Raw genomic sequence first — 56,659 nt, forward strand, 5'->3', positions numbered from 1 at the left:
GGGCGGGGCGGCCCGCCCCCGCGCGCCGGGCGCGCCCCCCCCCGCCCCCACGACGATGTCAACGCCGCAATCACCGGTCAGTTCCCGCACCGTGTCCTCGAAGGCGTCGGCCAGGACGACCTCGTCGGCGCCGGCGGCCTTCGCCGTATCGGCCTTGCCTGGTTCGGACACGACCGCGATCACCCTGGCGTCCAGCGCGGCGGCCAACTGCACAGCAGCGGTGCCGACCCCGCCGGCGGCCCCGTGCACCAACACCGTGTCGCCCGGCTTCAGCCGCGCCCGGCGTACCAGGCCGAAGTGCATGGTCAGATAGTTCATGGGCAAGGCCGCGCCGGCGTGGAAGGACACGTTGTCGGGGAGCGGGAAGACCGCCGTCGGCGGTGCGGCCACCGTCTCGGCGTATCCGCCGACCCCGGGGAAGGCCGCGACCCGCTGCCCGGCCGTCAGGCCGCTGTCCAAGGGCGCGGACCGGACGATCCCGGCGACTTCGGTGCCCGGGATGAAGGGCAGCGTCCGCTGCAGGTGATACTCACCGCGGCTCCGCAGAACCTCCGGGAACGTCACGCCGGCAACGTGCACGTCGATGACGACCGACTCGGCACCGACCGTCGGTTCATCGACTTCGGCGACCTCTATCGCGGTGGGGCCCTTGAGGCTGGTGATGTGGATAGCACGCATGGAGGCTCCTGGAACAGGACAACAGGCTGGCAGGACGCAGTTACTTTTCGCAACTCGGTACTCTTTGAGAACCGCGACCATCGTGGTGCACCAGCCGCACCCTGAGCAATAAGGCACTTTCCGGTGTCTCGGTTCCCTGGAGGTAACGGATGCCCTCGACGGGTAGCCAGTCGCAGCAGGACGCGGGCAGGGCCCGCGTCGTCCTCGGCATGGTCGGGGACAAGTGGTCGCTCCTGGTCGTGTGCCGCCTCGATCAGGGGCCGCGCCGTTTCACCGAACTCAAGCGAGCCGTCGACGGGATCAGCCAGCGCATGCTCACGGTGACCCTGCGGAGCCTGGAGCGGGACGGCATCGTGACCCGCACCGTCCACAACGTCATGCCGCCTCACGTCACCTACGCGCTCACCCCGATGGGCACAACGCTCTACGAAGCCGCCGCACCCCTCCTGAAGTGGACCACCGAGCACCTGGCGCACATCGACGACGCCCGTGCGGCGTACGACGCCCGCGCCGATACCCCGCCCCCGCGTCCGTCACACATCACACCTGACCTTTGACACCTCCAGCTCAGCGCCGACGACTCCGAGCACGCGGCGAACGACCTCCGGCTCACCACCCCATCCCCGCCAACAAGGCCAAGAGGGGAACCGGACCACCAGACTTCGACACACGTGTGCCCCGGAGGCAGCCACCTCCGGGGCACACGTACCGCTATGAGAAACCCGTCAGTTCAGCGCGCGGAAGCCCGGCATCCCGGTGCCGACCGTCACCCCACTGCCCTTGATGTCCGGGTAGAACAGCAGGTCACCCGCCGCGTTCGTGGACCAGACCGCCGGCTTGCCGTCGCCCGCGACGTTCGGGACCGCGGTGAGCAGGGGGCGGTTGGCGGGGGTCCAGCCGGTGCCTATGGCCGTGCGCTGGGGGCCGGAGCCCAGGCCCTCGCCGTTCGGGCCCGTGCCCGCGTACAGGAACAGTTCGCCCGTGTCCTTCTTGCGGGCGACCAGGTCGACGCGGCCGTCGCCGGCCGTGTCGCCGGGGGCGGCGAGGTCGTAGTTGGACCAGCTTCCGTCGCCGATCAGGACCGGCGGCTGGTCGATGAAGTCGTCCAGGTAGTAGACGTAGTCGTCGAGGTAGCCGGACGGTGAGCCGAAGTAGAGCCAGAGCTGGTCGCCCTGCTTGACCAGCAGGTCCGGGTAGCCGGGGCGGTCGTCGGGGCCGATGACGCCGTCGCCGTCGAGGTCGAGCGGTCCGTCGACGTCACCGATCGCCAGGATCTGGTCGGCGCCCTGCCAGTGGTCGTTCTCGGCCTCCCAGACCCGCAGTTCGCGCTTGTCCGTCTCGTCGGCGGCGCCCGAGCCGTCGTTGGGGTGGACCCAGAGACGGTCGCGGCCCACGGCCGCGTCGCCGGCCAGGGTGATCAGGTCCTCGTAGCCGTCGTCGGTCCAGTCGCCGCGCCGCGTCGTCTTCGTCGCGGCGTAACGGCCCGCCGGGGAGGCGGCGCGGTCGGCCTTCACGGCCTTGCCGGTGCCGTCGCCGAAGTAGCGCTGGAGGGTTCCGGCGGCGTCGACCGCCCACAGGTCGGGGTGGCCGTCGCCGTTGAGGTCGCCCGCCTTGTCGGCGACCTTGGCGCCGTTGGCGTAGAAGAGGTAGGCGCGGGTGTCGGAGCGGTTGCCCGCGCGGTCGAGGCTGCGTACGTAGAGCTGGTGCGCGCCCGCCTTGGTGGGCGTGAGCTCGATGGTGACGCTGCCGCCGAGGGCGCCGGGCGCGCGGGTCGTGATCGCCGGGTCGATCGTCGACCAGAACTCGTACGAGGCGATGTCGGTGGCGGCGCCGGGGCCGACGGTGAAGGTGCCCGGGGCGCGGACCGTGCCGGTGTCGACGGGCCAGCCGGCGGTGCCGTCCGGGAACTGCTGGGAGGTCACGCTCGGCGGGGTGCTGGGACGGTCGGGCAGATAGACGAAGCGGCAGCCGGGGGCGCCCTCCGTCGGGTTCCAGTCGCTGGTCAGCGAGGTGTCACCGGCCTGCACCTTCCAGGAGAAGTTCCCGTCGGCCGTGGAGACATGGGCCTTCAGGGTGGCCTTGGGGATGGTGACCCGGGCGACGGAGCCCGAGGTGATGGCGACCGTCTGGTTGACGATCAGGACGCCCTTGGGATCGGCGCTGGGGTGGTGGCCGGTCGCCCAGAGGTGGAACTTCATCTGGACCGTCCCGCCGTCCGGGTCGGTGCCCTTCGCCGTGAGCTGGACGTCGGTGTCGCCGATCAGACCGTACGGCGCGGTGTTGCCGCAGCCGGCCGCGTTCTTGGTGCTGGGAACGGTGTCGAGCGCGGACGGCACCGCCGGCGGCGTGTTGTACTCGGTGCTCAGGACGGCGGTGGCGGCGTCGAACTTCTTCCAGCCGTTGGTGTCCGTCGTGCTGGCCTGGAGGCTGAGCGTCATCGTCGGCCAGTTGGAGGCCGCCGCCTTCACGGCGTTGCCCTTGACGCCGAACTCCAGGTTGCCCGCCGGGCAGCCGCTGCCCCAGCCCTTGGCGTCGGTCACGGTGGCGAGCAGCGCGCCGAGCGTGGGCTGCTTGGCCCAGGTGGTGGCGGAGCTGATGGGGTTGGAGGCGTACAGGTACACCGGCTTCTTGGTGCAGGACCAGGAGTGGGTGTTCTTGATCCGGAACGTGGAGTTCACGATCGACTTGCCGGAGAGGTTGCGGGTGTCCATCGTGAAGTACGAGAACCAGGTGCCGCCGGTCTCGTCCTCATGGCCGACCCGCGCGACGTTGTCCGACTTGTTCCAGTAGCTGGTGGTCGGGTAACTCTTCGCGACCGAGGTCCAGTTGTTCCGCCCGCCGGAGACGTACGGGTCGATGTGGACCGGGAAGACCGTGTCGGGCGCGCTGAACAGCCCCTGGTCGGGCGTCAGCTTGAGGGCGCCGCCCTCGACGACGGCGGGTACGGCGCTCTCCTTGGCGCCGGCCGCCGGGGCGAAACCTTCCTCCTCGATGGCCGGGGCCTGCTGGGCGGTCCGCTTGGCGGCGGATCCGGCGGATCCGGCGGATCCGGTGGCGGCGGTGGAGCCGGTGGCCGCGAGCGCCGCGCCGAGCGAGGCCGCACCCTTGGGCTCCTGCCCCGTGGCGACCCCGGAGCTGTCCCACATGACCGGGGTCGGCGCGGCGAAGACGTTCTGCCCCGCCGGGTCGACGGCGGTGAGGTTGCCCGCCGCGTCGGTACGGGCCCGTACCCCGTCGGTCTCCATCGGGAAGGTCAGCCGCTCCAGCCGGGGATCGGCGGCGGCCTCCCGGTCCTTGACGACCAGGACCTGCTGGAAGCCGACGACACCGGCGCGCAGCTTCAGGTCGACACCGGGAAGCACCTCGGGGTACGTCGCGGTGTCACCGTCGAGTTCGGGCCTGGGGAGCGTGCCCTGCCAGTCCAGCGACATGGTGCGCCCGTGCTGCCCGATGGTGGCCATCACCGCGTCGCCGCCGCCGGAGAACTCCAGTCCGACGGAGGTGGCGCGCGGCCGTACCGTGCCGTCGGCGTGCCGCACCAGCGTCGGATCGGCCGTCACCAGGCGGCCGTTCTGGCGGACCCGGATCGGGACGATATGGGTCTCCTGGGTGAAGGAGCCCGAGGGATTGGCGTACGTGGTGGAGAACTCACCGCGCTCCGCGACCACTTCGACCTGTTCCCCGGTCGCGGCCGCCTTCTTGAGGGCGCGCTCGGCCGGCGTGCTCTGCCCGGCCGGCCTGTCGGCGGCGGAGCCGCCGGCGGCCGTGGCAGGTACGGCGGCGAGCGGTATGACGGCGCCGGCCAGGCCGGTGGCGACGGCGGCGGCGATCAGCGGGCGCCATCGCGCCCGGCGTCTGCGCAGCCGTGGTTGAAGTGACAAGACGTTTCCTCCCCGAAGCCCCGGCGGTCTCCGTACGCGTCTCGCGGAGCGGTGACCGGGGGGGCCCAACAGCCTTTGTGAATGAACGGTGATGACGAACGAAAGGAGAGTAAAGCGCACCCCAGTGATGAATTAGTCGGGCATCTTACGGCAATACCGACATTCCGCTTGTGCAAATCAGAACAGAAGCGATCAGATATGCCCCCTTTAGCTGTGCTTTACGTAGCTCTTAGGCACGTATTCTCCACACGCGGTTATCAACATCACCACTAGGGGGCTTCCGTGAACGACCCTTCGAGCCGTGCCGTGCACAGCCGGCACAGATCGAGACCAACACGTCGAAGAAGGTGGACGAAAACCACGTCCGTCATCACCGCGTCCCTGCTCCTCGGGGGTTTCCTGAGCGCCGAGACCGCCTTCGCGGTCGGCTCTCTCGCCCTGCCGAAGCCGGCCGACACCAAGCCCGTACCGGTCTCCCCGGTCGACCGGAAGCGCGCCGGCGGCAAGGACGACGCCGCCCTCGACGCGCTGAGGTCCGCACCCGGCGTGAGCTGGCCGGCGCCCGGTACCGCGAAGGTCGAACTCCTCGCCGCCCGGGGCGCGGTGGAGCGCGCGGGCACACTGCCCGTACGGCTCGGGGCCGCCGCCGGGAAGACCCCGGCCGGTGCGCGCGGCAAGGCGCCCGCCTCCGCGCGGGTCCAGATACTCGACCGGAGGACCACCGAGAAGCTGGGCGTCGAGGGCGTCGTCCTCGCCGTGCGCGCCGCCGACGGCGGCAGCGACGCGAAGGTCAGGCTCTCCCTCGACTACTCCCGCTTCGAGCACGCCTTCGGCGCCGGCTGGGCCTCCCGGCTCTCCCTCGTCCAACTGCCCTCCTGCGCCCTGGAGTCACCGGGCGCGAAGGAGTGCGGCGCGCCCGCCCCGCTCGACACCGACAACGACACGGGCGACCGGACGCTGACCGCGGACGTCCCGGTCGACGCGACGGACCGGGCGGACGGCGCCACCGCGCGGCCGCCCGTGACGGCCGCGCCGAAGAGCGCCCGCTCGGCCACCGGCCTCGCCGCCGCCCCCGGTGTGACCCTGCTCGCGGCGACCGCGGGGCCCTCCGGCACGGGCGGCGACTACAAGGCCACGCCGCTGAGCCCGTCGGGCAACTGGACGGCCGGCGACTCCTCGGGCGGCTTCGGCTGGGGATACGAGATCCAGACCCCGGAGTCCCCCGGCGGTATGGATCCCGAACTGGCCCTGAGCTACTCCTCCCAGTCGCTGGACGGCCGTACGGCGGCCACCAACAACCAGGCCAACGAGGTCGGTGACGGCTGGTCGCTCACCGAGAACTACATCGAACGCCGCTACGTGTCGTGCAACGAGGACATGACGGGCGGCACCAACAAGGCCAAGAACGGCGACCTGTGCTGGTCCACCTGGAACGCCACCATGTCGCTCGACGGCCAGTCCCACGAACTGGTCAGGGACGACGCCCGCGGTGAGTGGAAGCTCAAGGACGACGACGGCACCAAGGTCGAGCGGCTGACCGACGCCGACGCCCCCTCCCCGCGCGGCAACGGCGACAACGACGGCGAGCACTGGCGGATCACCACCACCGACGGCACGCAGTACTACTTCGGCTACAACCGGCTGCCCGGCTGGTCGTCCGGGAAGGCGGAGACCAACTCCGCCTGGACCGTGCCGGTGTACGGCAACCAGAGCGGCGAGCCCTGCTACAAGGCCGCCTTCGCCGACGCGCACTGCCAGCAGGCGTGGCGGTGGAACCTCGACTACGTGGTGGACACCAACGCCAACGCCACCACGTACCACTACACCCAGGAGAAGAACCGGTACGGCCGTAACGTCTCGGCGACCACCGGCCTCGGCACCCCGACCGAGTACGTCCGGGGCGGCTACCTCTCCCGTATCGAGTACGGACTGCGGTCCGACAACCTGTACGGGACCAACGCGGCGAGCGCCAAGGTGGACTTCACGGTCGCCGAGCGCTGCCTGCCCGACGCCTCCTTCGACTGCGCCCCGGCCAAGATGACCACGGCCAACGCCAAGCGCTGGCCCGACGTCCCGGTCGACCAGGAGTGCAAGGCGGGCGAGGACTGCAAGAACCGGATCGCGCCGACCTTCTGGACCAGCAAGCGGCTGACGAAGATCACCACCTCGGCGCTGACGGGCTCCTCCTACCAGCCGGTCGACTCCTGGGAGCTGCGTCACGAACTGCCCGACCCCGGCGACGGCTCCCCGGCCTCCCTCTGGCTGGCGGGCATCACCCGTACCGGCCACACCGGTGACGCGCCGGTCGCCCTGCCCGAGGTCACCTTCAAGGGCTGGCAGCTCCCCAACCGCGTGGACACCACCGGCGACGGCATCCCCGCGCTGGTCCGCTACCGCGTCAACCAGATCGACACGGAGACCGGCGGCTCCATCGGCGTCACGTACGCGGACGCCGACTGCGCGCCCGGAAACCTGCCCTCGGAGACGTCCAACAACCGGCGCTGCTACCCGGTGTACTGGTCGTCCGCGGACTCCCCCGCCGCCGACTACAAGCCGGTGAAGGACTGGTTCCACAAGTACGTCGTCACCCGTGTGCTGGAGAACGACCTGGTCGGCGGCTCGCCCACCGAGCAGACCGACTACACGTACGTGGGCGGCGCGGCCTGGGCCAAGAGCGAGGACGAGTTCACCAAGGCCGAGCACCGCACGTACAGCGACTACCGCGGCTACGCCGAGGTGCGCACCCAGAACGGCAACGGCGTCGACGGCCCGAAGCTGGACAGCCGTACGCGCTACTTCCGCGGGATCGAGGGCGCCAAGGTCGCCGACTTCGAGGGCAAGGAGGTCACCGACCAGCCCGCCTTCCAGGCCATGGAACGTGCCGAGATCGTCTACAACGGCACCGAGGTGATCTCCGAGGAGACCTCCACCCCCTGGCACAAGGGCTTCACGGCCACCCGCGCCAGGCCCGGACTGCCGGCCCTGACCGCCGGGATGACCGACGTCCAGGAGGAGACCACGCGCTCCCCCGCCAAGGGCGGCGGCTGGCAGCGCACGAAGACCGAGCGGACCTTCGACGCGTACGGCATGGTCGCCACGGAGACCGACCACGGCGACACGGCGAAGACCGGCGACGAGACCTGTGACACCACCACCTACGCCCGGAACACGGCGGCCAACATCCTGGAGCTGGAGGCCACCGAGAAGGTCACCACGGGCACCTGCGCCGCGCCGGGCGAGCTGATCTCGGAGAACCGCAGCTTCTACGACGACTCCACCACCCTGGGCGCGGCGCCGACGCGTGGCAACACGACGCGTGAGGACGAGAACAACGCGGAGGGTACGGGGTTCTTCACCGCCGCGCAGACCTCGTACGACGGCTACGGCCGCCCGGTCAAGGTGACGGACTCGCAGAACCGCGCCATGCGCTCGGAGTACGTGCCGGCCACCGGCATGCCGACCAGCATGGTCACCACCAACCCGCTCGGCCACACACTGACCACGGAGATCGACCCTCAGCGCGGGGTGCCCGTCGCCGAGGTCGACGCCAACGGCAAGCGCACCGAGCTGGGGTACGACGCGCTGGGCCGGCTGACCGGCGTCTGGGAACCCGGCCGTACCAAGGCCAAGTTCCCGGACCACCCCAACGCCTCGTACGCGTACCGCATCTCCCGGACCGACACCCCCGTCGTCACCACACGTGAGCTGCGCGGGGACGGTTCGAGCGAGACGAGCTACGAGATCTACGACGGTCTGCTGCGCGAGCGCCAGACCCAGGCCCCCTCGCTCACCGGCACGGGCCGGGTACTGACCGAGACCCTGTACGACTCACGGGGACAGGAGTGGAAGTCGTTCGACGACTACTACACCACCGGCTCCCCCGAGCCGAAGCTCGCCGCCGGTGACGACACCAAGGCACCGGCGGTCGTCCGTACGGTCTTCGACGGCGCCGGCCGGCCCACCGAGACCATCGCGATGAAGTACGGCACGGAGACGCGCCGGACGAAAACGGTCTACGACGGCAACCACACCACGCTGATCCCGCCGAAGGGCGGCATGGCGAGCACCACGGTCACGGACGCGCAGGACCGAGCCGTGGAGGTGCTGGAGTACACCAACGAGGCCAGAACCGCCTCGCAGTCCCTCAAGTACACCTACGACACACGTGGCCTGCTGGAGACGGTCACCGACCCGGAGGGCAACGTACGGAAGTTCGGCTACGACGGACGGGGGCGGGAGATCCGCGCGGACGACCCGGACAGCGGCACGCTCCTCACCTCGTACGACTCGCTCGACCGACCCGTCTCCACGACGGACGGCCGCGGCGTGAAGCTGACGGTCGCCTATGACGAGCTGGGCCGCAGGACCTCGCTGAACCAGGGCGAGAAGGCCCTCTCCGAGTGGAAGTACGACACGGTCGCCAAGGGTGAGATCGCCGAGTCTCGGCGGTACGTGGACGGCAACGCCTACGTACAGAAGATCACCGGATACACGGACGACTATCTGCCCACCAAGGTCGAGGTGACCATCCCCGAATCGGAGGGCGCCCTCGCCGGCACCTACTCCGTGGGATACGCCTACGACGAGCTGACCGGTCTGCCGACGGCCCTCAACCAACCGGCGCTCGGCAATCTTCCGGCCGAGCGCGTGGTCACCCGGTACGGCGCGGACGACCAGGCGCAGGGCCTGACGGCCGGCGGCAGGACACTGGTCAACTCGTCCACGTACGACGCCTTCGGGCGGCCGGTGCGGACCGAGTACAACGACGCGGCGCGGCGCCTCTACCGGTCCACCGTGTACGACGAGCACACCGGGGAACTGCTGCGGACCACCACGGACCGCACCGCGGCACCGACCCGGGTGGACGACACCTCGTACGCCTACGACCTGGCGGGCAACGTCACCCGGATCACCACGGTGACCGGCCAGGACGCGACGAAGCAGACGGATACGCAGTGCTTCACCAGCGACGCGCTCCAGCGGCTCACCCAGGCGTGGACGGCGGAGGACTCCTGCGACGCGGCGCCGACCCCGTCGAACGTCGGCGGGCCCAAGCCGTACTGGCTGACGTACAGCTATGACGCGCTGGGCAACCGGACCAAGGAGGTCCGGCACGACGTGGGCACGGACGGCGCGGCGGGCAACAGCGCGCTGGACTCGGTCCGTACGTACGAGTACGGGAAGCCGGACGGGGTCAAGCCGGCCGCGGTGACCTCGGTGAGCACCGAACGCGACGGCGCCACGACGGGCACGGACACCTTCGGCTACGACGCCGCGGGCAACACGACCTCGCGGAAGACGGACGGCCGGGACCAGACGCTGGTCTGGGACGCGGAGAACCAACTCGCGAAGGTCGAGGAGCCGGGGCGGGTCACCGTCGAGTACACCTACGACGCCGACGGCGGCCGGCTGCTGAGGAAGGACCTCACCGGGACGACGCTCTATCTGCCGGGCGGCAACGAGCTGCTGCTGCGCGCCGACGGTCAGAAGGCGGGAACGCGCTACTACGACTTCGACGGCGAGACGGTGGCCGCGCGGACCGACGGCGCGATCCAGTTCCTCTTCGACGACCATCACGGCACGGCATCGACGGCGATCGACGCGACCACGCAGGACGTACGGCACCGCGCCCTCGCCCCGTTCGGCGAGGAGCGGGGCTCGCCCGGCGCGTCACCGGCGCTCTGGCCAGGCGGTGACCAGGGCTTCGTCGGCGGAACGACGGACAGTACCGGACTGACCCAACTAGGGGCCCGCTCCTACGATCCACGGCTCGGCCGGTTCCTGAGCGTCGACCCGATGAGCGACCTCGGCGAATCGCAGCGCATGAACGCGTACGCCTACGCCAACAACAGTCCGGTCAGTTTCTCCGATCCCGACGGACTCTTCTGGGGCAAGATCAAGAAAGCGGTCAAGAAGGCGGCCAAGAAGGTCACCAAGACCGTCAAGAAGGCTGTGAAGAAGGCCGCCAAGAAGGTCAAGAAGGCCGTCAAAAAGGTGGTCAAAAAGGTCAAGAAGGTGGTGAAGAAGGCCACCAGGGCCGTAAAGAAGGCGGTCAAAAAGGTCGCTCGGGTCACGAAGAAATACGTGAAACGCGCCACCGCAACGGTCAAGAAATACGCCAAGAAGACCTACCGAGCGGCGAAAAAGACCTACCGGGCGACCAAATCGGCGGTCAAGAGAGCGAGCAGCAAGGTCGCTTCCGTCACCAAGAAGGCGGCGAGAGCCACGGCTTCGGGGGTGAAGGCCGCTTCCAAGCAGGTCACGCTCCACAGAGTGGCCAAGGTACTGGGCCATGCCAGTACCATCACCGGGACATTGGCCGGAGTCGCGGCCATGGTGCCCTTCCTGCAACCGGCGGCGGGCGCCCTCGGCGCGATCTCCGCCGTCACCGGTCTCGCCTCGGCCGGGGCCTACGCGGCCGACGGTGACAAATCCGCCGCCGTCAGCCAACTCGCCGGTACGGCCGCGGCCGTCATGCTGGGCGGGGCCGGTTCCGCGGCCAAGCTCATCCGGGGGTCCGGCGCCGTCGCGCGAGGTTCCCGGGTCGCGCTCACGGACGGACTCGCGGGCGTGGGCGGCAAGTTGATGCAGTCGGGCGGCAAACTCGAAAAGGGGGTGGGCGTGGCGTCGATCGGACTGCACACGGCCGCCGCCAACACCGGGGGCCTGATCGGCCTCCATGACGACGCCCAGAAGGTTATGGCACGCTGACCCGACGCCCGGCCGGGGAGGAGCCGACGTTCCTCCCCGGCCGGGCGGTACCACCGTCCGTTCCCGTCAGCGCGGCAGCGGTGCCCGGTGCCGCGTCGTCCGTACCTCCCTCCTCAAGGGAAAATCCATCCTCAAGGGAATATCCATGCTCGACATCTCGCGCGACGTCATCTTTCTCGTCTTCATCCTCGGCATGGGCCTTTTCGCGCTGGTCTACAGCATGCTGACCGCCACCTGGGGACAACGGTCGGTACTCCTGTGGATGCTCATCCCGCTCGGCGGCGGAATAGGACTCGGACTCGCCAAGGGGGAATCAGTCGATGTCCTGCTCTTCAGCCTGGGCGGAGCACTGGCGATGATGGCCGTTCTGATGGCTTTCCCCAGTGGCAAGAGAAAAGAGCTCTACCGGCGTCAGGCGGCCGGGGAGAAGGTCGACTGGAAAGAGGCCGAACCGCCCACGTGGGCGGTCTGGGTCTTCATCTGCGCGGTCCTCATCTGGATCGCCTTCTCCTTCATCGCCACCGGGGGATGAGCCCGCCCCGGAAAGGAACGGAGCGAGGGGACACCGCGAAGCCGCGTGTGCTGCGGAGAACGGGCACCTTCGTCTTCATGGCGCTGCTCTGCTGCGGAATGTTCGCCATGGCCCTGACGGTCTGGCCGGCCGCACGGCCCTCCGACCCGCTGGGCGACACGCTCCTGGTGTCCTCGGTGGGACTGGCCGTCGCGTGGCTGATGCTCCGCCTCGCCAGGGCGCGCGTGGAGATTCACTGCGGCGGACTGCGCATCATCGATTTCCTGCGCCGCACCTGGATCCCCTGGGGCGCGTACCGCATGGTCGAGACCGACGGCGGACTCACCGTCGTCTCCCGCGGTGAGCAGCGGCACGCCGCCGTCGCCTTCAGCGGCTCCCTGATGGAGGAGATGCCGGCCCGGCGCGGCAGAAGCCGCACGGTCACGGCGGCCGCGGAGATCAGGGCCGCGAGCCGGGAAGCGTCCCCCGCGTCTTTCCGGGACACGGAAGTGACGACGAAGCGGTGGGAGTTCATCCCCGCTGATCTCCTCCTGGCCCAGGTGCTCGTCTGCCTGGTGCTCACTCAGTCGGGCATCGTCCCGATGTGAGGAACCCGTGGCCGGCTCTTCGGCCTGGCCTGACGACAGCGCCGTACGCCGCTGCGAGGCACCGCCGATAGGCTGCGGGCATGACAGAACCACAGCTCGGGCAGGCGCTCGTCGAGGAGGCCACCAAGAAGTCCGCCCTCGTGTGGGTGCGGGGCTCGGGGCCCGACCGGGCGCTCTGGCACGTATGGCACGAGGGCGCCGCGCTGATCGTCGGGGACGGGCCCGGGGAGCAGCCGCTGCCGGGGCTCGTGGACGGCGCGCCCGCCGAGGTGACCGTACGCAGCAAGGACAAGGGCGGCCGGCTGATCGCCTGGACGGCGGTCGTGGCCGAGCTGGCGCCGCACTCGCCGGAGTGGGAGAGCGCCGTCGCCGAGCTGAAGGGCAAGCGGCTCAACGCCCCGGACGCCGTAACGATGACGGAACGCTGGGCGCGCGAGTGCCGGGTGGTGCGACTGGTGCCCGCGGAGACGATCACCGAGCTGCCGCAGGGCTCGCTGGCCGCCGTCCCCCTGGAGACCCCGGCGACGACCCGCGAGCCGGTGCCCGCCTCGCTCGGCCGTCTGCTGCTGCGGCGTAAGAAGAGGACGGCCGGCTGAGCCGGGCAGGGGGCTACAGGGCCCTGGTGCCGTGACCGGCAATGTTTGCCGGGAGGGGCACTAGTCGCCGGTCTTCGGGAGCCTGCTGCCGTAGTCGACCGTCTGGCTCTTCGTCGGGGCCGTCAGGTCGAAGTCCTTGCCCCACTCGGTCAGGGAGAGCGTCCCGGCGCCGCCCGCGCGCAGCAGTTGCAGCGGGTACGGCGTGCCCTCCAGGGAGACGTCCAGCGTCCCGCCCGCGCCCTTGGTGCCGTTGATCTTGATGGTCCGCACCCCGCCGATACGGTCGCGGTCACCCTTGTCCAGCGTGCCGTGGAGGGTCAGTATCCCGGCGAGGAGGACCTTCTTGTCCGTGAAACCGCTGAGCTGCTTGTACGACGGGTCGTCCGGCGGGACCTTCACGTACTTGTCCTTGAGTTTGCCCGCGGCCTCCGCGTCCGAGCCTCCGCCGGGCGCCGGGCTCGGCGCGCCCTTGGAGTCGTCGGCGTGGTTCCAGAACCCGGCGTCGGCCTTCAGATACAGCTCGTCCTCGATACGCAGAAGCTGGAAGGTGCTGTTCTTCGAGGTCACGGAGCCGGTACCGCCGTTCTCCTTCAGCCGCATATTGAGCCGGTACGTCCCGCCCTCGCTGACCAGCGCGCCGGAGAGATGGACCGCGCCGGCCGAGTCCGCCGCCGACTTGGCCTTTCTCTCGATCTCGACGGCGGTGAGCTTGCCCACCCCGTTCGTCCCCTTGTCCGGATCCTCGGTCTCGCCGCCGCACGCCGTGAGCAGCGCCGTGAGTCCCAGGCAGAGCGCCACGGGAAGGGCGGCCCGGCGGGAGCGGTCGGACGACAGGGGAACGATCACAGACGCACTGCCTCTCATACGCTGCTGGGGGGTGGCAGACCGCAGCGTACCCGGGCCGCGCACACCCCGGCCCGCCCCCCGACAGCGCGCGGTACGAGCGGCCCGACGGACGGATCCGTCAGCGCGTGCCGCAGCGGTACGGGCTAGCCTGAACCCGTAATCGCGCTGGATAGAAGGACAATCAAGGACAAGGAGGCGCTCGGAAATGGCGGCAGGCGTCCCCCGTGTCTTCGTCTCGCACCTCGCCGGCGTGCCGGTCTTCGACCCCACCGGCGACCAGGTCGGCCGGGTCCGCGACCTGGTCGCCGTGCTGCGTGTCGCGGGCCGGCCGCCGCGTCTGCTCGGCCTGGTCGTGGAGGTCCTCAGCAGACGCCGGATCTTCCTGCCGATCACCCGGGTCACCGGGATCGAGTCGGGCCAGGTGATCACCACCGGGGTGCTCAACGTACGCCGCTTCGAGCAGCGCCCCACCGAGCGCCTGATCCTCGGCGAACTGCTCGACCGCCGGGTCCGGCTGGTGGAGGACGGCGAGGAGGTCACCGTCCTCGACATCTCCGTCTCGCAGCTCCCGGCCCGCCGCGACTGGGAGATCGACAAGGTCTTCGTACGGCGCGGGGGCAAGGGCGGCGCACTGCGCCGGGAACTGATGGGGCGCGCGGCTCCCTGGAAGAGCGGTGGCGGGCGGCGGGCGGGCGAGACCCTGACCGTCGAGTGGTCGGCCGTCAGCGGTTTCTCGCTGGAGGAGGAGGGTCAGGGCGCGGAGAACCTGGTCGCCACCTTCGAACGGCTGCGCCCCGTCGACCTCGCCAATGTGCTGCACCACCTCACCCCGAAGCGGCGCGCCGAGGTCGCCGCCGCGCTCGACGACGACCGGCTCGCCGACGTCCTGGAGGAGCTGCCCGAGGACGACCAGGTGGAGATCCTCGGCAAGCTCAAGGAGGAGCGCGCCGCCGACGTCCTGGAGGCGATGGACCCGGACGACGCGGCCGACCTGCTCTCCGAGCTGCCCGAGGCCGACAAGGAGCGGCTGCTGACCCTGATGCGCCCCGACGACGCGGCCGACGTACGGCGCCTGATGTCGTACGAGGAGCGCACCGCGGGCGGTCTGATGACGACCGACCCGATCGTGCTGCGCCCCGACGCGACGGTCGCGGACGCGCTGGCCCGGGTACGGCAGCAGGACCTCTCCCCCGCGCTCGCGGCCCAGGTCTACGTGTGCCGGCCGCCCGACGAGACCCCCACGGGCAGGTACCTGGGCACGGTGCACTTCCAGCGGCTGCTGCGGGACCCGCCGTACACGCTGGTCAGTTCGATCGTGGACAGCGATCTGCCGCCGCTCGCGCCGGACACCCCGCTGCCCGCGATCACCAGCCATCTCGCCGCGTACAACATGGTCTCGGCGCCGGTCGTGGACGACGGCGGGGCGCTGCTCGGCGCGGTGACGGTCGACGACGTCCTGGACCACCTCCTGCCGGACGACTGGCGTGAGACCGGCTTCCACGGCGGGGAGGCGGACCGTGGCGCCTGAGCGGCGGGACAGCAGCGAGGGCATCGGGCCCCGGGACCGGCCGAAGGCCGGCGCCGTGGCCGGGTCGACGGCGCTGACGCGCGGCGGGCGGGTCCGGCTCGACCAGCCGAGGTCGCAGCGGCGCAGGGTGCTGCCCGAGTACGACCCGGAGGCGTTCGGGCGGCTCTCGGAGCGGGTGGCGCGCTTCCTGGGGACGGGCCGCTTCATCGTCTGGATGACGCTGGTCATCATCGTGTGGCTGGTGTGGAACGTCTGCGCGCCCGCCCCGTGGCGCTTCGACCCGTACCCGTTCATCTTCCTGACGCTGATGCTGTCGCTCCAGGCGTCGTACGCGGCCCCGCTGATCCTGCTGGCCCAGAACCGGCAGGACGACCGGGACCGGGTCACCCAAGAGCAGGAGCGCAAGCAGAACGAGCGGTCGATCGCGGACACCGAGTACCTGACGCGGGAGATCGCGGCGCTGCGCATCGGTCTGGGCGAGGTCGCGACCCGCGACTGGATCCGCTCGGAGCTCCAGGACCTGGTACGGGAGATGGCGGAGCACCGCCTCGTCCCCCCGGCCGAGCCCGGTGACGAGCCGCCGGCGGGGCCGCCGGAGACCGACCGCTGACGGACTTGTCGGCGGACGTGCGGATCGCCGTACCATCTCCGTATGGCTACCGACACGTACGGAACCGCCGTCCCCGCGGAAGAAGCGGTGCGCGAAGCGCTGGCGACGGTGAACGACCCCGAGATCCACCGGCCCATCACCGATCTGGGGATGGTCAAATCGGTGGAGATCGCCGCGGACGGTGCGGTGGCTGTCACGGTCTATCTCACAGTGTCCGGCTGCCCGATGCGCGACACGATCACCCGGAACGTGACGGACGCGGTCGCCCGGGTCGAGGGCGTCACCCGCGTCGACGTCACGCTGGACGTGATGGGCGACGAGCAGCGGCGCGAGCTGGCGGCCTCGCTGCGCGGCGGCGCCGCCGAGCGCGAGGTGCCCTTCGCCAAGCCCGGCTCGCTGACCCGGGTGTACGCGGTGGCCTCCGGCAAGGGCGGCGTCGGCAAGTCCTCGGTGACGGTCAACCTGGCGGCGGCGATGGCGGCCGACGGGCTGAAGGTCGGGGTGGTGGACGCGGACATCTACGGGCACAGCGTGCCGCGGATGCTCGGCGCGGACGGCAAGCCCACCCAGGTAGAGAACATGATCATGCCGCCGTCCGCGAACGGGGTGAAGGTGATCTCGATCGGCATGTTCACCCCGGGCAACACGCCGGTGGTGTGGCGCGGCCCGATGCTGCACCGGGCGCTCCAGCAGTTCCTGGCGGACGTCTACTGGGGCGACCTGGACGTGCTGCTGCTCGACCTGCCGCCGGGGACCGGCGACATCGCGATCTCGGTGGCGCAGCTCGTGCCGAACGCCGAGATCCTGGTGGTCACCACCCCGCAGCAGGCCGCGGCCGAGGTCGCGGAGCGGGCCGGTTCGATCGCCGTGCAGACCCACCAGAAGATCGTCGGTGTGGTCGAGAACATGTCGGGCCTTCCCTGCCCGCACTGCGACGAGATGATCGACGTCTTCGGCACCGGCGGCGGCAAGCTGGTCGCGGAAGGGCTGACGCGGACGACCGGCGCCGAGGTGCCCGTGCTGGGCGCGATCCCGATCGACGTACGGCTGCGCGAGGGCGGCGACGAGGGCAAGCCGATCGTGCTCTCCGACCCCGACTCGCCGGCGGCGACGGCGCTGCGCACCATCGCGGGCAGGCTGGGCGGGCGTCAGCGCGGTCTGTCGGGCATGTCGCTGGGGATCACACCGCGCAACAAGTTCTGAGACGCCCAGGGGGCCGTACGGCCCCCTGGAGGGCTGGGTGCATCCGGGGTTGTGCGTGCGTCCGGGGGCTGAGTGTGTCCGGCGCTGTGTGCTTCCGAGGGCTGTGTGTGTAAGGGGCGGCCGTCCATGGGGGTCGCCCCTCACCTGTGAGCCCGCCGTACGCGGGCCCGTTACGGGCCGTACGACCTGATGTCGTCGATCACCGAGAACCCGATGCCGTACGCGCTCATCCCGCGCCCGTACGCGCCGAGGTGGACCTCGTCGCGCGCCGACCCGGCCAGCACCCAGCCGAACTCGGACTCGCGGTAGTGGAAAGGCGTCGGCTCGCCGTCGACCGGCAGGGAGAGCATCGACCAGGCGGACCCGCTCAGATCGTCGGCCAGCTCGAACGCGGCCTCCGTCTGCTGCGCCAGCCATTCGGCGCGCAGGATGTGGTCGAGCTGCGGGGGCCAGGTGGAGGCCAGCAGCCCCGAACCGGCCAGCCAGGCCGCCGAAGACGCCGTCGTGGCGTCCAGATGCCCCCTACCGTCACCGGTACGGTGTACGGCGCTGTGGGCCACCGTGACGACCACCGCGAAGCGTTCCCTGTACGCGGCGGCCGCGTCCGGTCTTATCGACGGCTCTTCCCCGTGGCCCGTGGCACCGTGCCGTACGGTGCCGTCGGCGGTCGCCCCGACCCGCATCAGCCAGCGGGGCCCCGTGAACGCGTCGTCCAGCCCGTACCAGGGAAAAGGTGCCCGCAGATAGGCGGCGAGGGAGCGAAGACCCGTCTGCCCTCCCTCGGAAGGGGCTGGTCCGGCCGCGTCCCGCGCACCCGCCCGACTCGTGGTCTCCATCTGCCCGCGCCTCCTCGATCTCGGTCGTCCGGCGCGGCCCGCCCCCGGCGGGCGTTTCACTTCCGGACAGATGGAGGATAGCCACCCGCTCCCGACTCGTAGGGAAAGCTCGGGCTCAGGTGGCGTCTGCGTCGAAGGGAGGCCGTTCGACGGGATCGGGCTTTTCGCGCTTCTTGAGCAGGTCGGGCGTCTGCGGAGAAGCAGGGGATTTCTTGAGGAGATCGGGTGTGGCGGACCCGCCACCGGCCGCCGCCGCCGCACCGACGGCCACGCCGTTCGCCGACGATCCGTTCGCGGCGCTTATGGCGGGCGCGGGGGTCTCCGGCTCGTCGGAATCACCCTCCCGGCCGTTCACCACATCCGCGATGTCGTTCATCTCCTGGCGGAGGTCGAAGGTGCTGCGGATCTCCTTGAGCCCCAGGTCGTCGTTGTCCATGAGCTGCTTGCGCACGAAGTTCTTGGGATTGAGGTCCTCGAACTCGAAGTCCTTGAACTCCGGACCCAGCTCGGAACGGATGTCCTCCTTGGCGTTGTCGGAGAACTCACGGACCTTCCGGATGAAGCGGGAGACGTCCTGGATGACCTTGGGCAGCTTCTCCGGACCGAAAACGATCACGGCGAGGACCGCGATCGTGATCACCTCAAGGGCGCCAATGTCGTTGAACACCTTGCTGCTCCTTGTGTTCTCCATGCACGCGGGAAGAGGACGGGACGGTCCTGGTCCGCACGGGGTCGAGGTGGGGCGGGGCCGGGCCGCTCCACGGTACCTGCCCGAACTGTCCGGGCGGTACCTTCCGGTGACCGTCAGGTGCCGTCCGCCGAGCCGAGGGACAGACTCATGGTCCGTTCCCTGCCTCCCCGTACGAGGGTCAGCTCCAGCCGGTCCCCGGGGCGGTGCGCGCGGATCTTCACGATCAGCTCCTCGCCGCTGTGCACGCGCTGCCCGTCGACCTCGGTGATGATGTCGCCCGGCCTGATGCCCGCCTTGTCACCGGGGCCGCCCGCGGTGACGGCGGGGCCGCCGTCGGCCGCTTTGTCGCCGACCTTGGCGCCGTCGCCCGTGTACTCCATGTCGAGGCTCACCCCGATCACCGGGTGCGTGGCCTTGCCGGTGTTGATCAGCTCCTCGGCGACGCGCTTGCCCTGGTTGATGGGGATGGCGAAGCCGAGCCCTATCGACCCCGACTGGCCGGCGCCGAGCCCCGTACCGCTGTCGGCGGCGCGGATGGCGCTGTTGATCCCGATGACCCGGGCCCGGGCGTCCACCAGCGGTCCGCCGGAGTTGCCGGGGTTGATGGGGGCGTCGGTCTGGAGGGCGTCGACGTAGCTGATGTCGCTGCCGTCGCCCTTCTCGCCGCCCGCGGTGATGGGGCGCTGCTTGGCGCTGATGATCCCGGAGGTCACCGTGTTGGAGAGGTCGAAGGGCGCGCCGATGGCCACGACCGGGTCGCCGACCTGGACGTTGTCGGAGTTGCCCAGCGGGAGCGCCTTCAGCCCGGAGACGCCGGTGACCTTGACCACGGCGAGGTCGTAGCCGCTGTCCTTGCCGACGAGCTTCGCCCGGGCGGTCTCCCCGCCGCTGAACGTGACCGATATCTCTCCGCCCGAGCGGGAGGACGACGCGGGCTGGACGACATGGTTGTTCGTCAGGATGTGGCCCTGCCGGTCGAGGACGAAGCCCGTGCCGGTGCCCTGCTCGCCGCTGCCGCTGACGTGGAGGGTGACGACGCTGGGCAGTGCGCTGGCGGCGATGCCCGCGACGCTCTCGGGCGCGCGCCCGGCGGACTCGGGGCCGGCCTGCGGGAGTTCGACGCTGGTGAAGCCGCCGTTGCGCTCGATGTACGCGCCGGCCGCGCCGCCCACGACACAGGCGGCGAGCCCGATGAGCACGAGGGCGGCGATCCCGGTCCTGCTCCGCTGGGGGGCCGACGGCTCGCCGTACTCGGTCAGGGGCCCGCTCGCCGGGGCGCTCCAGGGGTCGTACTGGAGCCACTGGGAGGACGCGGGGTGCGGCTGCTGGGGGTGTGCGTGCTGCTGGGGCGGCGTATGCGGCTGGGGCGGGACATGGGGCTGTGGCTGCGCGTGGGGCTGGGGCGGGCCTGGCGTCCCGGGGTACGGCGGGGGCAGCGGTGTGCCGCCCGCGGGGGTCGGGAGCTGCACCGGGGGCGCGGGTGCCCAGGGCCCGGGGCCGCCGTAGGGCGGGGTGCTGTACGGGTCGGGCTCGTGCAGCGGCCGGGGGCGCGCCGGGGGCGCGTCCGACGGCTCCTCGGCGGTGGCCGCGGGGGGCTGGGCGGGCGGCTCCGTCGTCACGGTCGGCGGCTCCGTCGACATGGCGGGCGGTTCCGTGACCGCGGTGCTCCGGGCCGTGGGCCCCGCCGGGTCGTCGGGCTCCGGTGGCGGCGCGTCGACCGCGGAGGGCCGGCTCCACCACTTCGCCTTCGGTCCGGTCGGCTTCCCGTCGTCCATGCTCTCCCCGCAACTGCCGTTCCATGCCCTCCAGGGGCACCCCTGCCCTGGATTCAACCAGGTTTACGAAGGTCCGCGCAGGGAGCTGGTCAGCGCCGGGCGGAAAGCGGGGCGGACGGCAGCGTCGGAGCGTCGATCCGGGTCGGGTCGGGGGTGGCCGCGGAGCCGGTCCCCGGCGTCCGCTCGTCGATCAGGACGGCGGAGCCCGTGGCCTGGGTCCACCGCAGCGGCGAGGCGCCGGTCAGCAGCGCCTGGGGGAAGGGGTGTTCGGCGAGCAGCTGCGACTGGAGCACGCCGGGTGGTGCGGTGGCGGCGGGCCGGTCCGTGGAGCGCGAGGGCGATCCGCCGCCCTGGCGGCGGGAGGAGTCGCTGATGCTGGTGCCCGGGGCCGTGGTGCCCGGGGCCCGCATCGGGGTCACGCTGTTGCCCGCGCCGCGCGGCAGGACATCGGCGGCCGTACCGAGCGGCATCGTCCCCCCGAGGGCCATCGCGGCGAACGAGACGGCACTGGCCGCGGCGAACGCGAACCGGCGGCCGCGCCACGGGGAGCGCGCGTCGTCCTGCCGGGCGCCGCCGTGGCGTCCGACGTCGTGGATACGGAATCCGGAGCCGCCCGGCAGCACGCCCGTGTGCTGACCGGCCGGAACATAGCCGAAGCCGTCCGTCCTGACGCCGAAGGAGCCGTCGCCGAAAGCGCCCTCACCGAAGCGCCCCCCGTCGAGGCGCCCTTTTCCGTCGTCGTCACCACCGGAACCGGATCCGGGCCCGCCGGGAAGTCCCTGGAGCCGGGCGAGCAGTCCGGCCGAGAGCTGCGGCGGCGCGGCCTGGGCGAACGCGGTTTTCAGCCGGCGCTGGGCGTCGGCCTCCGCCTTGCACCGGGCACAGGTCGCGAGATGGGCCAGCACACGCTCACGCGCGTCATGGTTCAGCTCCCCGTCCACCAGGGCGGCGAGTCGGTCCCCCAGATGCTGCTCGGCGGGGGTGGGCCCTGTGCCACTCACGCCGCTCCGCCCTCCCCGGCCACGCTCACGAAGGCGCGCTGCTCGGCCCGGGCCTCGGGGGAACGGTGCTGGAGAGCCTTGCGCAGATGCGAACGGCCGCGGTGGATCCTGCTCCGTACGGTGCCGAGCTTCACGCCCAGCGTGGCGGCGATCTCCTCGTACGACAGCCCCTCGATGTCGCAGAGCACCACCGCGGCACGGAACTCGGGCGCGAGGGTGTCCAGCGCCTGCTGGACGTCCGCGTCGAAGTGCGTGTCGTGGAAGACCTGCTGCGGCGAGGGCTCGCGGCTGGGCAGCCGCTCCGCCGCGTCGTCGCCGAGGGCGTCGAACCTGATCCGCTGCTTGCGGCGGACCATGTCGAGGAAGAGGTTGGTGGTGATGCGGTGCAGCCAGCCCTCGAACGTGCCTGGCGTGTACGTCGACAGCGAGCGGAAGACGCGTACGAAGACCTCTTGGGTCAGATCCTCGGCGTCGTGCTGGTTACCCGTGAGGCGGTACGCCAGGCGGTAGACACGTCCGCTGTGCGTGCTGACGATCTCCTCCCAACTGGGAGGCGTCCACGCCTGCGATTCCGCATCCGATGCGAAGGTCGCCGTAACTGCGGAGTCGGTGGAGCGAGAACGGTCAGCGATGTTGGTCACGGATTTCGGCTTGCCGGCTGACCCGAGAAAGCGCCGGAGCACTCCTCCCCGATCCACAGGCGCAGCCGCACCTCCCCTATCGGCTCTGGTGGTGTCCAGTGGAGCCCCTACCATAGCCACTCCGCCCGTTAGCTCCGGATAAGAATCTTTACGTGAATTTGGGGGCGGTCCCCGGCGCCTTCGGGGCCGCTCCGGCGGGCTTCCCCCGCCTCGCGCTCTGCCTTTCTTAACGCCCGGTCCCATCTGCGGGTTCCCGGGCGCAGCGGATACAGTCACCGTTGCGCCGCCAACGGGGACAAGGAGAGGGTCATTACCGCCAACCGGCAGACGAGCTGGGCGTTCGCCGACGCCTTTGTCGCCGAGGACGAAGCTCTGCACTGGGCCCGGGAACGGGCCCGGGAGACAGGGCTCCGCTCGGTGTCACCAGGCACCGGCGCCGCGCTGCGTCTGCTCGCCGCCACGCTGGACGCGAAGGCGGTGGCCGAGATCGGCACCGGCACCGGTGTCTCCGGTATCTACCTGCTGGAGGGCATGCGCCCGGACGGTGTGCTGACCACGGTCGACACGGAGCCCGACTGCCAGCAGTTCGCCCGGCAGGCGTTCCGTGCCGCCGGGTTCACCGGCAACCGGGCGCGGTTCATCCCGGGCGGCGCCCTGGACGTACTGCCGCGGCTCGCGGACGGCGCGTACGACCTCGTCTTCTGCGACGGGGACCGGCTGGAGTCCCTCGACTATCTCGCTGAATCGTTGCGGCTGCTCAGGCCGGGCGGGCTGGTCTGTTTCGAGGGCGTCTTCGCGAACGGCCGGACGGTGGACTCGGCGGCCCAGCCCTCGGAGGTGCTGCGGGTGCGGGAGCTGCTGCGGACCGTACGGGAGAGCCAGGAGCTCCAGTCGACGCTGCTGCCGGTGGGCGACGGCCTGCTCTGCGCGGTACGGCGCGGCTGACCGGAGCGCGCCGTACGCCGCCCGCGGGCCCGCGAGCCCGGCCCGCACCATCGCGTGATCGCACCATCGCGTGATCACCGCGAACAGTCCTCTGCCCCGGTACGGACGGATCCGTACCGGGGCAGAGGACTGTTTGTCCGGGGGTGGCTCCCCACCCCGAAGACCGTGATCGTTCCGCTCAGCCGACGACCTTCTTCAGCGCGTCGCCGAGTGCGTCCGCCTCGTCCGGAGTCAGCTCGACGACAAGCCGACCGCCGCCTTCGAGCGGAACGCGCATGACGATGCCCCGCCCCTCCTTGGTCACCTCGAGCGGGCCGTCGCCCGTTCGCGGCTTCATGGCCGCCATGCTCGTTCCCCTTCCTGAAACCAGCTCATCGCAGCCGGCGGCCCCATGACAGGCGCTGTGTCACCGGCATCGAACACATTGCTTCCAGCCCATTATCCCGCATGGCGGGACCCGATGACCAACATCGGACGGCATCGCTTGCGCAACGCGCTCGCGCAAAACGCCGCATTTCGGGGATCCGGCTGCGATACTTCGCCACCGCGCGCTCCGCCGGCGGCCGACTTTCTTAGACGCAGGTCACATGCCCACCGCCGGCGATCTCCGCCATGCTGGGGCCGGACAGGACCACCCGAGCCGCGAAGGGGACCCGATCATGGCAGACACCGTGCTGTACGAGGTGAGTGACGGACTCGCAACGATCACGATCAACCGGCCCGAGGCCATGAACGCGATGGACGTCGCGACCAAGGTCGCGCTCCGGGACGCGCTGACGGCGGCGGGGGACGACGACACCGTGCGCGCCGTACTGCTGACCGGGGCGGGGTCCCGGGCCTTCTGCGTGGGCCAGGACCTGAAGGAGCACACCGCCCTGCTGGCGGAGGACGCCAGGACGGGCGGCGGGCAGACGATGAGTACGGTGCGCGAGCACTACAACCCGATCGTCCGGGCGATCGCCGGGATGCCCAAGCCGGTCGTCGCCGCGATCAACGGTGTCGCGGCGGGCGCGGGCCTCGGCTTCGCCCTGGCGGCGGACTACCGGATCGCGGCGGACACGGCCGCGTTCACCACGTCCTTCGCGGGCGTGGCCCTGACGGCGGACTCCGGTATCTCCTGGACGCTGCCCCGTCTGATCGGCCGGGGCCGCGCGACGGACCTGCTGTTCTTCCCGCGCTCGGTGGCGGCGGCGGAGGCGCACGCGTGGGGGCTGGTCGACCGGCTGGTCCCTGCGGCCGATCTGGCGGCCACGGCCGCCGGGGTGGCGGCGGGGCTGGCCGCGGGGCCGACGGTGGCGTACGCGGCGATGAAGGAGTCCCTGGCGTACGGGGCGGAGCACACGCTGGCCGAGACGCTGGAGAAGGAGGACGAACTCCAGACGAGGGCGGGCGCGTCGGAGGACCACGGGATCGCGGTGCGTGCGTTCCTGGCCAAGGAGAAGCCGGCGTACGTGGGGCGCTGACGGCGTACGGGGGGTGCTGACGCGCGGCAGTCACCCTGAGCCGGGCGCGGGACGGAAGCGGGCGTCCGGCCGTGAGCGGCGGCCGGACGCCCGGACGGGACGGGCGCGCGGGGGCGGGGGTACGCGGGGCGCCGTGCGGGCGGGAGCGGGCGCCAGGGCGGCGTGTGGCGGGGCTCCGGGTCAGGCCGCCCGGGTGCGGGCCACGCAGGCCGACAGGTGGTCGTTGACCAGGCCGCACGCCTGCATCAGCGCGTACGCCGTCGTCGGGCCCACGAAGCGGATGCCGCGCTTCTTCAGCGCCTTCGCCAGCGCCGTGGACGCGTCCGTCACGGCCGGGACGTCGGCCGTCGTCACCGGGGCCGGTCGCCGGGCGGCGTCGGGGGCGTACGACCAGATCAGCTCGTCGAGCGCGCCCGCCGGCCAGTCGGCCAGCACTCGTGCGTTCGCCAGGGTCGCGTCGACCTTCGCGCGGTTGCGGATGATGCCCGGGTCGGCGAGCAGCCGTTCACGGTCGTCGTCGCTGAACTTCGCCACCGACGCGATCGTGAAGGAGGCGAACGCCTCGCGGAAGGTCTCGCGGCGGCGCAGGATCGTGATCCAGGACAGCCCCGACTGGAAGGCCTCCAGGCACAGCCGCTCGAACAGGGCGTCGTCGCCGTGGACCGGGCGGCCCCACTCCTCGTCGTGGTACGCGAGGTAGTCGTCCGTGGAGACGCCCCAGGGGCAGCGGGGCCGGCCGTCGGGTCCCGCGACCGCGCCGCCGGGGGTCTCGCTCATCGCTCGCTCTCCTCGCCCGGCTTCTTGAAGAGGTCGGGAGAGGAGACCGCCGTCGCCTGCGCGCCCGCGAGCGCGGACTCCAGCTCCGCGATCCGCGCGTCCCGCTCCGCCAGTTCGGCGCCGAGCCGGCTGAGGACGTCGTCCACGTCCGCCATCCGGTAGCCGCGGGCCCCGACGGGCAGCCGCAGCGCCTCGACGTCCGCGCGCCCCACCGGGCGCGTCACGGGCAGGGGGTCGACGAACTGTTCCGGAGATGCCTCCGGCAGAACCGCGCTGTCGCCGCCGCCGACGACCGCGAGGGTGACCGCGGCGACGACCACGACCATCGCGATGAGCAAGAACAAGAACACGAGCTTCTCCCCGGGCAGGAAACGTCCAGTGCCGATCGTGCCACGAGCCACTGACACCGGGCGCCGTGGAAGGCGGTTAGGGTCGATGCCGACCTCGGGTCGCGGACGAGCAGGCGAACCGAACGCGGGAAGGAACCACGGACATGCGCTCCACGGACGGGACGCTGCGGCTCGGACGCCGGGAATTCGGCGCCCACGAGCCGGTGATCATGGCGATCGTCAACCGGACCCCCGACTCCTTCTACGACCGGGGCGCGACCTTCGGTGACCAGCCGGCCCTCGACCGCGTCGAGCACGCGGTCGCCGAAGGTGCCGCGATCATCGACATCGGCGGGGTGAAGGCGGGCCCCGGCGACGAGGTCACGGCCGAGGAGGAGGCCCGCCGTACGGTCGGCTTCGTCGCGGAGGTGCGCCGCCGCTTCCCCGATGTGGTGATCAGCGTGGACACCTGGCGCCACGAGGTCGGCGAGGCGGTCTGCGAGGCCGGTGCCGATCTGCTCAACGACGCGTGGGGCGGGGTGGATCCCCGGCTGGCGGAGGTCGCCGCGCGGTACGGCGCCGGGCTGGTGTGCACCCACGCGGGCGGGGCCGAGCCCAGGACCCGGCCGCACCGGATCGCGTACGACGATGTGATGGCCGACATCCTGCGGGTGACGCTGGGGCTGGCCGAACGCGCCCTGGAGCTGGGCGTACGCCGTGACGCGATCATGATCGACCCGGGCCACGACTTCGGGAAGAACACCCGGCACTCTCTGGAGGCGACCCGCAGGCTCGGCGAGATGGCGGAGACGGGGTGGCCGGTGCTGGTCTCGCTCTCCAACAAGGACTTCGTCGGGGAGACGCTCGACAGGCCCGTCAAGGAGCGGCTGATCGGCACGCTGGCGACCACCGCGGTCTCGGCGTGGCTGGGCGCGCGCGTCTACCGCGTCCATGAGGTCGCGGAGACGAGGCAGGTGCTGGACATGGTCGCGTCCGTCGCGGGCCACCGGCCGCCCGCCGTGGCCCGCCGCGGCCTCGCCTGAACGAGCGCCGCGGCGGAGCGGGCAAAGGGGCAGGCGGGAGGTGCGGGCGCGACGGAACGGGCCGGGCCGGTCGCCGGCCCCCTGCGGAGATCGGTCACCGGCCCCTGCGCGGATCAGCCGCCGGTCCGCCCCTCCCGCCTCAGTTCCCGGTCTCCTTCGTGACCAGCGCGACCGCTTCCTCCACGTCGTCCGTGACATGGAAGAGCAGCAGGTCCGTCTCGGAGGCCTTGCCCTGCGCCACCACCGTGCCGCGCAGCCAGTCGACCAGGCCGCCCCAGTACTCCGTACCGAAGAGCACGATCGGGAAGCGGGTCACCTTGCGGGTCTGCACCAGGGTGAGCGCCTCGAACAGCTCGTCCAGGGTGCCGAGGCCGCCCGGCAGCACCACGAAGCCCTGCGCGTACTTCACGAACATCGTCTTGCGGACGAAGAAGTAGCGGAAGTTGACCCCGATGTCGACGTGCGGGTTGAGCCCCTGCTCGAAGGGGAGCTCGATGCCCAGCCCCACGGAGACGCCCGACGCCTCCCGCGCGCCCTTGTTCGCCGCCTCCATGGCGCCCGGGCCGCCGCCCGTGATCACCGCGAACCCGGCGTCGACCAGCGCCCCGCCGAGCCGCACGCCCGCGTCGTACTCCACGGTGCCGGCCGGGGTGCGCGCGGAGCCGAAGACCGCGATGGCGCTGGGGAGTTCGGCGAGGGCGCCGAAGCCCTCGACGAACTCCGACTGGATGCGCATCACCCGCCAGGGATCGGTGTGCACCCACTCCGAATCACCCTCGGTGTCCAGCAGCCGCTGATCGGTCGTGCCGGGCTGCACCTGCTCGCGCCGCCGGATCACCGGGCCGAGCCGCTGTTCCTCCGGCCCGCGCGCCCCTTCAGGCATGCCCATGAGCTGCTCCCTCCGCTGCTGTGCGTTGTTCTGGGAAAGGGTAGATCGGCGGACGTGACAAACGGCGAAATTCCGGCGGTCGAACAGGTCCCCGGCCGGTGAGCCGGGCCTCGCCGCCCGACCGGGGCCTCGTCGGCCCGTTACCGCGTGAGCCACTCGCGGAGCCGCTCCTCACAGTGCGTGATCCGCTCGACGGCCACCCGCTCGTCCCGCTTGTGGGCGAGCAGCGGGTTGCCGGGTCCGTAATTGACCGCGGGCACCCCGAGCGCGCTGAAGCGTGCGACGTCCGTCCAGCCGAACTTGGGCCTGGCCTTCCCCCCGACGGCCGCCATGAAGGCCGCGGCGGCCGGGTGCGACAGCCCGGGCAGGGCGGCGCCCGAGTGGTCGTCCACGACGAACTCCGCCACGCCGCATCCCTCGAAGACCTCGTGGACGTGGGCCAGGGCCTCCTCCTCGGTGAGGTCCGGCGCGTACCGGTAGTTGACGACGACGGTGCACGCGTCGGGGATGACGTTGGTGGCGACGCCCCCCTCGATCCGTACCGCGTTCAGGCCCTCGTGGAACTCCAGCCCGTCGATGACCGGCCGGCGCGGCTCGTACGCGGCGAGGCGCTGGAGGATCGGCGTGGCGGCGTGGATGGCGTTGGACCCCATCCAGCTCCGCGCGGAGTGCGCCCGCTCCCCCGTCGTACGCAGCAGCACCCGCAGAGTGCCCTGGCAGCCGCCCTCGACCTCGCCGTCGGAGGGCTCCAGCAGGACGGCGAAGTCGCCCGCCAGCCAGTCGGGGTGGGCGGCGGCGACATGTCCGAGCCCGTTGAGGTCCGCGGCGACCTCCTCGTTGTCGTAGAAGACGAACGTGAGGTCGCGGTTGGGCTCCGGGACGGTCGCGGCGATACGGAGCTGGACGGCGACGCCCGACTTCATGTCGCTGGTGCCGCATCCCCACAGCACCCCGTCGTCGAGCCGGGAGGGCACGTTGTCCGCGATCGGGACGGTGTCGATGTGTCCGGCCAGGACGACCCGCTCGCTCCGCCCCAGCTCCGTACGCGCCACGACGTTGTTGCCGTACCGGTCGACGGTGAGATGCGGCAGGGCGCGCAGTGCCTGCTCGATCGCGTCGGCGAGCGGCTTCTCCTCGCCGCTGACCGAGGGGAAGTCCACCAGCCGTGCGGTGAGCGCGGGGCCGTCCAGGGCGAGGTCGAGCGGTGTCTCAGACATGCTTCGACCCTAATACGCCGGACTGACACCCCTCGTCCCGCATGATCCACGCGCCGGTCGTCACCCCCTCCGCGCGCCTTCGCGCCGGGCTCGCGGAACCGCCGTGGCGGGTCTGCCGGAGCGGTCCGCCGGGGCGCTCCGACTCCAGTACGGTGAGCGCGTGTCAGAGCCCGTACCCCCTTCCTCCTCCGTCTCGCGCTCCCGTTTCGGTCGCGGCCGTCTCCTGCGTGTCGCGGGCGCCTTAGGCGTTCTGCTCGCCGTGGCCTGCTACATGGCGGTGCAGTATCTGAGCGGCGGCGGAGGCCCGCCGCGCTGTGTGGCCCGCGCCGGGGACGGGCCCGATGACGGGGGCCCGACGTACGAGATGACCCCCGAGCAGGCGGCCAACGCGGCCACGATCTCCGCCGTCGGCTCCCGCCGCGGGCTGCCGGAGCGCGCGGTGACGATCGCGCTGGCGACCGCCCTCCAGGAGTCCGCGCTGCGCAATCTCGACCACGGCGACCGTGACTCGCTCGGCCTGTTCCAGCAGCGCCCGTCGAAGGGGTGGGGCACGGCCGCGCAGATTCAGGACCCGGTCTACTCGGCGGGCGAGTTCTACGACCATCTGGTCAAGGTCCCCGGCTACTCGCGGCTGCCGCTCACGGAGGCGGCGCAGCGCGTCCAGCGCAGCGGTTTCCCGCAGGCGTACGCGAAGCACGAGCCGGACGCCGCGCTGCTCGCCGCCGCGCTCACCGGCCGCTCCGCCGCGTCGCTGACCTGTTCGACGCCGACCGGGATCACCCCCGGGCACCCGGCGAGGGTACGGGCCGCGCTGACGCGGGACTTCGGGACCGGGGTGGAGCCCGCGGACGCCGCGCACGAGGTCTCCGTACCGGTGCCGGCCGCGGGCGGCACGGCGGGCGGCGGGCGCGGCGCCTCGGTTGCCGGTGAAGCCACTGAGGCCGGTGAAGCCGGTGAGACGGGTGAGGCCGGCGGGTCCGACGGAACCGGCGGGTCCGACCGGTCGGTGGCGGGGAGCACGGCCTCGCAGCGCGGCTGGGAACTGGCGCACTGGGCGGTGGCCCAGTCCTGGGAGCTGCGGATCGACGAGGTCGCCTACGCGGGCCGCGTGTGGCGGGCGGGGCAGGCGCACCGGGGCTGGCAGCGGGTGGAGGAGGCCGGGGACAGCCGGACGGCCGGTCCGGACTCCGGGGCCGGAGTGGTCCGTATCACCACTGCGCGCTAGAGGGAGAAGACGGGCCGCCCAGCAGTACGACGTATCACCCGGACAGGCGAGTCCGCCCCGGTCCGGGAACCCTCTCACGCCCGCTCTCCCCGCGGGCCCCGCCGACACGGCGATTCCCTTACGGGACAAGGGAAGTGACGGTTCTCCGGGCGGAGCGGAACCACCCCGTTCGCCCGATTCGCGCCCCAGGGGGCCGCACGGCGCATTACCTACTCTTTACTCGCGCCCACCGCATCCTTCGCGGCCTTCCGAGGGGTTGTCACTACGTCCGATCGACGGATCTGCCGATCGACGGACAAGCGACACGCACCGTTCGCCCCTCAAGCCCTCCAAGGAGCCCTCATGTCCGCGAACCTCCCCCTGGCCCGCCGGATCGCCCGAGCCGCGCTGCTCATCGCGGCGGGCGCCGCCCCGGTGATCGGCGCGGCCGGGTCCGCGAGCGCGGCGGCGCTCCCGCAGACCACCGATCTGGGCGCGGTCACCGCGCTCGACGGCGCCGCCGTGGGCGACACTCTCGACGGCGGGGCGCAGCAGGCCACCCAGGCCGTGGGCAGCGCCGGCGGCAAGGCCGTCGCCAAGGGCGTGCCCGCCGTCGGCAAGACCGTCGGCAAGGCCGTGAAGACGGCGACCCCCGCCGTCCAGAAGGCGGCGGGCGAGACCGCGGGCAGCGCCGGCACCGTACTGGGCGAGACCGCGAAGACGGCCACGGAGGGCACGGCTCCGGCCGGGGCCGCCCAGGGCGGTCTGCCGCTGGGCCGGCTCCCGGTCAAGGGCCTGCCGATCGGCTGACCTCGCTCCGTACACGCGTACACGTCCGAGGGCCCGGGGAGCGCGCGCTCCCCGGGCCCTCGGGCGTACGCCGGTGGATCACACCAGGCGCTTGACCGCCGCGTCGATCCGTTCGTCGGTGGCCGTCAGCGCCACCCGTACGTGCCGCCCGCCGGCGGGACCGTAGAAGTCGCCGGGCGCGACCAGGATGCCCAGCCCCGCGAGGTGCGCCACGGTGTCCCAGCACGGCTCGTCGCGGGTCGACCAGAGGTAGAGGCTCGCCTCACTGTGGTCGACGCGGAAGCCGTGCGCCTCCAGTGCGGCGCGCAGGGCGGTGCGCCGGGCCGCGTACCGCTCCCGCTGCTCCTGTACGTGCGTGTCGTCGCCGAGCGCCGCGACCGTGGCCGCCTGCACCGGCGCGGGCACCATCATCCCGCCGTGCTTGCGGATCTTCAGCAGCTCGCCCAGGACGGCCGGGTCGCCCGCCAGGAAGGCCGCGCGGTAGCCGGCCAGATTGGAGCGCTTGGAGAGCGAGTGGACGGCGACGATGCCCTCATAGGTGCCGCCGCAGACGTCCGGGTGCAGAACGGAGACGGGCTCGCTCTCCCAGCCCAGCTCCAGGTAGCACTCGTCGCTGAAGAGCAGTACGCCGTGCTCGCGCGCCCAGGCGACGACCCGGGTCAGCTCGTCCTTGGCCAGCACCCGTCCGGTGGGGTTGGACGGCGAGTTCAGCCAGAGAAGCCTGAGCCCCGCCGGATCCAGCTCCGTGGGGTCGTCGTACGGGACGGGCTCGGCGCCGCAGAGCCGCGCCCCCACCTCGTACGTCGGGTACGCGAGCAGCGGGTACGCGACCCGGTCGCCCGCTCCGAGCCCGAGCTGCGTCGGCAGCCAGGCCACCAGCTCCTTGGAGCCGACCACCGGCAGGACGTTCGCATGGCTCACGCCGCGCGCGCCGAGCCGCCGCTCCACCCAGCCGGTCAGCGCGTCCCGCAGCTCGGCCGTGCCCCACACCGTCGGATACCCGGGCGAGTTCGCGGCGCCGGTCAGGGCCTCCTGGACCAGTGCGGGAACCGGGTCGACGGGCGTGCCGACGGACAGGTCCACGATCCCGTCCGGATGGGCCGTCGCCGTCGCTTTGTAGGGCTCCAGCTTGTCCCAGGGAAAGACGGGAAGGCGCGAAGAGACTGCGGACACGTGCTCACTCACTCTTTCTCGGGTGCCGAACGCCGCGGTCCCGTACAGCGGGGAGCTGTACGGGACCGGGGGCGCGCTGTCAGCCGTTCTGGGGCGGCAGCGCGGCGATGAAGGGGTGGTCCCGCTCGATCAGGCCGAGCTTGGAAGCACCGCCGGGCGAACCGAGCTCGTCGAAGAACTCGACATTCGCCTTGTAGTAGTCCTTCCACTCCTCCGGGGTGTCGTCCTCGTAGAAGATGGCCTCGACCGGGCAGACCGGCTCACAGGCTCCACAGTCGACGCATTCGTCCGGGTGGATGTACAAGGACCGGGAGCCCTCGTAGATGCAGTCGACCGGGCACTCCTCGATGCACGCCTTGTCCTTGACGTCGACACAAGGCTGCGCGATGACGTAGGTCACGCTGTCGTTCCTCCTCGATAGGGCGCGGCGGGCCGATCTGCGGCTCCGTCCACGGGCGCGCGGGAGCGCGGCGTCGTCGATGCCCACTCACTAGTATCTCCGTTCTTGAGCGCGTTCCGAACAGGAGGGGCGGACAGAGCTGTGGAATTCACTGGCAGCGGACGATTCGAGGTCCGCGTGACCCCCTCTGACGTGGGCAAACGTGTATCAGTCAGACAACTGACTGAGGAAGGTACGGGCCCGGAGAAGTTCACCGACACGGTGGGCGTTCTCACATCCTGGGACAGTGGTGTGCTGCTCATCACACGACGGACCGGGGAGAGTGTGCGCGTCCCCGAGAGCGCGCTGGTCGCGGGCAAGGTCGTCCCCGCCGCGCCCGCCAGGCGCCGGGGTCCCGCCGCCTCGTTCGAGGAGCTGGCACGGGTCTGTGCCCGCTCCTGGCAGCCGGAGGAGAGCGAGCCGCTGGGTGACTGGCTGCTGAGGGCCGCGTCCGGCTTCACGCGGCGGGCCAACTCGGTCCTGCCCCTCGGCGACCCGGGCATGCCGCTCGACGAGGCATTGGCGCGGGTACGCCAGTGGTACGGGGAGCGGGGGCTGCCCGCGTACATCCAGGCCGCGACCGGCGCCGAGTCCACGCAGGAGCCGCTCTGCGCGGAGCTGGAGCGGCGCGGCTGGCGCTCCGAGGTGACGGCGGAGGTGCGCGTCGGCGCGCTCGCGCCGCTGGCCGACCGGGACGACGATCTCTCCGGCGTACGGCTCGACCGTACGGTCGACGCGGCATGGCTGCGGCGCTACCAGCGCTCCGCCGAGAGGCCGGGGCCCCAGGTGCTCCGGGTGCTGGGCAGCGGCCCCTCGGTGTGGTTCGCGGCCGTCGCCGGGAAGGACGCTCCGCAGGAGGGCGGGACGCCCGCGGCGATCGGCCGGTGTGTGGTCGACGGCCGGTGGGCCGGGTTCATGGCGGTGGAGGTCGACCCCGCGTACCGCCGGCGCGGGCTGGCGACGGCCGTGATGACCGCGCTCGCCCGCCGTGCGCTGGACGAGGGCGCGTCCGCCGCCTGGCTCCAGGTCGAGGCGGAGAACGAGGGCGCGCGGGCCCTGTACGACGGTATGGGCTTCGCCGTCCACCACCGCTACCACCATTTCCGGTCACCGTGAGCGCCGACCGGCGTCGGCGGTTCGCCGAGGAGGCCCGCGCCGACCGCCCCGATCTGGCCACGCTCTGCCTGCTCGTCGGCGCGGAGGGCGAGCCGGACCTCACCGAGCCGGATCTCGATGCCGCCCAGGCCGAGCTGGACCGGCTCGCGGGGCTGCTGCCCTTCGGCGTCACGGGGGCGCGCGCGTGGGCGAGGGCGGTCGGGGAGCTGCTCGGCGGGCGCTGCGGTTTCCACGGCTCCCCCGGCGACTACGAGCGGCTGGAGTCCTCGCTGCTGCCCGCGGTGCTGCGGCGGCGGCACGGGCTGCCGATCCTGCTCTCGGTGGTCTGGATCGAGGTGGCCCGCCGGGCCGGGGCGCCGGTGTACGGGGTGGCGCTGCCCGGCCACTTCGTGGTCGGCTTCGGCGACCCGGCGGAGCGGGTCCTGGCCGATCCGTTCGCCGCCGGCCGCCTGCTGACCAGTGACGACACGGACCTGCTGGTCAGGAGCGTGACGGGGGCGCAGCCCGACCCGGCCTCGTTCCGTCCGGCGGCCGCGCTGGACATCGTGCGGCGCGTCCTGAACAACATCCGCGCCTGGGCGGCGATCCGCCCCGAGCGCACCGATGTGGCCCTCTGGGCCGTCGATCTCTCGCTCCTCCTCCCGTCCCACCCGGCCCGGCTGCGCTACGACCGGGCCCAGTTGCTGGTCCGGCGCGGGGAGTTCCTGAGCGGGGCGGCGGAGATGGAGGAGTACGCGCGGGTGGTGGCGGCGGTGGAGCCTGCCACGGCGGAGGCCATCCGCAGGAAGGCCCGCGCGGCCCGGGCGATGCTGAACTGATCCCCCGGGGGCCGGGGTGGCCCCGTACCGGCGGATACGGCGCTGGGCGGGCCTCCAAGAGACCCGCCCAGCGGCCGGGAACGATCAGGAACAACCGGGAACGCTCTGGAACGATCTGGAGCGATCGGCGTGCGAAACCGATCAGCTCGGGTTGAGATTGATCGTCTGCGTACGCTCCGCGGGGGTCTTGCCGCGCAGCGCCGTCTGCATGGCCTGCGCCACGTCGGCCGAGGAGACCGGGTACTGCTTGCCGTCGCCCTTGGTGATCGTGATGCCGTCGAAGACGCCCTCAAGAAGCTGGTCGATGGCGTTCCTGTCGTAGACCTCGACGAGCTTTCCGTCGACCGCCTTCATCGAGAGGATCTTCGGCAGCGACCTGGCGGGGCCGAACTGGATCTGTTTGCCGCCCGCCTGGATGGTGATCAGACCGGACATCGCGGGCTCGGCGAACTCCCTCATGGCCCGGTCCAGCTCCGCCTGGTCGACGGTCGGCTCACGGGTGACGACGGGCAGCTCGATGCTGTTCGTCCTGCCCGTCTGGACCTGGGCGCGGTAGGCGTCACGGGTCGAGATGATCGAGTGGCTGACGTCCAGCGCCTTGCCGGCCTTGCCGGGTACGGCGACGGCCTTGCCCGGCTCGAACGTGATCGTGCCCTCCGAGGCCGAGCCGGAGGCGCCCGCCAGATCGGTCAGCGCGACGCTGAGCTTCTCGTCGTCGACGGGGATCACCGGTTCGGCGACGCGGGCGCCGCCGAAGAGCGAGCCGATCACCGAGACCGGGTTGTAGTCGCTGCCCGCCGCGTTGCGCACCGTCGCCTGGCTGTCCAGACTCAGGCCCGCCTTGTCGGGGGCCAGCTCCTCCGTCTTGCCGCCGATGCTGAGCCGCAGCGGGGCGGAGGCGCGTTCGCCGAGGGCGCCTTCGAGTTTGTTGACCGCCTGGTCGCGGGTGCCGCCGCCGATGTCGACACCGAGGACCGTGGTGCCCTTCGGTACGTCGGAGTGGTTCATCAGCAGTCCGGCGCCGTAGAGGCCGCCGGCCACCACCACGACGGCGACGGCGAGGAGCGCCAGCTTGGAGCGGCCCTTCTTGGCGGGCGCGGACGAGGAGGAGGACGCGGTTACGGACGGGGACGCCGGGGACGCGGCGCCCGCCGGAGCGGCTGCCTTGCCCGTGGGCGGCGTGGTGCCCACGGCGCCGACCGGGCCGGGGAAGTCGGGGGACGAGAAGTCGTGCTCCCGGCCGAAGGCGCCGGCTCCGTCACCGCCGGGACCGCCGGACCCGACGCCGCCAGGACCCGCGTCGGTCCGCGGACCGTCGGCCCCCGGGCCCGTCCCGGGGAACGGGGTACGGCGCTCCGCCGGCACCACCGGGATGCCGCTGGTGAGCGTGTCGCCCGAGACATGGCCGCCGGGGCCCGGGTCCTGCGCGGGCTGCTGCGGGGTCAGGACGGCGGTGTCGTCGGAGAGCCGGGGTGCACCGATCCGGCCGGTCCCGGGCGGGGTGCCCAGGGACGCCGGAGGGGTGCCGAGCGAGGCGCTGCCGGAGACGGGGCCCGTGGTGGGGCCGCTCGGTCCCGCGCCCGGGGGGCGGGTGCCGAACGCCGGGGTGGTGGGGCCGCCCCCGGTCGCCAGTCCCTCGGCGGCGAGATCGCTGAGCGAGGAGGTGCCGGCACCGCCGATCCGGTGGGATCCGGTGGAGTAGTCGGTGCCGTTGGAGTAATCCGAGCCGTACGGCGACTCCGCGCGGCTCTCCCCGCCCGGCTCCGCCGTCAGCGGCGAGGCCGGGGGGGCCGCAGGTGCCGAGGCGGTGCCGGCGACGGCCGCGGCGCCCGCGCTCATCCCCGCGGCCGTGCCGGTGGCCGCCTTGCGTGGCGCGAACCAGTCGCTGGTCGGCTTGTCCCGGCCGTCACCGTGGTCGCCGTCCGCGCCCTTGCCGGCGCCGGCCGCCGCGCGCTGCTCCCCGACCAGGTCGATCGGCCGGGTCTCGGACATGTCCTGGGCCGCCACGGGCTTCGGTGTGCTGCCCGTGCGCTCGCCGGCCGGGACGCCCCGGCCCTCGGTGCTGTCGACGTCGCTCATGGGCGTCCGCATCACGACGGGCGGGATCGGCCGCGAACCCGGGATGTTGATCCGGATCCGGGTGGTCAGCGTCGTCTCGGTCTTCGGCTCGTCCGGCTGTGCGTCGGACGCGGTCTTTCTCTCCTCCGGAGCGTCCTGCTGGGGATGCAGCGACGGATACTGGCGGGATCCGTACGGCGGTGTCCCCGAGGGGTACGCGGCTCCGCCGCGCCCCTGGGGCCCGGAGGACGAACTGTCAGTTTCACGACTCAAAGCAGGTTCTCCCGGTTGGCTCCGCCGCCCGTTCTTACTGGTACTCAACTGTTCAGGTCCCCCACAGCCGGAGAGCGGGGGGAAGGCCCGGAGCGCGCACCACCATACTGGCCTCCACCGACGGAGACCCGACGACCGTGAGAAGCGATGCTCCGCCGACCGTACGCGCATGGTCAATTCAGCGGCTGCCGGGCTCGTCACTTCCCAAGTCGGCCGGACTTCGTGCCCGGTTGCGGCAACCGCGACATCGTGGCACACATCACAGCCACCACCATGCCGCCGAGCAGGTAGACAAGGGGCCCGGCACCTGCGGCGAAGGCCGCGTCGCCCTCGGCGCGGCCCATGCTCAGCCCGATCGTGGCGATCAGCCAGCCCGCGGCGGGCGCGCCCACCCCGAGCTGGGTGCCGGTCGCGTACAGCCCGCCGAAGAAGGCCCCGGCCGTGGCGAGGAGGGCGAGCGCCAAACCGCCCGGGAACCAGCCGCCTTGGACGAGGGAACCCGCGATCCCGACGAGCGCGCCGAGCAGCGCCAGCGCCAGATACGCGGCGATACGCCCGGGTCTGAAGCTGAGCGGAGCCGTGAGCGGATTCACGGCGGGACCGTCCGGCTCGCGCGTGCTCACGTGTCCGCTCCGGCGTGCGGACCGGCGTCCGCGCCGGTGGCTCCGGCGAAAAGATCGCTCTCACGTTCGCCGGTGGGCGCTCCGGACGTGCCGTGCACCAACTGGTAGTACTCGGTGGCGAAGATCGGCTGACCGAGGTCGTTGGAGAGCGCGAAGAAGGGCCCGTCCACGGCGATCTGGGTGGCGTGGGCGCGCATCGCGGCCGCCTTCCGCCGGTGGTACGGCGCCCCGTCGACCGCCGCGGTGATCTCGTCGTCGGCCACGACGCCCGGAATGTCGTCGATCTCCGCGACACCGGGGAAGTCGGCGCCGGACGCGCGCAGCCGGGTGAAGCCCTCCTCGGCGACCGAGCGCGGGATCCGGTTCCAGTAGATCTTCTCGATGGCGTGCGCCGCGCCCAGCTCCGGACGGTAGGAGGGATCGGCCGCCAGTTCGGCGGCGCGCATGGCGACGCGGTGGGCCTGGATGTGGTCCGGGTGTCCGTACCCGCCGTTGGGGTCGTAGGTGACGAGCACCTGCGGGCGCACCTCGCGGACCACCTCCACGAGGTACGGAGCGGCCTCGTCCACCTCGGTGTGCCAGAACGCGCCCTCGCGGTCGTTCTGCTCCAGGCCCATCATCCCGGAGTCCCGGAACCGGCCGGGGCCGCCGAGGAAGCGGTGGTCGGTGACGCCCAGCTCGCGCATCGCCCCGGCGAGTTCGCCGATGCGGTGGGCGCCGAGCCGGTCCTCCTGGTCGGCCGCCAGGTGGGCGAGTTCGGGCAGGATGACCTCACCCTCCTCGCCGAGGGTGCAGGTCACCAGCGTGACCAGGGCGCCGTCGGCCGCGTACCTGGCCATGGTGGCGCCGTTGTTGATCGACTCGTCGTCGGGGTGCGCGTGCACGAGCAGCAGACGACGAGCGGGGAGATCGGTCATGGGGACAGCCTACGAGGCGGCACCGACAGCCGCCCCGAGAGCCGTCGGGGAGACGTGCGGCGGCGCCGCCGCGAGACGTACGGGAGCACCGGTCGGCGCCCCTCGGCGGGTGGGCGGTGGCGCGGGCCGAGGGGCGGTACCGGATCGAGGACGCGCTCAGCTAAAGAATGGCCGAATACCGTCGACCGGTGGCTAGAACTTGATGCCACCGATCATCCCGGCCACGTTCGTGGTCAGTTCGCTGATGGTGGGAGCGATGGAGGAACTGGCCATGTAGAACCCGAGCAGCATGCAGACCACCGCGTGTCCTGCCTTCAGTCCGGACTTCCGGACCAGCAGGAAGACGATGATCGCCAGCAGCACCACCGCCGAAATCGAGAGTGCCACGGCGGTTCACCTCCATAGATATTCAGTCGGGAAAACGCAGCGTGCATGTGCCCGGCTCATTCATACCCAGCTATCGCTAGGGATCATAACTATCCGTACGTACGCATCGATCGGTGCACGGCAGCACATGGGGGCGCACGGAACTCCGCCGCGGGGGCCGCGAGCCGTTAGGTTCGGTCGCATGACCTTGAGCCCTCCTCCCTCGTTCCCGCGTCAGCACGCCAGGACCCAGCGGTTCACGCTCGGCGCTCCCCGCTCGTTCACGGTCTCCCCGGACGGGGCGCGGGTGGTCTTCCTGCGCTCCACCTCGGGGACGGACCGCGTGAACCGCCTCTGGGTACTCGATCTCGACGGCTCCGCGAAGGGCCAGGAGGGCGCCCGGATCGCCGCCGACCCCGGCGTACTGCTCGGCGGCGCCTCGGAGCGGCTCTCGGCCGAGGAACGGGCCCGGCGCGAGCGCAGCCGGGAGGGCTCTGGAGGGATCGTGGGGTACGCGGTGGACTCCGGGGTCGAGCTGGCCGCGTTCGCCCTCTCAGGGCGCCTCTACGCGGCCGAGCTGCGGGCCGGGACGGCGCGTGAACTCCCCGTGCCGGGGCCGGTGATCGACCCGCGACCCGCGCCGGACGGCCGGCACATCGCCTATGTGTCCGGTGGGGCCCTGAGGGTGATCGGGGCTGACGGGGAAGGCGACCGCGAGCTGGCCGGCCCCCGTACGGAAGCAGCCCTGACCGGACGAGCACTGACGGGAGAAGCCCCGACCGGAGAAGCCGCGAAGGAGGAAGCGGGCGGGAGCGCGGACGTCACCTATGGTCTCGCGGAGTTCATCGCGGCCGAGGAGATGAGCCGTACCCGCGGCTACTGGTGGTCGCCCGCCTCCGACCGGCTGCTCGTCGCGCGCGTGGACACGGCGGACGTACAGCGCTGGTGGATCTCCGACCCGGCCCACCCGGACCGGGAGCCGTCGCGCGTGCCCTACCCGGCGGCCGGTACGCCCAACGCCGACGTACGGCTCTTCCTGGTTCCTTTGACGGACGGCAGGGAGACGGACGGCGCCGGCACGCCTCCCGCGGAGGTGATCTGGGACCGGGCACGTTACCCGTACCTCGCACGCGTCCACTGGTCCGCGGGAGGCGCCCCGCTGCTGCTCGTCCAGAGCAGGGACCAGCGCGGCCATCTCCACCTCACGGTGGACCCGGAGACCGGTGCCACCCGGACCGTGCACCGGGACGAGGATCCCGCGTGGCTCGAACTCTCCCCCGGGGTGCCCGCCTGGGCGCCGGACGGGCGGCTCGTCCGGCTGGCCGACGAAGGGGGCGCGCGGGTCCTGATGGTCGGCGACCGGCCGCTCACCGGGCCGCAGTTGCATGTCAGGGTGGTGCTGGACATCGGCGAGCACGACGTCCTGGTCTCGGCGTCGGCCGGGGAGGAGGCCGCCGGTCCCGAGACCGGCGAGATCCATGTGTACCGCGTCAGCGAGCTGGGCACGGAGCGGTTCTCGGCGGGCCCCGGGGTCCACTCGGCCGTCCGGGCGGGAGAGGTGACCGTCCTGGTGTCGGCCCGCCCCGAGACCGCGGGGGCGTCCGTGGGGGTGTTCCGGGACGGCAAGCAGCTCGCGTCGATCGCCTCGTACGCGGAGGCTCCGGCGCTCACGGCGCACGCGCGGCTCACCGAGGGGGGCGCACGGCGCATTCCGTGCGCCGTCCTGCTCCCCACGGGCTACCAGGAGTCGGACGGCCCGCTCCCCGTCCTGCTCGACCCGTACGGCGGTCCGCACGGCCAGCGTGTGGTCGCCGCCCAGAACGCGTACCTCACCTCGCAGTGGTTCGCCGACCAGGGGTTCGCCGTGCTCGTCGCCGACGGACGCGGCACCCCCGGCCGGTCGCCCGCCTGGGAGAAGTCCGTCCACCGGAATCTGCTGCTCACCCTGGACGACCAGATCGAGGCGCTGCACGATCTCGCCGGCCGGTTCCCGTTCGATCTCGGCCGGGTCGCGATCCGCGGCTGGTCCTACGGCGGCTATCTCTCCGCGCTCGCGGTGCTGCGCCGCCCCGATGTCTTCCACGCGGCGGTCGTCGGCGCGCCCGTCACCGATCTGCGGCTCTACGACACGCATTACATGGAGCGCTATCTCGGCACCCCGCAGGAGGCGCCCGAGGTGTACGCGGCCAACTCGCTGGTGACGGACGACGGGCTCTCGTCCCCGGCGGACCCCGCGCGGCCCATGATGATCATCCATGGGCTGGCCGACGACAATGTGGTGGTCGCCCACTCGCTCAAGCTCTCCGCCGCGCTCCTGGCGGCCGGGCGGCCCCACGAAGTACTGCCGCTCACGGGCGTCACCCATATGACCCCGCAGGAGGAGATCGCGGAGAACCTGCTGCTGCTCCAGGTCGACTTCCTCAAGCGGTCGCTGAACCTCTCGTAAGGACCGGAGCCGTAAGAAGCGCGAGGGAAGGGAAACAGCAACCGGCCGGGACTCCTGGAAGTCCCGGCCGGTTTACGGCACCCGCACGGCCGTACGCTCTACAGCTTGACGGGTCCGTATATCGGTACCGGGTCCGCCAAGTTGCCTACATGTTAACGAAATTGTTGTGTTTTATTGGTTTTTCTCCCTCTCCGCCCCGGTGGGAACGATCTCCCGTTCCGCCGCGAAATGGCAGGCCGAGGGGTGTGCGGCCGGCCCCTCCGCCGCCCTGAAGACCTCCGGCACCGCCAGCGAAGGCACCTCCACCGCGCACCGCTCCCGCGCCTTCCAGCAGCGCGTGCGGAAGCGGCAGCCGGACGGCGGGTTCGCCGGGGACGGCACGTCGCCCGCGAGGATGATCCGGTCCGGGCGCTCACGCGCGGAGGGGTCGGGCAGCGGCACCGCCGACAGCAGCGCCTGGGTGTACGGATGCGTCGGGTGGTCGTAGATCTGCGCGTCCGAGCCGATCTCGGCCAGCCGCCCCAGATACATCACCCCCACCCGGTCGGAGATGTGCCGGACGATCGACAGGTCGTGCGCGATGAAGAGGTACGACAGGTCGAACTCGTGCTGAAGGCGCTCCATCAGATTGATGACCTGTGCCTGGACGGAGACGTCCAGCGCCGAGACCGGCTCGTCGGCGACGATGATCTCCGGCCGGAGCGCGAGACCGCGGGCGATGCCGATGCGCTGGCGCTGACCGCCGGAGAACTGGTGCGGATAGCGGTTGATGTACTCCGGATTGAGCCCGACGACGTCCAGCAGGTCCTGGACCCGGCGCCGCCGGTCGCCCCTCGGGGCCGCCTCGGGATGGATCTCGTACGGCTCCCCGATGATGTCGCCCACCGTCATCCGGGGGTTGAGCGAGGTGTACGGGTCCTGGAACACCATCTGGATGTTGCGCCGTACCGCCTTGAGCGCCCGTCCCGACAGCTTGGTGATGTCCTCGCCCTTGTACCGGATCGCGCCGGACGTCGGACGCTCCAGATGGACCAGCAGCTTCGCCACGGTCGACTTGCCGCAGCCCGACTCCCCCACGATGCCCAGGGTCTCGCCGGCCGCCAGGCCGAAGGAGACACCGTCGACCGCGCGCACCGCGCCGATCTGCCGCCGGAAGAGGATGCCCTGGGTGAGCGGATAGTGCTTGACCAGGTCCCGCACCTCCAGGAGGGGTTCAGCCATCGAGTGTCTCCTTCCAGAAGTAGCAGGCGCTGCGCCGTTCCCCGTCGGCCCCGCCGTCCTCCGTCACCTCGTGGAGCGGCGGCACCTCCGCGCGGCACCGGTCCCGGGCCCTCGGGCAGCGCGGATGGAACGCGCAGCCCGGTGGGATGTGCAGCAGGTTGGGCGGGAGGCCCTTGATCGCGTAGAGCTCGTGGCCCTTCTGGTCCAGGCGCGGGATCGAGTCCAGCAGCCCCCGTGTGTACGGGTGCGCCGGACGCTGGTAGATCTCGTGGACCGGCGCGGTCTCCACGATCCGGCCCGCGTACATCACCGCGATCTTGTCCGCGACATCGGCCACGACGCCGAGGTCGTGGGTGATCAGGATCAGCCCCATGTTCAGCTCGCGCCGGAGTTCCGCCAGGAGATCCATCACCTGGGCCTGCACGGTCACGTCGAGCGCCGTCGTCGGCTCATCCGCGATGATCAGCGCGGGTTCGAGCGCGAGCGCCATGGCGATCATGATGCGCTGGCGCATACCCCCCGAGAACTGGTGCGGGTAGTCGTTCACGCGGTCCCTGGCGGCCGGGATACGGACGCGGTCCATCAGTTCGACGGACTTGGCCCGCGCCTGTTTGCGGCCCATTCCCCGGTGAACCTCGAACATCTCCGCGAGTTGAGCCCCCACCGTGAGCACGGGGTTGAGGGAGGACAGCGCGTCCTGGAAGATCATCGCCATCTCCGCACCGCGGATCCTGCGGCGCTGCTCCTCCTTGAGCCTCAGCAGGTCCCGGCCCCGGAAGAGCACTTCGCCGCCCGTGATCCGGCCGGGCGGGGAGTCCAGGATCCCCATGATCGCCTGGGCGGTGACGGACTTGCCCGAGCCCGACTCTCCGAGCACGGCGAGGGTTTCGCCCGCGGCCACCGCGTAGCTGACGCCGTTGACGGCCTTGGCGGTCCCTTCGCGGGTATGGAACTCCACCTGGAGATCGCGCACTTCGAGCAGGACGGGGGACGGCGGCATGACAGCGGGGCTCCTCAGCGCAGCTTGGGGTCGAGGGCGTCGCGTACCGCGTCGCCGAGCATGATGAACGCGAGCACGGTGACCGCCAGCGCGCCGGCCGGCCAGAGCAGCATGTGCGGGGCGTTACGGATGTACGGGGAGGCGTCCGAGATGTCGATCCCCCAGGAGACCGTCGGGGGTTTGAGGCCCACACCGAGGTACGAGAGGGTCGCCTCCAGTGCGATGAACGTACCGAGGGCGATGGTCGCCACGACGATCACCGGCGCGACCGCGTTGGGCAGCACATGCCGCAGCATCATCCGCGGGCTGGAGGCGCCGAGGGCCCGTGCCGCCTGGACGTAGTCGTTCTGTTTGACGGTGATGACGGAGCCGCGGGCGATCCGGGAGATCTGCGGCCAGCCGAGCAGCACCATGAAGCCGATCACCGGCCAGACGGTGGCGCTGGTCACCACGGACAACAGCACCAGACCGCCGAGGACGACGGGGATCCCGAAGAAGATGTCGGTGACGCGGGAGAGGACCGCGTCCCAGGAGCCGCCGAAGAATCCGGCGAGCCCGCCGAGGACCGAGCCGACGACGGCGACCCCCAGGCTGGCGAGGACGCCGACGACGACGGAGGTCCTGGCGCCGTGGACGGTACGGGTGTAGACGTCGCAGCCCTGTCCGTTGAAGCCGAAGGGGTGGCCGGGACGGGAGCCGTCCTGGGCGTCGGCGAGGTCGCAGGAGAGCGGGTTGCCAGTGGCGATCAGCGACGGCCAGATCGAGATGATCACCAGAAAGATGATGATCAGTCCCGAGATGAGGAAGACCGGGTTGCGCCGGAGGTCCCGCCAGGCGTCGGACCACAGACTGCGCGCCCGGCCCCCGGACCCGCCCGCCGGGCCCCCGGGCCCGCCGTCCTTCTCCAGGGTGAACGCCTCGCTGGTGGCGAGGTCCATCGCACCGCCGGCGCCGGTCGCGGCGATGGAGCCACCGCCGGACGAGGCACCGCCGGGACCGCCGGGGCCTGGGCCGCCGGGACCGGGGCCACCGCCGCCGGGACCACCTCGGCCGGCGGGACCGCCGGCACCGGAACCGGCTCCTTCGGGGCGCGGGCGCTGCGGGTCAGGCATACCGGATCCTCGGGTCGAGTACGGCGTACAACAGGTCGACCAGCAGGTTCGCCACCAGGAAGACGATGACGAGCACGGTCACGAAGCCGACGACGGTCTGGGTGTTCTGACGCAGAATCCCCTGGTAGAGCTGGAATCCGACGCCGTGGATGTTGAAGATCCGCTCGGTGACGATGGCGCCGCCCATCAGGGCCCCGATGTCCGTACCGATGAAGGTGACCACCGGGATCAGTGAATTGCGCAGCAGATGTCTGACGATCACCCGCCGCCGGGGCAGCCCCTTGGCGACGGCCGTACGGACGTAGTCGGAGCGGGCGTTCTCCGCGATGGACGTCCGGGTGAGCCGGGTGACGTACGCGAGGGAGACGGAGGCGAGCACCAGCCCCGGCAGGATCAGCTCGTCGAGCGGCGCCGTCGGTGAGACCGAGGGTTCGACGATCTTCCACCGCACCCCGAAGAGGAGTTGGGCCAGCAGTCCGGTGACGAACGTCGGTACGGCGATGACGACGAGCGTCAGCAGCAGGACGGAGGTGTCGACCGGGCGGCCCCGGCGCAGTCCGGTGATCACACCGAAGACGATCCCGACCAGGATCTCGAAGAAGATCGCGACGAGCGTCAGCCGGATGGTGATCGGGAAGGCGGAGGCCATCAGGTCGATGACCTTCTGCCCGTTGAAGGCGGTGCCGAAGTCTCCCGAGAAGACATGGCCCATGTAGGTGAGGTACTGCTGCCAGACGGGCCGGTCGAGGCCGAAGTCCTCGCGGAGCCTGGCCTCGGTGGCGGGGTCGCACTGCCGGTCGCCGCAGAGGCCCGCGACGGGGTCGCCCATCACATTGACCATCAGGAAGATCAGCAGCGTGGCGCCGATGAAGACCGGGATCATCTGGAGCAGACGCCGGATCACATAACGTCCCATACGGGGCTCCGGGGGGAGAGTCGAACGGTGGCCGCGGGGCTGCGTTCCGGCGTCAGTGGACGGTGATCTCGCTGTAGACCGGGACGCTGAACGGGTTGAGCGCCACGTGCGAGACGCGGTCCGAGTAGCCCGCGCTGCCGTTCTGGTACCAGAGCGGGATGGCCGCCATCTGATCCCGTACGACACCTTCGGCCCGCTGGAACTTGTCGATCGCCGCCTTCGTGTCGGCCTCGGCGTTGGCCTCGTTGATCAGCTGGTCGAATCGCGGGTTGCTCCACTTGCCGTCGTTGGACGAGGCGTTGGTGTAGTAGAGCGGCTGGAGGAAGTTCTGGATCAGCGGGTAGTCCATCTGCCAGCCCGCGCGGAAGGGCCCGGTGAGCTTCCTCCGCCCGATCTGGTTGCGGAAGTCCGCGAAGGTGCCGACGGGGCTGCCGACGCACGCCTTGTCCTGGCCCAGCGCGTTGTTGATGCTGTTGCAGACGGCGTCGACCCACTCCTTGTGGGAGCCGGTGTCCGCGTTGTACGTGACCTTCAGCCGGCCGCCGGGGATGCCGCCGCCCTCCTGGACCAGCTTTTTCGCGGCGGCCGCGTCGTACTCGCACGCCGCGCCGCAGAGCCCGGCCCGGTAGCCGCCGTCCGCGCCGAGCACCGGTGAGGTCCAGTCGGTGGCCGGGGTACGGGTCTTGCGGAAGATGGTCTCGGTGATCTGCTCGCGGTTGATCGCCCGGGAGAGCCCGGTGCGGACCTTGACGGCCTTCGCGGTGTTCCAGCGCTTGTCGTAGTAAGGGAAGGCGAGGGTCTGGATGATGCCGGCGGGGGTGTTGATGTACCGGCCGTTCAGATCGGACCTCACGTTCTTGAGCTGCGCGGCCGGGACGTCGTCGACCAGGTCGAGATTGCGCGCGACGAGGTCCGTGTAGGCGGTGTTGTTGTCGGTGTAGACCACGAGGTCCACACCGCCGTTGCGCGCCTTGTCCGCGCCGGGGTACGCCTTCCAGGTGCGCAGCGACATCTGGGAGCCCTTGGTGTACCGCTCTACCGTGTACGGGCCGTTGCCGACCGGCTTGGCGAGCCATGCCGCGTGGCGCTCGTGGAACGCCCTGGGCAGCGGCGCGAAGGCCGCGTACCCGAGGGTGTCGGGCCAGGTGGAGAAGCGCTGCGACAGCTTGACGGTGAAGGTGCGCGGCCCGGTGACCTTCAGACCGGAGAGGGTCGGGGCGGTGGGCGCGCCGGAGACCGGGTGGACCTTGTCGTATCCGTCGATGTACTGGAAGAAGTAGGCGTTCTTCTGGTTGTTCTTGAGGTTGGCGCCGTAGTTCCACGCGTCCACGAAGGACTTGGCGGTGACCTTCTCGCCGTCGCTGAAGGTCCAGCCGTCCTTGACGGTGACCGTGAAGTGCGTCGAGTCCGTGGTCTCGATCCTCTCGGCCAGCGCGTCCTCGGCCTTGCCCGTCCTCGGGTCGTACCGCTTCAGCCCGCGGAAGATCATGTCGAGGACCTTGCCGCCCTGGACCTCGTTGGTGTTCGCGGGCTCCAGCGGGTTCTGCGGATCCCCCCAGGAGGAGCGCACCACCCCGTCCGCACCGCCACGAGCGCCGCTGTCTCCCCCGCCGCACGCCGTCGCCGCGAGGATGACGGCCACCACGCAGGCGGCCCACTTGGGGTGCGTCGGCGTAGCTCCTCGCATGAAGGTCCTCCTCGGAGTGGTCGGGCTCAGCCGAGGGACAATATCCACCCATAGAGCGCAATACGCCCATGCGACTCACCTGAACGGACGGATCCCCCTCCGGATGTACGCATACCGGTGAGCGACACGCGGGCGCACCGGGAGGCCGGTTGCCTTTCGGTCGGGTCATGACAGGAGCGCATTCGCACCAACGGTTGACCATGCGCGCACCAAGCCGCAAAAGAGGCATTCAAGGCCACGAAGAATTCATTGACCGTGCATGTATCCGATTGAAAAAGTCCTTTTAATCCGCGGATCTGACCGTGGAGTCTTCGATCTCTTCCGGCCAGGAGCATCATGACCTCCGCACCCTCTCCGGCCGCCGTCCCTCTGGAGACGGCCGCCGGCCACGGCGGCCCCCCGCCGGCGTCCGCGGCGCCGAGAAGCGGAGCCGGCCGCTCCCCGGGACAGCTCGCCCTGCGGCGCTTCCGGCGCGACCGTACGGGCGTCGTCTCGGCCTGTGTTGTCGCCTTCTTCTTCGCGGTGGCCGTCTGCGCCCCGCTGATCGCCCGGCTCTACGGGAAGAATCCGTACGACACCTACGGCCAGGACAACCCCGGCCTCCTCAACGACTTCGGCTTCCCGGTCCGCCCCAACGGCGGTATCAGTGGCCAGTACTGGTTCGGCATCGAACCCGGGCTCGGCCGGGACGTCTTCACCTTCCTGCTGTACGGGATCCGCAACTCGCTGCTGATCGCCACCGTGACCACGCTGCTGGTGGCGGTGTTCGGGGTCGTCATCGGGGTCACGGCGGGCTACCTCGGCGGGAAGACGGACTACCTCGTCGGCCGGGTCATCGACATCCTGCTGGCGTTCCCCTCGACGCTGTTCTTCATCGCCTTCTGGCCGGTGCTGATCTCGATCCTGGTCTCGCCCGAGGAGAACACCCCGGTCTGGCTCACCGTCGTCTCGCTGATCTCGGTGATGACCGCCTTCGGCTGGGCCCCCATCGCCCGGCTGCTGCGCGGTGAGGTACTCGCCCTGCGCGAGAGGGAGTTCGTGGAGGCGGCCAAGGTGACCGGCGCGTCCCCGGCGCGGATCATCTTCCGGGAACTGCTCCCCAACCTGTGGACGCCGATCCTCATCCAGGCGACCCTCGCGCTCCCCCTCTTCGTCACCACCGAGGCGGGGCTCGCCTTCCTCGGCGTGGGGCTCAGCTCACCGACCCCCGACTGGGGCGTGATGATCCAGCGCGGCTCGAACGTGTACCAGAACGACATCACCTTCCTGCTCTTCCCGGGGCTCGCGATGGTGATCTTCGTGATCGCCTTCAACCTCCTCGGCGACTCGGTACGCGACGCGCTGGACCCGAAGACCAGGCGCTGACCCCCGCGCACCGCGCCGCCATACCTCCCGCACCCCCCGCACCCGTGCCCCCGTACCGGTGCACCCGTGCCCCCGTACCGCAGAACCCCATTCGGCTCCACCGACCCTCGACAGGGCAGGAATCGTATGTCCCTCTCCCGCAGAAACTTCGTCATCGCCACCTCCGTCGCCGCCGGGGGCTCCGCACTCCTCGCCGCGTGCAGCAGCGGCGACGCCGGCTCCGGCGGACCCGGCGGCAGCGATTCGGGGAGCGGCGGCGACGCGGGCTCCACGACGTACACCGGCAGTACGGTCGCCATCGGCACCGCCGCCGACTCCACCGGGCCCGCCCCGGCCGTCGCCGGGTCGCGCGAGGGCGGCACGATCCGCGGCATCGGCCCCGACGACTTCTCCCATCTCGACCCGCAGCGCATCTACTTCTCCTGGAACTCCACGGTCGGCAACCTCTACATCCGCTGCCTCACCGGCTACAGGATCGCGCCGGACGGCTCCATGAAGCTGGTCGGCGACCTCGCCACCGACGCCGGCACCCTGTCCGACGGCGGGAAGACCTGGACGTTCACCCTCAAGGACGGCCTCACGTGGGAGGACGGCAGTGAACTGACCGTCGACGACGTACGCCACGGCATCGAGCGGGGCTTCGCGAGCTTCACCACCGAGGGCGCCGGCTATCTCCAGACCGCGCTGACCGGCTCCACCGACTTCCGGGCCGCGTACAAGGGCCCGTACGGCGGCAAGCACCTCGACTCCGTCGTCACCGACGCGCGCCGGAAGACCATCACCTTCCATCTGAAGCTGGCCCGCCCGGACCTCAACTTCACGCTGGCGATGCACTCGTACGGCGCCGTACCGGTCAAGCTGGACACCAAGGAGAAGTACGACAAGGACCCGGTCTCGGCCGGACCGTACAAGCTCACCCAGCACGCGGTCGACAAGTCGATGACCCTCACGCGCAATCCGCACTGGGACGAGCGGACGGACGCGATCCGCACCGCCTACCCGGACAGCTTCGCCTTCGAGTTCGGCCCGCAGGCGCTCGCGGCCTCGGACCGGCTGATCGCCGACTCGGGCGACGACCAGTACGCGGTCATGGCGTACAGCGGGGTGCCGGCCGAGCGTATCCAGAAGGTCCTCACGGACCCCGCCCTGAAGAAACGCACCATCAACGGCCTGCTCACCGGCCTCTACTACTACGCCATCAACACCCGGCGCATCCCCGACCTGAAGGTGCGCCAGGCCCTCATCCACGCCTGGCCGCTGGAGCAGATCCGGCAGATCTACGGCGGCCCGTCCGCGGGCGACATCGCGACGACGATCCTCAGCCCGGACATCCTCGGGCGCGAGAAGTTCGACGTCTACGGGAAGCTGAAGAAGCCGCAGGGCGACCCGGCGACCGCGAGGAAGCTGCTCAAGGAGGCCGGCAGGTCCGGCCAGAAGATCGTCTACGCCTTCCCGCAGGGCGACAACTACGACAAGACCAAGGTCGTCATCGAGAACGCGCTGACGAAGGCGGGGTTCAACCCCGTCATCAAGCCGCTCGACTCCACCAGTTACTACGACCAGGTCCAGCAGATCGACAACCAGTTCGACGTGATGTGGTTCGGCTGGGCCCCGGACTGGCCCACCGGCTACACCCTGATCCAGCCGCTCTTCGACAGCGGCACGATCGCCAACGGCGCCAACAACATCTCCCAGCTCAGGGTCGGCTGGGTGGACGCGGCCATCAAGAAGGACGTGGTGATCGCGGACCCGAAGCAGGCGGGGAAGGCATGGGCCGCGCTGGACCGGCGGATCATGACCGAGGAGGCGCCGATCATCCCGGAGACGTATCAGCGCCGCTTCTACCTGGCCGGTTCGAAGGTCGGCGGGGCGCTCTTCGACCCGCTGTTCTCGGCGGCGGTGCTCTACAAGCTGTACGCGAGGTCCTGAGAGACCTGGAGGGAACCTGAGGACCTGAGGGAATTACGCCATGTTCCGCTTCCTGGTGCGCCGCACGCTCGGCGCCGCGGTGATCCTGCTGATCATCAGCGCCTTCACCTTCGTCCTCTTCTACGTCGCGCCCCGCGACCCCGCGCGGGTCGCCTGCGGCAAGGTCTGCACCCCCGAGACGCTGGCGCTCGTACGGCGCAACCTGGGCATCGCCGATCCGCTGCCCGTGCAGTACTGGCACTGGCTCCAGGCGGTGTTCACCGGCCGCGACTACGCGTCGTTCGGGCACTGTCCCGCCCCGTGCCTCGGCTACTCGTTCCACAACCGCGAGCCCGTCCTCTCCACCATCCTCGACCGCTTCCCGACCACGCTGTCGCTCTCCCTCGGCAGCGCCGTCGTCTTCGTGGTGCTGGGCGTGGGGGCGGGCATGCTCGCGGCGGTCAAGCAGGGCAAGGCGCTGGACAAGGTGGCCTCCTCGGCCTCGCTGGTCGGCTCCTCGCTCCAGATCTACATCGTCGGGGTGGTCGCCATGTACTACCTGACCGACCAGTGGCACATCCTGAGCCGCCCCCAGGATGTCCCGATCACCCAGGACCCGGCGGGCTGGTTCCAGGGGCTGCTGCTGCCCTGGTTCGTCCTCGCGCTGATCTTCACCGCCAACTACACACGGATGGCCCGCTCCCAGTTGGTCGAGACGCTCAGCGAGGACTACGTACGGACGGCACGCGCCAAGGGCCTCTCGCGCCGCACGGTCTTCTTCCGCTTCGCCTGGCGGGGCGCCATGGGGCCGATCGTCACCATCTTCGGGCTGGACATCGGCGCGCTGCTGGGCGGCGCCATCATCACCGAGCAGACGTTCAACCTGCACGGCATCGGGGCGCTCTCCGTCAAGGCCGTACAGGACAACGACCTGCCGCTGCTGCTCGGGGTCGTCCTCGTCGCCGCGGGCGCGATCGTCGTCTTCAACATCGTCGTCGACGCCGTGTACGCCGTCATCGACCCGCGCGTACGCCTCGCGTAGAAGGGCACCCCATGACCGTCTCCCCCTTCCTCTCCGTCCGCGACCTGCGGGTGCACTTCGCCACCGAGGACGGCACCGTACGCGCCGTCGACGGGCTCTCCTTCGACGTCGCGCGCGGCAGGACCCTCGGGATCGTCGGCGAGTCGGGCTCCGGCAAGTCCGTCACCAACCTGGCGATCCTGGGCCTGCACGACCCCGACCGCACGACCATCGACGGGGAGATCCTGCTCGAAGGACGCGACCTGCTCACCACGGGCGAACGCCGGCTCGAAGGGCTGCGCGGCAACACGATGGCCATGATCTTCCAGGACGCGCTGGCCTCGCTCTCGCCGTACCACACGATCGGCCGGCAGATCGCGGAGACGTACCGCAAACACACCGGCGCCTCCCGGAAGGCCGCCCGCGCGCGGGCCGTCGAGATGCTGGGGCGCGTCGGGATACCGCAGCCGGACGTACGGGCGGACGACTACCCGCACCAGTTCTCCGGCGGGATGCGCCAGCGCGCGATGATCGCGATGGCGCTGGTCTGCGACCCCGCACTGCTGATCGCGGACGAGCCGACGACCGCGCTGGACGTCACCGTGCAGGCCCAGATCATGGATCTGCTGAAGGACCTCCAGCGGGAGACCGGCACCGCGATCATCTTCATCACCCACGACCTGGGCGTGATCGCCGACATCGCGGACGACGTCCTCGTGATGTACGGCGGCCGGTGCGTGGAGCGCGGTACGAAGAAGGAGGTCCTGCGCGCCCCCCAACACCCGTACACCTGGGGCCTTCTGGGCTCCATGCCGAGCCTCGACTCCCCGGTGGACATACCGCTCGCCCCCATCCCCGGCACCCCGCCCAGCCTCCTCGACCCGCCCGGCGGCTGCCGCTTCCACCCGCGCTGCGCCTTCACCGAACAGGTGGGCGGCGCGCTCTGCGCGACCCGGCTGCCACCGCTGGAACCGGTGACGGGCCACGGGGCGGCCTGCCACCTGGACGCCGCCCAACGGGTCGAGTTCTCGGCCGACTTCGCGGGAGCGGGCCCGGCATGACGCGCAGGGAAGCTCACGCCCCCCAGGAAGGCACCCGGACCCCCATGACCACCACGCCCCTCCTCAACGTCGCCGGCCTCGTCAAGCACTTCCCGATCACCGGCGGCTTCCCGATCCGGCGTACGGTCGGCGCGGTCCAGGCCGTGGACGGCCTCGACTTCACGGTCGCGGAGGGCGAGAGCCTGGGCCTGGTCGGCGAGTCCGGCTGCGGCAAGTCGACCACGGGCCGGCTCATCACCCGCCTCCTGGAACCGAGCGGCGGCCGGATCACCTACCGCGGCCAGGACATCACGCACGCCTCGCGCAAGAGGCTCGCGCCGGTGCGCCCCGAGATCCAGATGATCTTCCAGGACCCGTATGCCTCGCTCAACCCGCGGCAGACGGTCGGCCGGATCATCGCCGGGCCGATGGAGATCAACGGCATCGATCCGCCGGGCGGCCGGGAGAGACGCGTACGCGAACTCCTCGACACGGTCGGCCTCAACCCCGAGCACTACAACCGCTTCCCGCACGAGTTCTCCGGCGGCCAGCGCCAGCGCATCGGCGTGGCCAGGGCGCTCGCCCTGCGCCCTAAGCTGATCGTGGCCGACGAGCCGGTCTCGGCGCTGGACGTCTCGATCCAGGCACAGGTGGTCAATCTGCTCCAGCAGCTCCAGCGGGAGCTGGGCATCGCCTTCGTCTTCATCGCCCACGACCTCGCCGTCGTACGTCACTTCTCGCAGCGCGTGGCGGTGATGTACCTGGGCCGGATCGTGGAGATCGCGGACCGGGACGAGTTGTACGGCGCCCCGCGCCACCCGTACACCAGGGCGCTGCTCTCGGCGGTCCCGGCGACAACACTCCCGGACGACACCGCCCCGCCCCCCGCCCGTATCCGCCTGAAGGGCGAGGTCCCGTCCCCGGTCCACCCGCCCTCGGGCTGCCGCTTCCGCACCCGCTGCTGGAAGGCGACGGACCACTGCGCGACGACGACGCCCCCACTGGTCCGGCCGGAGGGCAGCCGGGAGGGCCACCTGACGGCATGCCACTACCCGGAGCCGCTGCCGCCGTCGCGTACCGGTCCGCCGGCGCCGGTGCGGGTCCCGGCGGCCCCTCGGCCTTCCTCTTCCTGACCCGAGCCCGGACGACCGGTCCACGGGGACGCCGGAGCCCCCGGTACGTGCCTTCGCGCCGCGCTCTCACACGGGCATGACCCGCACGTCGTACTGGGGGATCCACTTGTCCCGCGTCACCAGAGTCATCCCTTCGGTTTGCGCCTGTGCAATCAGTATCCGGTCGAAGGGGTCCCGATGATGTGCCGGAAGCCGCCCTGCGCGCACTCCGTGCCCGGCGGTGACAGGCAGCCCCGTGAACTGGCTGTCACGTACCCTCTCGGCCAGATCCTCAGGCCCCTCGATCTTCCCGAGAGACTGCTTGATCGCGATTTCCCACGGTGACACAGCGCTCATGTAGACACCGGGCTCGGTGTCCAGCAGGTCCTTGATCTCGCCGGACAGCTCAGGCGAGTCGTCCAGCCACCACAGGACCACATGGGTATCGAGCAGAAGGCGCATCAGCGCATCCCGAAGGCGTCGGCGAGATCATCAGGAAGGTCATCGAAGTCGTGCGGGATATGGATACGCCCACGGAGCGAGCCCCTGCCGGTCCGCATCACCTTGGGGCGCAGCGGCACCACCTTGGCCACCGGCTCTCCCGCCTTGCTGATCACGACCTCCTCGCCGGTCGCCACCTGCTCCAGGATGCGGGAGAAATGGGTCTTGGCTTCATGCACGTTGTATTGACGAGCCGCTTCCATGGATACCTCGCGATGTGATTCCCGTATGGACTAAGCAGTAGACTAAGCATAACCCCGGGAGGGGCACACGCACCTTCGCTCAGCGCCCGGAGCCCGGCGATCACCGCGGCCCGCCATCCCGCCCGACATCCCGCCCCTCCCGCACGGCCACGGGTTCATCGACCGGAATCCGCAGCTCCGAGCCGTCATCCAGCGCCAGCATGACATCGGGCCGCCCGGCCACACCCGCCTCGCCCCGCACCCCGAGGACCGTGCGCCACGCACCCCACACCCGTACGTCCTGACCGGGCCGTACGGCGATCGCGCCGACCTCCGTACCGTCCGGGACGGGTCTGATGTCCGGTGCCTTCAGCTCCGCCCAGACCGTTTTCCCGATCCCGCCCGGTCGCGCCTCGACACCCCACCGCTCGGACACCGCCTCCACCAGCAGTAATCCGCGTCCGCCCGGCTCGTCGTCCCGTGGCGCCCGCACACCGGGCCTGCCGGTACCCGCGTCGCTCACCTCAAGCCGCAGCATCTCGTCCACCGGCGAACGCACGATCCGCACGCCAACATGCCGGTCACCCGGCACCCGTACGCGCAGGGCGTTGGTCACCAGCTCGGAGAGGATCAGCTCCCCGGCTTCCGCGACATCGTGGCCGACTCCCCAACTCCCGAGTGTGGCACGGAGCACGGCGCGGGCCCGGGGGACGCTGCTGCGGCGACGTGTCAGCCGGAAACTCACTTCGTACGGTTCACCCATGGCGGCTCCCACCGCTCCGGCGAGCAACCCGAACCCCCGGTCGAGAGCGCGGCACTTGCTCGGCATCAATCGCCCCAGGCGTCCCATCGGCAACCCGGAGCGCAACCACTCTCAGCATTCAGTTGAGCGCGGTGCGTGAGGGAAGCTAAGCTGCGCACGCTGCGTCACGTCAAGAGTTCTGTCTGTCAATTGACACGAAGGTGGCAAGCAGCCCTTTCCCGCAGGAATCCCGCCGCGCGGACCCGAGGAGAGATTCATGACCAGCGACACCAGCACCCTGTTGATGACCCGGGTGACCTTCGGCCGGGCTCTGCGCCGCCTGCGAAGCGAGGTGCATCACTTCACCCTCGTCGAGGTCGGCGCGGCCCTCGGCTGCGACGACTCCCTGATCAGCCGCATCGAGAACGGCAAACGGGCCTGCTCCCAGGAGCACTTCGCCGCCCTCCTGGACCTCTACGAGGTCCCCGCGCCGGAGCGCGACGAACTCGCCCGACTGCACGCGGCCGCCCGTGACCGCCGGCAGCCGTGGTGGTTCCCGTACAGCGACGTGATCAGTGCGCAGTACGAACGGTTCATCGGCTTCGAGGCAGCGGCATCGACCGTCCACGAGTACCAGGTCGGCATCCTGCCGGGTCTGTTGCAGACCGAGGCCTATATGCAGGCCGTCACCGGCGTGGGCTTCGCCTCGCTGGGCCCCGACCAGATCGAGGCCCTGGTCGAGGTGCGTGGGCTACGGCAGCGGCACCGCCTGCTGGAGACGGAAACCCCGCTGGACTGTCACTACGTCATCTCACAGGCGGCACTGGACTTCCAGGTGGGCGGCAGACGCACCCACCAGGAACAGCTCGCGTACCTGCTGGAGATCTCGACGCACGCGTCTGTCGATCTGAGGGTGATCCCGTACGAGAAGGGCGAAGAGGCCGCCCAGATCGGGGCGTTCACGATCCTCCAGTTCGCGGACGAAGACGTACCAGATGTGGCCTTCGGAGAGTCGGTCGCCGGCAGTTTGACGATGGACGGCCCACGCGACCTGCGCCGATTGCACCGGCTCTTCCGCAGCCTCACCCGATCGGCTTACTCTCGGGAGGAGAGCCGCGACGTCATCGCACGCACCCTGAGCAAGGAAGAATGACTGATGGAGAAGGCTGACCTCTACGCGATAGACCCGGCCTCGTTGCCCTGGCAGAAGAGCAGTTTCACCGCCAACAACGGCCAGTGCTTCGAGCTGGCGCCACTCCCCGGCGGCGGAGTGGCGGTCCGCGACTCGAAGAACCCCTCGGGGCCGCATCTGTGCTTCACACCGGGCGAATGGCAAGCCTTCAAGTCCGGCATGGCCACGGGGGACTTCGACAACCTGTAGCCAGGGGCCTGCGGGCGTGGTCAGCGGAGCGGCTGCCGAACGTCGTCCCGAACCTTCAGCACGGTCCGCGCCGTAGCGTCGAGATCGACGGAATCGGGTTCTTGGGCAACGCCCTCACCGTCGTGGAACGCGACGTATGCGGCGGTGTTCTCGTCACCCCAGGCGCATACGGGGACGGTGGACGTGGTGCCCTCGTCTTCGGAGAGCAGTACGGTGCATTGCAGATCGACGTCCGACCCTTCCAGCGTGATGATCTTCGGCGGGCTGGGCTCGCTTATTCCGTCCGCCTCCCTCATGCCACGGAACAGGCCGTCCCGCTGTTTCGTGGGGTTCTTGAACCGCCCGTAGACTCCCGCGACGGCGAGCCCGCTCTGCGCCTCGTCACCGGTATCCGCGTACGAACCCACGATTCCCCGTGTATCGCGTGCATCCGGCCCGTCGCCATAACC

50 protein-coding genes and 1 pseudogene (1 of these 51 only partly in view) are annotated in these 56,659 nt (G+C 71.0%); 23 read left to right on the forward strand and 28 right to left on the reverse strand.

What is annotated here, in order from left to right:
- On the reverse strand, positions 1-678 hold a 678-nt coding region (locus ACIQ7D_RS13035; protein ID WP_403936759.1), incomplete at its 3' end, for a zinc-binding dehydrogenase.
- Between the two features lie 149 nt (positions 679-827).
- On the opposite strand from ACIQ7D_RS13035, the gene ACIQ7D_RS13040 reads away from it, so the two are divergent.
- A complete protein-coding gene (locus tag ACIQ7D_RS13040; protein ID WP_403936760.1) occupies positions 828-1,235 on the forward strand; it encodes a winged helix-turn-helix transcriptional regulator in 408 nt (135 codons plus the stop codon).
- Positions 1,236-1,403: 168 nt separating this feature from the next.
- On the opposite strand, the gene ACIQ7D_RS13045 is transcribed toward ACIQ7D_RS13040, so the two are convergent.
- Positions 1,404-4,559: an FG-GAP-like repeat-containing protein gene (locus ACIQ7D_RS13045; RefSeq protein WP_403936761.1), complete on the reverse strand. Its 3,156-nt coding sequence runs from the start codon at positions 4,557-4,559 to the stop codon at positions 1,404-1,406.
- 282 nt (positions 4,560-4,841) lie between these two features.
- On the opposite strand from ACIQ7D_RS13045, the gene ACIQ7D_RS13050 reads away from it, so the two are divergent.
- The 4 genes from ACIQ7D_RS13050 (at position 4,842) to ACIQ7D_RS13065 (ending at position 12,985) form a co-directional block, all read left to right on the forward strand.
- Positions 4,842-11,270, forward strand: a complete 6,429-nt coding sequence (locus tag ACIQ7D_RS13050; RefSeq protein WP_403936762.1) for an RHS repeat-associated core domain-containing protein — start codon at positions 4,842-4,844, stop codon at positions 11,268-11,270.
- A 145-nt stretch (positions 11,271-11,415) separates the two neighbouring features.
- Complete coding sequence (locus ACIQ7D_RS13055) at positions 11,416-11,802, forward strand: hypothetical protein (RefSeq protein WP_403936763.1); 387 nt, start codon at positions 11,416-11,418, stop codon at positions 11,800-11,802.
- Between the two features lie 47 nt (positions 11,803-11,849).
- Positions 11,850-12,389 carry a hypothetical protein gene (locus tag ACIQ7D_RS13060; protein WP_403936764.1) on the forward strand — a complete coding sequence of 180 codons (540 nt, stop codon included), beginning with the start codon at positions 11,850-11,852 and terminating at the stop codon, positions 12,387-12,389.
- An 80-nt stretch (positions 12,390-12,469) separates the two neighbouring features.
- Positions 12,470-12,985: a hypothetical protein gene (locus ACIQ7D_RS13065; RefSeq protein WP_403936765.1), complete on the forward strand. Its 516-nt coding sequence runs from the start codon at positions 12,470-12,472 to the stop codon at positions 12,983-12,985.
- A gap of 60 nt (positions 12,986-13,045) precedes the next feature.
- Here the strand turns inward: ACIQ7D_RS13065 and ACIQ7D_RS13070 are convergent, their stop codons facing one another.
- Complete coding sequence (locus ACIQ7D_RS13070) at positions 13,046-13,849, reverse strand: hypothetical protein (RefSeq protein WP_403936766.1); 804 nt, start codon at positions 13,847-13,849, stop codon at positions 13,046-13,048.
- Between the two features lie 187 nt (positions 13,850-14,036).
- Between ACIQ7D_RS13070 and ACIQ7D_RS13075 the strand changes: the two genes are divergently transcribed.
- The 3 genes from ACIQ7D_RS13075 to ACIQ7D_RS13085 are packed head-to-tail and all read left to right on the forward strand — an operon-like array spanning position 14,037 to position 17,172.
- Entirely contained in the window at positions 14,037-15,359 is a 1,323-nt protein-coding gene (locus ACIQ7D_RS13075; RefSeq protein WP_403936767.1) for a magnesium transporter MgtE N-terminal domain-containing protein, read from the forward strand.
- Positions 15,349-15,969: a DUF1003 domain-containing protein gene (locus ACIQ7D_RS13080; RefSeq protein WP_403936769.1), complete on the forward strand. Its 621-nt coding sequence runs from the start codon at positions 15,349-15,351 to the stop codon at positions 15,967-15,969. Before ACIQ7D_RS13075 ends, ACIQ7D_RS13080 begins: the two co-directional genes overlap by 11 nt.
- 42 nt (positions 15,970-16,011) lie before the next feature.
- Complete coding sequence (locus ACIQ7D_RS13085; RefSeq protein WP_403936771.1) at positions 16,012-17,172, forward strand: Mrp/NBP35 family ATP-binding protein; 1,161 nt, start codon at positions 16,012-16,014, stop codon at positions 17,170-17,172.
- A gap of 170 nt (positions 17,173-17,342) precedes the next feature.
- Here the strand turns inward: ACIQ7D_RS13085 and ACIQ7D_RS13090 are convergent, their stop codons facing one another.
- The 5 genes from ACIQ7D_RS13090 to sigE form a co-directional block, all read right to left on the reverse strand.
- Complete coding sequence (locus ACIQ7D_RS13090; RefSeq protein ID WP_403936773.1) at positions 17,343-18,008, reverse strand: hypothetical protein; 666 nt, start codon at positions 18,006-18,008, stop codon at positions 17,343-17,345.
- A 115-nt stretch (positions 18,009-18,123) separates the two neighbouring features.
- Positions 18,124-18,675 (reverse strand): sec-independent translocase, encoded by a 552-nt coding sequence (locus ACIQ7D_RS13095; protein ID WP_403936775.1) that lies wholly within the window; start codon positions 18,673-18,675, stop codon positions 18,124-18,126.
- Between the two features lie 137 nt (positions 18,676-18,812).
- Positions 18,813-20,474 (reverse strand): S1C family serine protease, encoded by a 1,662-nt coding sequence (locus ACIQ7D_RS13100; RefSeq protein ID WP_403936777.1) that lies wholly within the window; start codon positions 20,472-20,474, stop codon positions 18,813-18,815.
- 89 nt (positions 20,475-20,563) lie between these two features.
- A complete protein-coding gene (locus ACIQ7D_RS13105; protein WP_403936779.1) occupies positions 20,564-21,475 on the reverse strand; it encodes an anti-sigma factor family protein in 912 nt (303 codons plus the stop codon).
- On the reverse strand, positions 21,472-22,230 hold the full coding sequence (gene sigE / locus ACIQ7D_RS13110) for an RNA polymerase sigma factor SigE (RefSeq protein ID WP_403936781.1): 759 nt from the start codon (positions 22,228-22,230) through the stop codon (positions 21,472-21,474). Before sigE ends, ACIQ7D_RS13105 begins: the two co-directional genes overlap by 4 nt.
- Before the next feature lie 164 nt (positions 22,231-22,394).
- Between sigE and ACIQ7D_RS13115 the strand changes: the two are divergent.
- A pseudogene (locus ACIQ7D_RS13115) lies at positions 22,395-23,061 on the forward strand (O-methyltransferase).
- A gap of 178 nt (positions 23,062-23,239) precedes the next feature.
- Here ACIQ7D_RS13115 and ACIQ7D_RS13120 read toward each other — a convergent pair.
- Positions 23,240-23,407, reverse strand: a complete 168-nt coding sequence (locus ACIQ7D_RS13120; RefSeq protein WP_003966491.1) for a DUF3117 domain-containing protein — start codon at positions 23,405-23,407, stop codon at positions 23,240-23,242.
- A gap of 313 nt (positions 23,408-23,720) precedes the next feature.
- Between ACIQ7D_RS13120 and ACIQ7D_RS13125 the strand changes: the two genes are divergently transcribed.
- Positions 23,721-24,524, forward strand: coding sequence for an enoyl-CoA hydratase/isomerase family protein (locus ACIQ7D_RS13125; protein WP_403936783.1), 804 nt, complete (start codon positions 23,721-23,723; stop codon positions 24,522-24,524).
- Positions 24,525-24,704: 180 nt separating this feature from the next.
- Here ACIQ7D_RS13125 and ACIQ7D_RS13130 read toward each other — a convergent pair whose 3' ends face one another.
- Together ACIQ7D_RS13130 and ACIQ7D_RS13135 are read right to left on the reverse strand one after the other, a co-directional pair.
- A complete protein-coding gene (locus ACIQ7D_RS13130; RefSeq protein ID WP_403936784.1) occupies positions 24,705-25,301 on the reverse strand; it encodes a DNA-3-methyladenine glycosylase I in 597 nt (198 codons plus the stop codon).
- Positions 25,298-25,651, reverse strand: a complete 354-nt coding sequence (locus tag ACIQ7D_RS13135) for a hypothetical protein (protein ID WP_403936786.1) — start codon at positions 25,649-25,651, stop codon at positions 25,298-25,300. The genes ACIQ7D_RS13130 and ACIQ7D_RS13135 overlap by 4 nt, the downstream gene beginning before the upstream one ends.
- Before the next feature lie 143 nt (positions 25,652-25,794).
- On the opposite strand from ACIQ7D_RS13135, the gene folP reads away from it, so the two are divergent.
- Positions 25,795-26,673 carry a dihydropteroate synthase gene (folP, locus tag ACIQ7D_RS13140; protein ID WP_403936787.1) on the forward strand — a complete coding sequence of 293 codons (879 nt, stop codon included), beginning with the start codon at positions 25,795-25,797 and terminating at the stop codon, positions 26,671-26,673.
- A 139-nt stretch (positions 26,674-26,812) separates the two neighbouring features.
- Here the strand turns inward: folP and ACIQ7D_RS13145 are convergent, their stop codons facing one another.
- Positions 26,813-27,562: a TIGR00730 family Rossman fold protein gene (locus ACIQ7D_RS13145; protein ID WP_403936789.1), complete on the reverse strand. Its 750-nt coding sequence runs from the start codon at positions 27,560-27,562 to the stop codon at positions 26,813-26,815.
- Positions 27,563-27,702: 140 nt separating this feature from the next.
- Positions 27,703-28,779 carry a succinyl-diaminopimelate desuccinylase gene (dapE, locus tag ACIQ7D_RS13150; RefSeq protein WP_403936791.1) on the reverse strand — a complete coding sequence of 359 codons (1,077 nt, stop codon included), beginning with the start codon at positions 28,777-28,779 and terminating at the stop codon, positions 27,703-27,705.
- Between the two features lie 271 nt (positions 28,780-29,050).
- On the opposite strand from dapE, the gene ACIQ7D_RS13155 reads away from it, so the two are divergent.
- Together ACIQ7D_RS13155 and ACIQ7D_RS13160 are read left to right on the forward strand one after the other, a co-directional pair.
- Positions 29,051-30,004 carry a hypothetical protein gene (locus ACIQ7D_RS13155; protein WP_403937008.1) on the forward strand — a complete coding sequence of 318 codons (954 nt, stop codon included), beginning with the start codon at positions 29,051-29,053 and terminating at the stop codon, positions 30,002-30,004.
- Between the two features lie 342 nt (positions 30,005-30,346).
- Positions 30,347-30,793 carry an ATP-binding protein gene (locus ACIQ7D_RS13160; protein WP_403936793.1) on the forward strand — a complete coding sequence of 149 codons (447 nt, stop codon included), beginning with the start codon at positions 30,347-30,349 and terminating at the stop codon, positions 30,791-30,793.
- A gap of 78 nt (positions 30,794-30,871) precedes the next feature.
- Here the strand turns inward: ACIQ7D_RS13160 and dapC are convergent, their stop codons facing one another.
- Both dapC and fdxA read right to left on the reverse strand, forming a co-directional pair.
- On the reverse strand, positions 30,872-31,966 hold the full coding sequence (gene dapC / locus ACIQ7D_RS13165) for a succinyldiaminopimelate transaminase (protein WP_403936795.1): 1,095 nt from the start codon (positions 31,964-31,966) through the stop codon (positions 30,872-30,874).
- Between the two features lie 79 nt (positions 31,967-32,045).
- Positions 32,046-32,366 carry a ferredoxin gene (fdxA, locus tag ACIQ7D_RS13170; RefSeq protein ID WP_003985062.1) on the reverse strand — a complete coding sequence of 107 codons (321 nt, stop codon included), beginning with the start codon at positions 32,364-32,366 and terminating at the stop codon, positions 32,046-32,048.
- A gap of 141 nt (positions 32,367-32,507) precedes the next feature.
- Between fdxA and ACIQ7D_RS13175 the strand changes: the two genes are divergently transcribed.
- Together ACIQ7D_RS13175 and ACIQ7D_RS13180 are read left to right on the forward strand one after the other, a co-directional pair.
- Positions 32,508-33,521, forward strand: coding sequence for a GNAT family N-acetyltransferase (locus ACIQ7D_RS13175; RefSeq protein ID WP_403936796.1), 1,014 nt, complete (start codon positions 32,508-32,510; stop codon positions 33,519-33,521).
- Positions 33,518-34,339, forward strand: coding sequence for a tetratricopeptide repeat protein (locus ACIQ7D_RS13180; protein ID WP_403936797.1), 822 nt, complete (start codon positions 33,518-33,520; stop codon positions 34,337-34,339). Before ACIQ7D_RS13175 ends, ACIQ7D_RS13180 begins: the two co-directional genes overlap by 4 nt.
- Before the next feature lie 141 nt (positions 34,340-34,480).
- Here the strand turns inward: ACIQ7D_RS13180 and ACIQ7D_RS13185 are convergent, their stop codons facing one another.
- The 4 genes from ACIQ7D_RS13185 to ACIQ7D_RS13200 form a co-directional block, all read right to left on the reverse strand.
- Positions 34,481-36,670 carry a hypothetical protein gene (locus ACIQ7D_RS13185; protein WP_403936799.1) on the reverse strand — a complete coding sequence of 730 codons (2,190 nt, stop codon included), beginning with the start codon at positions 36,668-36,670 and terminating at the stop codon, positions 34,481-34,483.
- A gap of 197 nt (positions 36,671-36,867) precedes the next feature.
- Positions 36,868-37,293 (reverse strand): DUF6113 family protein, encoded by a 426-nt coding sequence (locus ACIQ7D_RS13190; RefSeq protein ID WP_403936801.1) that lies wholly within the window; start codon positions 37,291-37,293, stop codon positions 36,868-36,870.
- Positions 37,290-38,210: an N-acetyl-1-D-myo-inositol-2-amino-2-deoxy-alpha-D-glucopyranoside deacetylase gene (mshB, locus tag ACIQ7D_RS13195; protein WP_403936803.1), complete on the reverse strand. Its 921-nt coding sequence runs from the start codon at positions 38,208-38,210 to the stop codon at positions 37,290-37,292. The genes ACIQ7D_RS13190 and mshB overlap by 4 nt, the downstream gene beginning before the upstream one ends.
- A 192-nt stretch (positions 38,211-38,402) precedes the next feature.
- A complete protein-coding gene (locus ACIQ7D_RS13200; protein ID WP_329829152.1) occupies positions 38,403-38,597 on the reverse strand; it encodes a hypothetical protein in 195 nt (64 codons plus the stop codon).
- A 181-nt stretch (positions 38,598-38,778) separates the two neighbouring features.
- On the opposite strand from ACIQ7D_RS13200, the gene ACIQ7D_RS13205 reads away from it, so the two are divergent.
- A complete protein-coding gene (locus ACIQ7D_RS13205) occupies positions 38,779-41,022 on the forward strand; it encodes a prolyl oligopeptidase family serine peptidase (RefSeq protein WP_403936805.1) in 2,244 nt (747 codons plus the stop codon).
- A gap of 171 nt (positions 41,023-41,193) precedes the next feature.
- On the opposite strand, the gene ACIQ7D_RS13210 is transcribed toward ACIQ7D_RS13205, so the two are convergent.
- The 5 genes from ACIQ7D_RS13210 to ACIQ7D_RS13230 form a co-directional block, all read right to left on the reverse strand.
- Positions 41,194-42,243 (reverse strand): ABC transporter ATP-binding protein, encoded by a 1,050-nt coding sequence (locus ACIQ7D_RS13210; protein ID WP_403936807.1) that lies wholly within the window; start codon positions 42,241-42,243, stop codon positions 41,194-41,196.
- Entirely contained in the window at positions 42,236-43,243 is a 1,008-nt protein-coding gene (locus ACIQ7D_RS13215) for an ABC transporter ATP-binding protein (protein ID WP_403936809.1), read from the reverse strand. The genes ACIQ7D_RS13210 and ACIQ7D_RS13215 overlap by 8 nt, the downstream gene beginning before the upstream one ends.
- A gap of 14 nt (positions 43,244-43,257) precedes the next feature.
- Positions 43,258-44,181 (reverse strand): ABC transporter permease, encoded by a 924-nt coding sequence (locus ACIQ7D_RS13220; protein WP_403937010.1) that lies wholly within the window; start codon positions 44,179-44,181, stop codon positions 43,258-43,260.
- Between the two features lie 166 nt (positions 44,182-44,347).
- Positions 44,348-45,271: an ABC transporter permease gene (locus ACIQ7D_RS13225; protein ID WP_403936811.1), complete on the reverse strand. Its 924-nt coding sequence runs from the start codon at positions 45,269-45,271 to the stop codon at positions 44,348-44,350.
- Positions 45,272-45,323: 52 nt separating this feature from the next.
- Positions 45,324-46,958, reverse strand: a complete 1,635-nt coding sequence (locus ACIQ7D_RS13230) for an ABC transporter substrate-binding protein (RefSeq protein ID WP_403936813.1) — start codon at positions 46,956-46,958, stop codon at positions 45,324-45,326.
- 336 nt (positions 46,959-47,294) lie between these two features.
- On the opposite strand from ACIQ7D_RS13230, the gene ACIQ7D_RS13235 reads away from it, so the two are divergent.
- The 5 genes from ACIQ7D_RS13235 to ACIQ7D_RS13255 all read left to right on the forward strand — a co-directional run bounded on the left by ACIQ7D_RS13235 (position 47,295) and on the right by ACIQ7D_RS13255 (position 53,425).
- Complete coding sequence (locus ACIQ7D_RS13235) at positions 47,295-48,323, forward strand: ABC transporter permease (RefSeq protein WP_403936815.1); 1,029 nt, start codon at positions 47,295-47,297, stop codon at positions 48,321-48,323.
- A gap of 126 nt (positions 48,324-48,449) precedes the next feature.
- The gene (locus ACIQ7D_RS13240) at positions 48,450-50,252 is read left to right on the forward strand and encodes an ABC transporter substrate-binding protein (RefSeq protein ID WP_403936817.1); all 1,803 of its coding nucleotides are present in this window, start codon (positions 48,450-48,452) and stop codon (positions 50,250-50,252) included.
- Positions 50,253-50,292: 40 nt separating this feature from the next.
- Positions 50,293-51,273, forward strand: a complete 981-nt coding sequence (locus tag ACIQ7D_RS13245; protein ID WP_403936818.1) for an ABC transporter permease — start codon at positions 50,293-50,295, stop codon at positions 51,271-51,273.
- 11 nt (positions 51,274-51,284) lie between these two features.
- Positions 51,285-52,313, forward strand: coding sequence for an ABC transporter ATP-binding protein (locus tag ACIQ7D_RS13250; protein ID WP_403936820.1), 1,029 nt, complete (start codon positions 51,285-51,287; stop codon positions 52,311-52,313).
- A 44-nt stretch (positions 52,314-52,357) separates the two neighbouring features.
- Positions 52,358-53,425, forward strand: coding sequence for an ABC transporter ATP-binding protein (locus ACIQ7D_RS13255; RefSeq protein WP_403936822.1), 1,068 nt, complete (start codon positions 52,358-52,360; stop codon positions 53,423-53,425).
- A 66-nt stretch (positions 53,426-53,491) separates the two neighbouring features.
- Here ACIQ7D_RS13255 and ACIQ7D_RS13260 read toward each other — a convergent pair whose 3' ends face one another.
- The 3 genes from ACIQ7D_RS13260 to ACIQ7D_RS13270 all read right to left on the reverse strand — a co-directional run bounded on the left by ACIQ7D_RS13260 (position 53,492) and on the right by ACIQ7D_RS13270 (position 54,850).
- Positions 53,492-53,866 carry a type II toxin-antitoxin system VapC family toxin gene (locus ACIQ7D_RS13260; protein WP_403936823.1) on the reverse strand — a complete coding sequence of 125 codons (375 nt, stop codon included), beginning with the start codon at positions 53,864-53,866 and terminating at the stop codon, positions 53,492-53,494.
- The gene (locus ACIQ7D_RS13265) at positions 53,866-54,108 is read right to left on the reverse strand and encodes a type II toxin-antitoxin system Phd/YefM family antitoxin (protein ID WP_403936825.1); all 243 of its coding nucleotides are present in this window, start codon (positions 54,106-54,108) and stop codon (positions 53,866-53,868) included. The genes ACIQ7D_RS13260 and ACIQ7D_RS13265 overlap by 1 nt, the downstream gene beginning before the upstream one ends.
- Positions 54,109-54,208: 100 nt before the next feature.
- Positions 54,209-54,850 (reverse strand): ATP-binding protein, encoded by a 642-nt coding sequence (locus ACIQ7D_RS13270; RefSeq protein ID WP_403936828.1) that lies wholly within the window; start codon positions 54,848-54,850, stop codon positions 54,209-54,211.
- A gap of 256 nt (positions 54,851-55,106) precedes the next feature.
- On the opposite strand from ACIQ7D_RS13270, the gene ACIQ7D_RS13275 reads away from it, so the two are divergent.
- Positions 55,107-55,982: a helix-turn-helix domain-containing protein gene (locus tag ACIQ7D_RS13275; RefSeq protein WP_403936830.1), complete on the forward strand. Its 876-nt coding sequence runs from the start codon at positions 55,107-55,109 to the stop codon at positions 55,980-55,982.
- A gap of 3 nt (positions 55,983-55,985) precedes the next feature.
- Positions 55,986-56,210: a DUF397 domain-containing protein gene (locus tag ACIQ7D_RS13280; RefSeq protein ID WP_403936832.1), complete on the forward strand. Its 225-nt coding sequence runs from the start codon at positions 55,986-55,988 to the stop codon at positions 56,208-56,210.
- 20 nt (positions 56,211-56,230) lie between these two features.
- On the opposite strand, the gene ACIQ7D_RS13285 is transcribed toward ACIQ7D_RS13280, so the two are convergent.
- Positions 56,231-56,659: the 3' portion of a hypothetical protein gene (locus tag ACIQ7D_RS13285; RefSeq protein ID WP_403936834.1), read on the reverse strand. The gene runs 399 nt beyond the window's last position; only the last 429 of its 828 coding nucleotides appear in the window; the start codon falls outside the window, past its right edge; the stop codon is at positions 56,231-56,233.

The sequence above is a fragment of the Streptomyces sp. NPDC096310 genome, assembly GCF_044763125.1.
In the GTDB taxonomy this organism is placed as follows: domain Bacteria; phylum Actinomycetota; class Actinomycetes; order Streptomycetales; family Streptomycetaceae; genus Streptomyces.

Excerpts from the sequence above, each read along its gene's own strand:
- ACIQ7D_RS13040 (WP_403936760.1), top strand. The coding sequence starts at position 828 with ATGCCCTCGACGGGTAGCCAGTCGCAGCAGGACGCGGGCAGGGCCCGC.
- ACIQ7D_RS13055 (WP_403936763.1), top strand. The coding sequence starts at position 11,416 with ATGCTCGACATCTCGCGCGACGTCATCTTTCTCGTCTTCATCCTCGGC.
- ACIQ7D_RS13065 (WP_403936765.1), top strand. The coding sequence starts at position 12,470 with ATGACAGAACCACAGCTCGGGCAGGCGCTCGTCGAGGAGGCCACCAAG.
- ACIQ7D_RS13070 (WP_403936766.1), bottom strand. The coding sequence starts at position 13,849 with ATGAGAGGCAGTGCGTCTGTGATCGTTCCCCTGTCGTCCGACCGCTCC.
- ACIQ7D_RS13075 (WP_403936767.1), top strand. The coding sequence starts at position 14,037 with ATGGCGGCAGGCGTCCCCCGTGTCTTCGTCTCGCACCTCGCCGGCGTG.
- ACIQ7D_RS13085 (WP_403936771.1), top strand. The coding sequence starts at position 16,012 with ATGGCTACCGACACGTACGGAACCGCCGTCCCCGCGGAAGAAGCGGTG.
- ACIQ7D_RS13090 (WP_403936773.1), bottom strand. The coding sequence starts at position 18,008 with ATGGAGACCACGAGTCGGGCGGGTGCGCGGGACGCGGCCGGACCAGCC.
- ACIQ7D_RS13100 (WP_403936777.1), bottom strand. The coding sequence starts at position 20,474 with ATGGACGACGGGAAGCCGACCGGACCGAAGGCGAAGTGGTGGAGCCGG.
- sigE (WP_403936781.1), bottom strand. The coding sequence starts at position 22,230 with ATGGTAGGGGCTCCACTGGACACCACCAGAGCCGATAGGGGAGGTGCG.
- ACIQ7D_RS13120 (WP_003966491.1), bottom strand. The coding sequence starts at position 23,407 with ATGGCGGCCATGAAGCCGCGAACGGGCGACGGCCCGCTCGAGGTGACC.
- ACIQ7D_RS13125 (WP_403936783.1), top strand. The coding sequence starts at position 23,721 with ATGGCAGACACCGTGCTGTACGAGGTGAGTGACGGACTCGCAACGATC.
- ACIQ7D_RS13130 (WP_403936784.1), bottom strand. The coding sequence starts at position 25,301 with ATGAGCGAGACCCCCGGCGGCGCGGTCGCGGGACCCGACGGCCGGCCC.
- folP (WP_403936787.1), top strand. The coding sequence starts at position 25,795 with ATGCGCTCCACGGACGGGACGCTGCGGCTCGGACGCCGGGAATTCGGC.
- ACIQ7D_RS13145 (WP_403936789.1), bottom strand. The coding sequence starts at position 27,562 with ATGGGCATGCCTGAAGGGGCGCGCGGGCCGGAGGAACAGCGGCTCGGC.
- dapE (WP_403936791.1), bottom strand. The coding sequence starts at position 28,779 with ATGTCTGAGACACCGCTCGACCTCGCCCTGGACGGCCCCGCGCTCACC.
- ACIQ7D_RS13155 (WP_403937008.1), top strand. The coding sequence starts at position 29,051 with ATGGCGGTGCAGTATCTGAGCGGCGGCGGAGGCCCGCCGCGCTGTGTG.
- ACIQ7D_RS13160 (WP_403936793.1), top strand. The coding sequence starts at position 30,347 with ATGTCCGCGAACCTCCCCCTGGCCCGCCGGATCGCCCGAGCCGCGCTG.
- mshB (WP_403936803.1), bottom strand. The coding sequence starts at position 38,210 with ATGACCGATCTCCCCGCTCGTCGTCTGCTGCTCGTGCACGCGCACCCC.
- ACIQ7D_RS13205 (WP_403936805.1), top strand. The coding sequence starts at position 38,779 with ATGACCTTGAGCCCTCCTCCCTCGTTCCCGCGTCAGCACGCCAGGACC.
- ACIQ7D_RS13210 (WP_403936807.1), bottom strand. The coding sequence starts at position 42,243 with ATGGCTGAACCCCTCCTGGAGGTGCGGGACCTGGTCAAGCACTATCCG.
- ACIQ7D_RS13215 (WP_403936809.1), bottom strand. The coding sequence starts at position 43,243 with ATGCCGCCGTCCCCCGTCCTGCTCGAAGTGCGCGATCTCCAGGTGGAG.
- ACIQ7D_RS13220 (WP_403937010.1), bottom strand. The coding sequence starts at position 44,181 with ATGGACCTCGCCACCAGCGAGGCGTTCACCCTGGAGAAGGACGGCGGG.
- ACIQ7D_RS13225 (WP_403936811.1), bottom strand. The coding sequence starts at position 45,271 with ATGGGACGTTATGTGATCCGGCGTCTGCTCCAGATGATCCCGGTCTTC.
- ACIQ7D_RS13230 (WP_403936813.1), bottom strand. The coding sequence starts at position 46,958 with ATGCGAGGAGCTACGCCGACGCACCCCAAGTGGGCCGCCTGCGTGGTG.
- ACIQ7D_RS13235 (WP_403936815.1), top strand. The coding sequence starts at position 47,295 with ATGACCTCCGCACCCTCTCCGGCCGCCGTCCCTCTGGAGACGGCCGCC.
- ACIQ7D_RS13240 (WP_403936817.1), top strand. The coding sequence starts at position 48,450 with ATGTCCCTCTCCCGCAGAAACTTCGTCATCGCCACCTCCGTCGCCGCC.
- ACIQ7D_RS13245 (WP_403936818.1), top strand. The coding sequence starts at position 50,293 with ATGTTCCGCTTCCTGGTGCGCCGCACGCTCGGCGCCGCGGTGATCCTG.
- ACIQ7D_RS13250 (WP_403936820.1), top strand. The coding sequence starts at position 51,285 with ATGACCGTCTCCCCCTTCCTCTCCGTCCGCGACCTGCGGGTGCACTTC.
- ACIQ7D_RS13255 (WP_403936822.1), top strand. The coding sequence starts at position 52,358 with ATGACCACCACGCCCCTCCTCAACGTCGCCGGCCTCGTCAAGCACTTC.
- ACIQ7D_RS13260 (WP_403936823.1), bottom strand. The coding sequence starts at position 53,866 with ATGCGCCTTCTGCTCGATACCCATGTGGTCCTGTGGTGGCTGGACGAC.
- ACIQ7D_RS13265 (WP_403936825.1), bottom strand. The coding sequence starts at position 54,108 with ATGGAAGCGGCTCGTCAATACAACGTGCATGAAGCCAAGACCCATTTC.
- ACIQ7D_RS13270 (WP_403936828.1), bottom strand. The coding sequence starts at position 54,850 with ATGGGTGAACCGTACGAAGTGAGTTTCCGGCTGACACGTCGCCGCAGC.
- ACIQ7D_RS13275 (WP_403936830.1), top strand. The coding sequence starts at position 55,107 with ATGACCAGCGACACCAGCACCCTGTTGATGACCCGGGTGACCTTCGGC.
- ACIQ7D_RS13280 (WP_403936832.1), top strand. The coding sequence starts at position 55,986 with ATGGAGAAGGCTGACCTCTACGCGATAGACCCGGCCTCGTTGCCCTGG.